At 69.1% G+C, this 57671-nt stretch carries 44 protein-coding genes (1 of these 44 running past the window's edge); 32 read left to right on the forward strand and 12 right to left on the reverse strand.

Annotated features, from left to right (window positions below):
* The 4 genes from thiE to RN743_RS11145 all read right to left on the reverse strand — a co-directional run.
* A partial coding sequence (gene thiE, locus RN743_RS11130; RefSeq protein ID WP_310779902.1) for a thiamine phosphate synthase occupies positions 1–559 on the reverse strand: 559 nt, incomplete at its 3' end.
* A gap of 13 nt (positions 560–572) precedes the next feature.
* Complete coding sequence (mltG, locus tag RN743_RS11135) at positions 573–1604, reverse strand: endolytic transglycosylase MltG (protein WP_310779904.1); 1032 nt, start codon at positions 1602–1604, stop codon at positions 573–575.
* Entirely contained in the window at positions 1601–2065 is a 465-nt protein-coding gene (ruvX, locus tag RN743_RS11140; protein WP_310779906.1) for a Holliday junction resolvase RuvX, read from the reverse strand. The genes mltG and ruvX overlap by 4 nt, the downstream gene beginning before the upstream one ends.
* Before the next feature lie 2 nt (positions 2066–2067).
* Positions 2068–2565, reverse strand: a complete 498-nt coding sequence (locus tag RN743_RS11145) for a hypothetical protein (RefSeq protein ID WP_310779908.1) — start codon at positions 2563–2565, stop codon at positions 2068–2070.
* A 49-nt stretch (positions 2566–2614) separates the two neighbouring features.
* On the opposite strand from RN743_RS11145, the gene RN743_RS11150 reads away from it, so the two are divergent.
* Positions 2615–3919 carry a thymidine phosphorylase gene (locus RN743_RS11150; RefSeq protein WP_310779911.1) on the forward strand — a complete coding sequence of 435 codons (1305 nt, stop codon included), beginning with the start codon at positions 2615–2617 and terminating at the stop codon, positions 3917–3919.
* A 27-nt stretch (positions 3920–3946) separates the two neighbouring features.
* On the opposite strand, the gene RN743_RS11155 is transcribed toward RN743_RS11150, so the two are convergent.
* Positions 3947–6115 (reverse strand): PBP1A family penicillin-binding protein, encoded by a 2169-nt coding sequence (locus RN743_RS11155; RefSeq protein ID WP_310779914.1) that lies wholly within the window; start codon positions 6113–6115, stop codon positions 3947–3949.
* 157 nt (positions 6116–6272) lie between these two features.
* Between RN743_RS11155 and tyrS the strand changes: the two genes are divergently transcribed.
* The 17 genes from tyrS to RN743_RS11240 all read left to right on the forward strand — a co-directional run bounded on the left by tyrS (position 6273) and on the right by RN743_RS11240 (position 37067).
* Positions 6273–7484, forward strand: a complete 1212-nt coding sequence (gene tyrS, locus RN743_RS11160; RefSeq protein ID WP_310779916.1) for a tyrosine--tRNA ligase — start codon at positions 6273–6275, stop codon at positions 7482–7484.
* Between the two features lie 411 nt (positions 7485–7895).
* Entirely contained in the window at positions 7896–11219 is a 3324-nt protein-coding gene (locus RN743_RS11165; RefSeq protein ID WP_310779918.1) for a SusC/RagA family TonB-linked outer membrane protein, read from the forward strand.
* A gap of 100 nt (positions 11220–11319) precedes the next feature.
* Complete coding sequence (locus tag RN743_RS11170; protein ID WP_310779920.1) at positions 11320–13044, forward strand: hypothetical protein; 1725 nt, start codon at positions 11320–11322, stop codon at positions 13042–13044.
* A gap of 275 nt (positions 13045–13319) precedes the next feature.
* Entirely contained in the window at positions 13320–16688 is a 3369-nt protein-coding gene (locus tag RN743_RS11175; RefSeq protein ID WP_310779922.1) for a SusC/RagA family TonB-linked outer membrane protein, read from the forward strand.
* A gap of 55 nt (positions 16689–16743) precedes the next feature.
* Positions 16744–18471: a hypothetical protein gene (locus tag RN743_RS11180; RefSeq protein WP_310779924.1), complete on the forward strand. Its 1728-nt coding sequence runs from the start codon at positions 16744–16746 to the stop codon at positions 18469–18471.
* 107 nt (positions 18472–18578) lie between these two features.
* The gene (locus tag RN743_RS11185) at positions 18579–21959 is read left to right on the forward strand and encodes a SusC/RagA family TonB-linked outer membrane protein (RefSeq protein WP_310779926.1); all 3381 of its coding nucleotides are present in this window, start codon (positions 18579–18581) and stop codon (positions 21957–21959) included.
* A gap of 54 nt (positions 21960–22013) precedes the next feature.
* On the forward strand, positions 22014–23747 hold the full coding sequence (locus tag RN743_RS11190) for a hypothetical protein (protein WP_310779928.1): 1734 nt from the start codon (positions 22014–22016) through the stop codon (positions 23745–23747).
* 213 nt (positions 23748–23960) lie between these two features.
* The gene (locus RN743_RS11195) at positions 23961–24161 is read left to right on the forward strand and encodes a hypothetical protein (RefSeq protein ID WP_310779930.1); all 201 of its coding nucleotides are present in this window, start codon (positions 23961–23963) and stop codon (positions 24159–24161) included.
* A gap of 22 nt (positions 24162–24183) precedes the next feature.
* Complete coding sequence (gene folK, locus RN743_RS11200) at positions 24184–24741, forward strand: 2-amino-4-hydroxy-6-hydroxymethyldihydropteridine diphosphokinase (protein WP_310779933.1); 558 nt, start codon at positions 24184–24186, stop codon at positions 24739–24741.
* Positions 24738–25865, forward strand: a complete 1128-nt coding sequence (gene aroB / locus RN743_RS11205; protein ID WP_310779935.1) for a 3-dehydroquinate synthase — start codon at positions 24738–24740, stop codon at positions 25863–25865. The genes folK and aroB overlap by 4 nt, the downstream gene beginning before the upstream one ends.
* Positions 25866–25879: 14 nt before the next feature.
* Positions 25880–27475, forward strand: a complete 1596-nt coding sequence (locus RN743_RS11210) for a class I adenylate-forming enzyme family protein (RefSeq protein WP_310779937.1) — start codon at positions 25880–25882, stop codon at positions 27473–27475.
* A 155-nt stretch (positions 27476–27630) separates the two neighbouring features.
* A complete protein-coding gene (locus RN743_RS11215) occupies positions 27631–30033 on the forward strand; it encodes an NYN domain-containing protein (RefSeq protein WP_310779939.1) in 2403 nt (800 codons plus the stop codon).
* Between the two features lie 35 nt (positions 30034–30068).
* A complete protein-coding gene (locus RN743_RS11220; RefSeq protein ID WP_310780002.1) occupies positions 30069–30635 on the forward strand; it encodes a DNA-3-methyladenine glycosylase in 567 nt (188 codons plus the stop codon).
* Positions 30636–30672: 37 nt separating this feature from the next.
* Positions 30673–32109: a Na+/H+ antiporter NhaC family protein gene (locus tag RN743_RS11225; protein WP_310779940.1), complete on the forward strand. Its 1437-nt coding sequence runs from the start codon at positions 30673–30675 to the stop codon at positions 32107–32109.
* Entirely contained in the window at positions 32106–33458 is a 1353-nt protein-coding gene (gene lysA, locus RN743_RS11230; protein ID WP_310779941.1) for a diaminopimelate decarboxylase, read from the forward strand. Before RN743_RS11225 ends, lysA begins: the two co-directional genes overlap by 4 nt.
* Before the next feature lie 385 nt (positions 33459–33843).
* Positions 33844–35064, forward strand: a complete 1221-nt coding sequence (locus RN743_RS11235) for a DEAD/DEAH box helicase (protein WP_310779942.1) — start codon at positions 33844–33846, stop codon at positions 35062–35064.
* Between the two features lie 95 nt (positions 35065–35159).
* Positions 35160–37067: a gamma-glutamyltransferase gene (locus RN743_RS11240; protein WP_310779943.1), complete on the forward strand. Its 1908-nt coding sequence runs from the start codon at positions 35160–35162 to the stop codon at positions 37065–37067.
* Positions 37068–37081: 14 nt separating this feature from the next.
* Here the strand turns inward: RN743_RS11240 and RN743_RS11245 are convergent, their stop codons facing one another.
* Both RN743_RS11245 and RN743_RS11250 read right to left on the reverse strand, forming a co-directional pair.
* A complete protein-coding gene (locus RN743_RS11245; protein ID WP_310779944.1) occupies positions 37082–38869 on the reverse strand; it encodes an amidase in 1788 nt (595 codons plus the stop codon).
* Positions 38862–39146, reverse strand: coding sequence for a hypothetical protein (locus RN743_RS11250; protein WP_310779945.1), 285 nt, complete (start codon positions 39144–39146; stop codon positions 38862–38864). The genes RN743_RS11245 and RN743_RS11250 overlap by 8 nt, the downstream gene beginning before the upstream one ends.
* Before the next feature lie 347 nt (positions 39147–39493).
* On the opposite strand from RN743_RS11250, the gene RN743_RS11255 reads away from it, so the two are divergent.
* The 4 genes from RN743_RS11255 (at position 39494) to cutA (ending at position 42961) form a co-directional block, all read left to right on the forward strand.
* The gene (locus RN743_RS11255) at positions 39494–40231 is read left to right on the forward strand and encodes a hypothetical protein (protein ID WP_310779946.1); all 738 of its coding nucleotides are present in this window, start codon (positions 39494–39496) and stop codon (positions 40229–40231) included.
* A gap of 87 nt (positions 40232–40318) precedes the next feature.
* The gene (locus RN743_RS11260; RefSeq protein WP_310779947.1) at positions 40319–40756 is read left to right on the forward strand and encodes a tetratricopeptide repeat protein; all 438 of its coding nucleotides are present in this window, start codon (positions 40319–40321) and stop codon (positions 40754–40756) included.
* 19 nt (positions 40757–40775) lie between these two features.
* Positions 40776–42647 (forward strand): long-chain fatty acid--CoA ligase, encoded by a 1872-nt coding sequence (locus tag RN743_RS11265; RefSeq protein ID WP_310779948.1) that lies wholly within the window; start codon positions 40776–40778, stop codon positions 42645–42647.
* Positions 42644–42961 (forward strand): divalent-cation tolerance protein CutA, encoded by a 318-nt coding sequence (gene cutA / locus RN743_RS11270; protein ID WP_310779949.1) that lies wholly within the window; start codon positions 42644–42646, stop codon positions 42959–42961. Before RN743_RS11265 ends, cutA begins: the two co-directional genes overlap by 4 nt.
* A 17-nt stretch (positions 42962–42978) precedes the next feature.
* Here cutA and RN743_RS11275 read toward each other — a convergent pair whose 3' ends face one another.
* Genes RN743_RS11275 through RN743_RS11295 form a run of 5 tightly spaced genes read right to left on the reverse strand, consistent with a single transcriptional unit; the run spans position 42979 to position 47406 of the window.
* Positions 42979–43764 (reverse strand): cytochrome c oxidase assembly protein, encoded by a 786-nt coding sequence (locus RN743_RS11275; RefSeq protein ID WP_310779950.1) that lies wholly within the window; start codon positions 43762–43764, stop codon positions 42979–42981.
* A gap of 9 nt (positions 43765–43773) precedes the next feature.
* Complete coding sequence (locus RN743_RS11280) at positions 43774–44466, reverse strand: SCO family protein (RefSeq protein ID WP_310779951.1); 693 nt, start codon at positions 44464–44466, stop codon at positions 43774–43776.
* A complete protein-coding gene (locus RN743_RS11285; protein WP_310779952.1) occupies positions 44463–46052 on the reverse strand; it encodes a DUF445 family protein in 1590 nt (529 codons plus the stop codon). The genes RN743_RS11280 and RN743_RS11285 overlap by 4 nt, the downstream gene beginning before the upstream one ends.
* Complete coding sequence (locus tag RN743_RS11290) at positions 46052–46957, reverse strand: hypothetical protein (protein ID WP_310779953.1); 906 nt, start codon at positions 46955–46957, stop codon at positions 46052–46054. Before RN743_RS11290 ends, RN743_RS11285 begins: the two co-directional genes overlap by 1 nt.
* Positions 46954–47406: a DUF1499 domain-containing protein gene (locus tag RN743_RS11295; RefSeq protein ID WP_310780003.1), complete on the reverse strand. Its 453-nt coding sequence runs from the start codon at positions 47404–47406 to the stop codon at positions 46954–46956. The genes RN743_RS11290 and RN743_RS11295 overlap by 4 nt, the downstream gene beginning before the upstream one ends.
* Before the next feature lie 138 nt (positions 47407–47544).
* Here RN743_RS11295 and RN743_RS11300 point away from each other — a divergent pair, with 138 nt between their 5' ends.
* From RN743_RS11300 to mmuM, 10 genes are all read left to right on the forward strand, one after another.
* Positions 47545–48537 carry a nucleotidyltransferase family protein gene (locus tag RN743_RS11300; RefSeq protein WP_310779954.1) on the forward strand — a complete coding sequence of 331 codons (993 nt, stop codon included), beginning with the start codon at positions 47545–47547 and terminating at the stop codon, positions 48535–48537.
* Positions 48534–49775, forward strand: a complete 1242-nt coding sequence (locus RN743_RS11305; RefSeq protein ID WP_310779955.1) for a LeuA family protein — start codon at positions 48534–48536, stop codon at positions 49773–49775. The genes RN743_RS11300 and RN743_RS11305 overlap by 4 nt, the downstream gene beginning before the upstream one ends.
* The gene (locus tag RN743_RS11310; RefSeq protein WP_310779956.1) at positions 49772–50383 is read left to right on the forward strand and encodes a hypothetical protein; all 612 of its coding nucleotides are present in this window, start codon (positions 49772–49774) and stop codon (positions 50381–50383) included. Before RN743_RS11305 ends, RN743_RS11310 begins: the two co-directional genes overlap by 4 nt.
* A 10-nt stretch (positions 50384–50393) precedes the next feature.
* Positions 50394–51434, forward strand: a complete 1041-nt coding sequence (locus RN743_RS11315) for an isocitrate/isopropylmalate family dehydrogenase (RefSeq protein WP_310779957.1) — start codon at positions 50394–50396, stop codon at positions 51432–51434.
* Positions 51427–51786 (forward strand): hypothetical protein, encoded by a 360-nt coding sequence (locus tag RN743_RS11320; RefSeq protein ID WP_310779958.1) that lies wholly within the window; start codon positions 51427–51429, stop codon positions 51784–51786. The genes RN743_RS11315 and RN743_RS11320 overlap by 8 nt, the downstream gene beginning before the upstream one ends.
* Positions 51771–52034, forward strand: coding sequence for a hypothetical protein (locus RN743_RS11325; RefSeq protein WP_310779959.1), 264 nt, complete (start codon positions 51771–51773; stop codon positions 52032–52034). The genes RN743_RS11320 and RN743_RS11325 overlap by 16 nt, the downstream gene beginning before the upstream one ends.
* The gene (locus tag RN743_RS11330; RefSeq protein WP_310779960.1) at positions 52031–53215 is read left to right on the forward strand and encodes an acyl-CoA dehydrogenase family protein; all 1185 of its coding nucleotides are present in this window, start codon (positions 52031–52033) and stop codon (positions 53213–53215) included. Before RN743_RS11325 ends, RN743_RS11330 begins: the two co-directional genes overlap by 4 nt.
* 96 nt (positions 53216–53311) lie before the next feature.
* On the forward strand, positions 53312–56563 hold the full coding sequence (locus RN743_RS11335) for a hypothetical protein (RefSeq protein WP_310779961.1): 3252 nt from the start codon (positions 53312–53314) through the stop codon (positions 56561–56563).
* 5 nt (positions 56564–56568) lie between these two features.
* Positions 56569–57534, forward strand: coding sequence for an MBL fold metallo-hydrolase (locus RN743_RS11340; protein ID WP_310779962.1), 966 nt, complete (start codon positions 56569–56571; stop codon positions 57532–57534).
* Positions 57531–57671: the 5' portion of a homocysteine S-methyltransferase gene (gene mmuM, locus RN743_RS11345; protein ID WP_310779963.1), read on the forward strand. Its footprint extends 855 nt past the window's final position; the window shows 141 of its 996 coding nt (coding positions 1–141); it begins with the start codon at positions 57531–57533; its stop codon lies beyond the right edge, outside the window. Before RN743_RS11340 ends, mmuM begins: the two co-directional genes overlap by 4 nt.

Genomic DNA, 57671 nt, shown 5'->3' on the forward strand with positions numbered 1-57671 from the left:
GGCCGGCGCCGGTCTCGAGGACCTCGGGGGCGTTTTGCAGGGTGATGCCGCCGATTCCGAGGCAGGGGAGGCGGCTGGCCTCCCGGACGAGCCGGACCCGGTCGGGGCCAATGGCTTCGTCGGCGAGGCCGGGCTTGGAGCGTGTGCCGAACACGGCGCCGACGCCCAGGTAGTCCGCCCCCGCGGCCGCGGCGCGGCGGGCCTCCTCGGGATCATCGGTCGAGTAGCCGATGATGAAATCCGACGGGACGATGCGGCGGGCGGCCGAGACCGTGAGATCGTCCGGGCCGAGGTGGACGCCGTCCGCGCCGGCGGCGAGGGCGACATCGAGACGATCGTTCACGATCAGGGTGGCGCCCGCGGACTTCGTGACCGCCCGGAGCCGCTCCGCGGTCGAGGTGAGTGCGCCGCCGTTCGCGGTCTTGTCCCGGAGCTGGATCGCGGGCGCCCCGGCGTCCACGCATTCCGCCACGACCTCCTCCAGCGGGCGCCCGCAGGCGGGCAGCGGGTGGGTGATCACCATGAGGGGCCAGCCATCCCACGCGGTCGAGCCGGGCACGGTCCCTTTCGTCCTAGCGTTCCGCCGACTCGCGGTCGAGGCGGATCCGGTTTATCGCGTTGTTGTGCTCGCGCAGGGTCCGGGTGAATTCGTGCGAGCCGTCGTTTCGCGCCACGAAGAAGATGTACTCGTGGTCGGCGGGCTGGAGGGCGGCCCGCAGCGATGCCGCTCCGGGAGAAGCGATGGGCCCGGGCGGCAGTCCCGGCTGCGTATAGGTGTTGTATGGGTGATCCGCGACGGAGTCGATGTCCCGATAGAGCAGGCGCGCCCGCGGCTCACCGAGGGCGTACTGTACTGTGGGATCCGCCTGCAGAAGCATGTCGCGCTGAAGGCGGTTCCAGTAGACCCCCGCGACCACCGGACGCTCCTCGTCCCACCGGACCTCTTTCTCGACGATGCTCGCGAGCGTCACGACCTCTCGCTCGTCGAGACCGAGCGCGGCGGCTTTAGCTCGCTCCTCGGCTCCCCAGAAATCGGAGTATCGTCCGACGATCGCCTGCACGATGACCGGGATTCCGACCCCGTCGGCGAATCGATACGTCTCCGGGAACAGGTATCCTTCGAGCGTGGGACCCGGCACGCCCAGCTCAGCCACCCGCTCCGGAGCTGCAAGGTAGGCAAGGACGGCGGCCGTCGAATCGCCGACGTAGGCGGCCAGGCGTTCCGCCACCTGCGGGAGCCGGAGACCCTCCGGGATCGTCAGCGGCGTCGTCACGACGGCCCCGGTTCGGAGCACCTCCAGCAGGTACGGGTACGGAGCGCCGCGCGGAATCTCGTACCGGCCGGCCTTCAGCTGCCGACCCTGACCCTTCAGGCGCACGTACGCGTCGAAGATCCGCGGATGGAAGATCAGTTCCTGCGCCCGGAGCACGTCCGCCACCTCGAGCGATGCGGCGCCATCCGGGATGAGGACCTCGACCACCGACCCATCGGGAGTGCCCCGGCCCCGGAACTCGGCGGAGAAGAACCCGTACGCCACGGGCGCCAGGGCGGCGAAAGCGGCGAGGAGCAGGCGAACGCCCGTTCCTTTCGACCGGCGTTTCATGGGCCCCGGGGGACGCCTGCACCGGCGGGGGTGCTGCGCAGATAGGCGGAGAGCATCAACGCCGCGGCCATTTCGTCCGTCCGGCCCTTCGGTCGCCGCCGGCCGCGAGGCGGATTCATGCTGAGGAGCTCTCGTTCCGCCCGCGCGGTCGACAGCCGCTCATCCCACTCGATGGTTCGCACTCCCGTCGCTTCCTCCAAAGCCCGGGCGAAGGCCCGCGCCTCTTCGGCCATCTCGCCCGCGGTCCCATCCATTGAGAAGGGGATACCCACGAGGATGGCGGCGGGCTCCAATTCCGCAACGAGTTCGGCCAGCGCGCCCGGGATCGCGGTCCCGGGAGCCCGTCTCTTCGCCCTCTCCACCACACCGTGGGGCGCCGCGATCGTCCGGGTCGGATCCGTGACGGCCACCCCGATGCGTCGTCGGCCGTAGTCGAGCGCCATCAAACGGCTGCGGGGCATGCTCAGCGCTCCCGGCCCCCGGCCCGCGATTGGCTATCGGCAAGCACCCGCTGGATCGTCTCCGCGGATCCGAACAGGAACCAGCGTGGCTCCGTCCCGCGGCCGCCCGGCACCTCGGCGACCTCGACCGCGCGGTCCGCCAGACGGCTCAGCACGCCCCGCAGAAACGCCGTCGCGAAGTGACAGCGAACGTTCCCGGCCGACGTGGCCTCCGGCGAGTCACGCCAGGCGATGGCGGCGAACGCGCCTCCCCCCGGCTTGAACGATATCGATCCGAGGCCCGCCTTCCGGAGGATCTCGTCGAGGAAAGCCCAGAACTCCGCTGCGGAAAGCAGGTCCGGAGAGTCGCCGAGCAGGGCGACCGCCTCCGCGCCGGTCCGGTCCCCCGCCTCCTTCAACGCCGCAACTCCGACTTCACCCAGGCTGGCGCAGCGGTGAAAGAGATCCGCAAGGACCGACCTCGGCAGGATCACGGCGGGGGCCTGCGTGGGGGAGTTCATCGCAAAAAAAGCTAGACAGGGGGCCAAGGCCGGACAAGGTTGGCACCTCATGCTCCCCACACGGATTATCGAGAAGAAACGCGACGGCGGGCGGCTCTCGTCCGACGAACTCGCGGCCTTCCTGCGCGCGTATCTCGAAGGGGACGTCACCGAGTATCAGATGTCCGCCTTCCTCATGGCCGTGTTCATTCGGGGGCTGGATCCCGCCGAACTCTCCGTGCTCCTGCGGGAGATCATCGACTCCGGGGCGCGACTGCGGTTCGCGGACGACGGCCCGCCGGCGGTCGACAAGCACTCCACCGGCGGCGTCGGGGACAAGGTCTCGCTCATCCTGGCGCCGCTCCTGGCCGAAGCCGGCCTTCGCGTGCCCATGATGTCGGGTCGCGGCCTCGGACATACCGGAGGGACGCTGGACAAGCTCGAGGCGATTCCCGGCTTCAACGTGTCTGTGGATCTGGCACGGTTCCAGGCCATTCTCGATGAGATCGGGTGCGCGATGATCGGCCAGACGAAGGAAATCGCGCCGCTCGACGGACGTCTCTACGCGCTCCGGGATGTGACGGGGACCGTACCCTCCCCAGCCCTGATCGCGGCCTCGATCGTTTCGAAGAAAGTGGCCGAGGGGATCGGGGCGCTCGTACTCGACGTGAAGTGTGGGCGTGGCGCCTTCATTACCGACCGTGACCAGGCACGTGGGTTGGCGCGCACCATGGTCGACCTCGCGACAGCCGAGGGGGTGCGGACGAGTGCACTCCTGACCGCGATGGATGCCCCGCTGGGCCGCACCGTCGGCAACGCGCTGGAAGTGCGCGAAGCGATCGAGACTTTGAGAGGCGGAGGACCCGCGGATCTGCGCGAAGTCACCCTGGCGCTGAGCGCCGAGTTGCTCGTCTCCGTCGGTCACGCTGCCGACGCTGAAGAGGCTGCGGCGGAACTCGGCGCGATTCTGGATGGCGGGGCCGCGCTCGAGCGCTTCGCGCGGCTCATCGAGGTCCAGGGAGGGGACCCGGGGGTGGCCGACGACCCCGGGCGCCTCCCCGCGGCCCCGATCCGCGAACCCTTCCTGTCCCCCGGCTCCGGTTGGCTCGATGTCGACGCTCGCACGGTGGGCGTCGCCTCGGTGGAACTTGGGGCCGGCCGCCGCCGCGTCGAGGACCCGGTCGATCCGAGGGTGGGGTTCGAGTTTCACCGCAGGGCGGGCGACAGAGTCTCTGAAGGCGAACCTCTGCTCACCGTGCACGCGGCGGACGCGGCCAGCGCCGCGACGGCCGCCCGCCGCCTCGCGGACGCGATTCGGCTCTCCTCCGAACCGCCGGCGTCGCAACCGCTGATCCTGGAGCGGATCGCCGGCTAGGAGGCTGCGGCAAAGCCCGAAAGCCTGCTAGTGTGGCGCGGACTTCCCGCGGACGGGGACCTGCGCGCTCCACGGACCATGCGCGTCGCACATCTCGGTCGGTTCCGTCCCCTCGAGGTAGATCTCGACGTAGCGGACGTCGAGCGGACACCAGCGCGTGGACAGCAGTCCCGTGGTCTCGCTCACGGTCCGCTCGATGAGGCCCGGCGGCCGCTCCCACGCGTCGGGGTGTTCGTGCGTCTCGTAGTAGCGCGCCAACACCGCGGCTCCGACCGGCGCCGCCGTGCCTCCGCCCGTGGCGCCCGCATAGATGCGCCGGGGCCGGTCGTGCCCGATCCACGTCGTCGTCACGAGGTCCGGCGTGAATCCGACGAACCAGGTGTTGGTCGCGTCGTTCGTCGTCCCCGTTTTTCCCGCCACCGGTACGGAGAAGGGAATCGCGTAGCGGGACCTCACCGCCAGCGTCCCCGTCCCCTGGTCCACCGCGTCCCGCAGCATGGACTGGGCGACCCAGGCGATGTCCCGCTCCAGCACCCGCTCACGCTGGACCCGGCTCTCCCAGAGCACGCGGCCGTCCCTGCTCTCCACGCGAAGGATCGACCGGGGCGAGACCCGCACGCCGAGGTTCGCGAAGGTGCTGTAGGCGGCGGCAATCTCGATCGGACGGACATCCATCGAGCCGATCGCGGCCGAGGGCACGCGCGGGACGCTCGATGCGACCCCCATGCGCTCGGCCATCTGCGCGAACGACTCCTCGCCGACGCGCTGGCCCAGCTTGACGGCCACGACGTTGATCGACCGGGCGAGCGCGCGCCGCAGCGTCATCGGGCCCTTGAAGTCGTTATCGAAGTTGCGCGGTGCGTAGGGATCGCCGCCGACGTTCTCGAGGTAGTACGGCTGGTCGTAAATGATCTCCGATGCGGGGATGCCGGCCGCGATCGCCGTCGCGTAGACGAACGGCTTGAACACGGAACCCGGCTGCCGGATGGCCTGGGTCGCGCGGTTGAACTCGGAGTCGCCGAAATCGCGCCCGCCCACCATCGCCCGCACGTCGCCGGTCGCCGCGTCCAGGGCGACGAACATCCCCTGCACATAGGGCATCTCGGCGCCCCCGCGGCTCACCTGGTACAGGCTGTCGGGCGGCCACGCCCGCACCTCCTCGAAGGTGACGCCGCGATAGGCCGGGTGGCGGTCCACCCACTCCAGCTGCGCGAGCAGCGCGGAATCCGCGACCGCCTGGAGCTCCGGGTCGAGCGTCGTGTAGACGCGGAACCCCTTCTCGTAGATGTCGGTGCCGTATCGGTCGTAGAGCCGCTGCCGCACCCACTCCACGAAGTAGGGCGCGTCCTGCTCGATGCGGGCTCCCCTCGCGAGTTCCAGCGGGTACGCCTTCGCCGCCTCGGCGTCCGCGATGCTCACGAGTCCCTGCACGGCCATCAGTTCAAGGACGAGATTGCGCCGTCCGATGGCCCGCTCCGGGCGGCGGATCGGGTTGTATCCCGCCGGATTCCGCGGGATGGCCGCGAGCAGCGCCGCCTCCGGCAGGTTGAGCTGCGCGGCCGTCTTCCCGAAGTAACGCTCCGCCGCGGCCTGGACTCCGAACACGCCGTCGAAGTTGATCTGGTTGAGGTAGGCTTCGATGATCTCCCACTTGCTGTACGCGCGCTCGAGGTCGATCGCGACCCGCATCTCGCGCAGCTTCCTGCGCACGCTGATGTCCCGCCGGTTCACGGAGCCCTCGAACATGTTGCCCGCGAGTTGCTGCGTGATCGAACTGCCGCCCGCGGCTCCGTACCCCCTCAGCAGGAAATCGAAGAAGGCCCGCGTCGTCCGCAGCAGATCCACTCCCGCGTGACCCCAGAAGCGCTTGTCCTCGACCGCGATGAAGGCGTTGTACACGTGACGCGGAAGCGCCTCCATCCGGATGGGCGTCCGCCGTTCGATGGCAAGTTCCGCGAGAAGGGATCCGTCCGCCGCGAAGAGTTTCGTCGCCTCCTTGGGTTCGAAGGCGTAGATCTGGGCGATGGAGGGACACTCGTCGCACAGGTGGGTCCATCCGCGCCACGCCACGCCTCCCCCGAGTCCGCCACCGATCAGAACGGCAAGCAGCAGGGCGCGGCGCACGTTTCTCCGCTGCCCGGCCGTCCCCTTCTTCGCGCCACGCGACCGGCGCGCGGTTCGTCGTCGACCGATCATCCCCGTTCCCCCCCTGCGATCTCCCGGCCGTTCACTCGTTCCTCCGGACCTCACCCCTCGCGTCGGACCGCCGACGGCCCGATTCTATCGTCAAGCCGCGCCCGGCGGGAGCGATCCCGCGACGGGACGATACAGAATATACCGACACCAGGCGCAGATGTTTCTCCCCGTAGACGAACAGATCCGCCGCATCCGCGCGGGAGCCGAGTCCATCGTCCCCGAGGACGAACTCGTGGCCAAGCTCGAGCGCTCGGCCCGGGAGGATCGGCCCCTCCTTATTAAACAGGGGTTCGACCCGACCCGGCCCGACCTCCACATCGGCCACGGCGTGTCGATCCACAAGCTGCGGACCTTCCAGGAACTCGGCCACCGCGTCGTGTTCGTGATGGGTGACTTCACGGCCCGCGTGGGCGACCCGAGCGGAAGGGACGAGACGCGGCCGATGCTGTCCGAGGAGGAGATCGAGTCGAACCTGGCCACCTACGAAGACCAGGTTTTCCGCATCCTCGATCCGGCGGCGACCGAGATCCGGAAGAACAGCGAATGGCTCGCCGGCCTCGCGCTGGCGGACATCCTGCGGCTCACCTCGCAGTACACCGTCGCCCGCATGCTCGAGCGCGACGACTTCGCCGCGCGCCACCGGGAGGGACGTCCCATCAGCCTCGTCGAATTCCTCTACCCGATGATGCAGGCGTACGATTCCGTCGCGTTGCGGGCCGATGTCGAACTCGGCGGCACCGATCAGCGGTTCAACCTGCTGCTGGGGAGAACGCTTCAGGAGCGTGCGGGCCAGGAGCCGCAGGTGTGCCTCATCATGCCGCTTCTGCGCGGGACCGACGGACACCGGAAGATGTCCAAGAGCTACGGCAACTACGTCGGGATCGCGATGGAGGCGGCGGAGACGTTCGGGCGCGTCATGTCGATCCCGGACACGCTGCTCGACGAGTGGCTCGTGCTCGTGTCGAGCGCCTCCGGCGAGGAACTCGCTTCCCGTTGCGCCCAGGCGGAGACCGATCCGCTCGCCGCCAAGCGGTGGCTGGCCGGAGACCTCGTGGCCCGCTACCACGGCGCCGCGGCCGCCGGCGAGGCGCGGGAGGCGTTCGACCGCCTGCACCGGCGCCGGGAGGTGCCCGAGGATGTCCCTGCCGTCTCGCTCTCTCTCGGAGGGGAGGAGACGCTCTGGATCGCGCACATCCTCCGCGATTCGGGGCTCGCGGCTTCCTCCTCGGAGGCGGGCCGACTCATCCGCCAGGGGGCGGTGCGCGTGGACGGGAGCGTGATCCGGGCGGGCGACCTCCGGCTGGGAGAAGGCGAGTATCTCGTGCAGCGAGGCAAGCGGGCATTCGCGCGGATCTCCCTCCGGTCCTGAGGTATCGAGTTTCGCGAGCCCGATTTGGCCGCGCGCGCGCCCGCGGGGCCGTCACCGCGAGGGTCTTGCACGGGCCGAAATCGGCGCTCATGTTGCCCGGTCCCCTTCTTTTGGGGGAGTTGCGCGTGTGCGCCGAGTGGCCGCACGCCGCGCACGGGAATCGTCGAGCTTCGGGACGTGGCCGTCGTCGTCGCAAAACGGTTCCGCCAAGCGTTGTAAAGGAGTAGCGGTACGACAGGACGTGTTTTGATCGGTCTCGACGCGGTGTTACTGACCCGGCCGCGTCGAGCGGGGGGCTCGCCCCTCGAACAGGTTCGGGTCGCAGAGGATCCCACTGCCACAGGAGGGCGATCCATGTTGTTTCACTTGTCAGGACGGCGGAGGCGCGCGAGTGCGCTAGCCGCTACAGCAGTGAGCGCCTGGCTCTTTATCGGCGCGGCCCCGCTGTTCGCTCAGGGAGCGGTTTCGGGGACGGTGACCGATGTGGAGTCGCTGGCCCCGGTGGCCGGCGCGCAGGTGTTCGTTGCGGGAACGGTGATCGGTACGCTGTCGGGTCCCGAGGGCACGTACCGGTTGGAAGGGGTGCCGGCGGGCGAGCAGACCGTAACGGTCCGCCTGATCGGCTACCACGAGCTTTCTCAGACGGTGACGGTGGCGTCGGGCCAGGTCGCGACGGCGGACTTCGCCGTGGAGCAGACGGCCCTTCGCCTCCAGGACATCGTCGTGACGGGGGTGGTGGGCGAGACGCCGCAGGTGAAGCTCCCGTTCACGGTGGAGCGGCTGTCGGCGCAGGACATTCCGGTCCCGGCGGCCGACGCCTCCTCGCTGCTGGCGGGTAAGGCGGCCGGCGTGTCGGTCATCTCCAACTCCGGCCAGCCCGGTCAGGAAGCGTCGATTACGCTGCGCGGCCCGACCTCGATCAACGCGTCCGGCCGGAGCCAGTCGCCGCTGATCGTGATCGACGGCGTGATCCAGGCCGATGGTGCGACGCTTTCGGACGTGGGGGCGCTCGACATCGACCACGTGGAGATCGTGAAGGGAGCGGCGGCGGCGTCGCTGTACGGTTCGCGGGCGCAGAACGGCGTGATCGAGATCACGACGAAGCGCGGCACGGGCCTGCAGACGAACACGCTGACGATCACCGGCCGCGGCGAGTACGGCTTCGGCCAGCTCGTCGGCGATGTCGGGCTCGTGCGTTCGCACCCCTACGAGATGAACGCATCGGGCACGAAGTTCATCGACAGCGAAGGCAACGAGGTCGACTTCGGCGACCTCAACCGCCCCGGCTTCGGTTCCGCCCGCCTGTACAACCAGATCGCCCCGGGCGAGGCGGCGACGCCGCAAACGGCGTTCGCGAACCAGGCGTTCCCGAATGAACTGTTCGACCACATGGACACGTTCTTCGATCCCGGCGAGACCGTCGACATCTACGGCGCGGTCACCGGCCGCTTCGGCGAGTCGAGCTTCCGCGTGAGCGTCAACCAGTTCCGCGAGGCCGGCGTCGTGAGTTGCTCCGCCTGCATCGACAACCTCGCCACGCTGAACGCGGACCGCGTCGCACAGGGGCTGACGGCCTTTGACGTCGGATTGCCGAACGATGAGGGATACGAGCGCCAGAACGTGCGCTTGAACGTCGACACGCGCTTCGGCGACCTGGACATCGCGGCGAGCGGCTTCTACTCGCGCTCCGACCAGGACGACAAGGCCGTTTCGACCGGCGCCTTCTCCCGGCTGACCTTCATGTCACCCGCGCTCGACATCTCGCAGGTCGATCCGATGGACGGGTATCCCGATATCAACGCGGATCCGCAGTCGATCGAACCCAATCCGCTCTACCTGCTGGCCGTCAATGACAGCCGCGACGAGCGGACGCGGACGATGGGGTCGGTGGACCTCAACTTCTCGCCCGCGGCCATCGACTGGCTCACGTTTGAGGCGAACGCATCGTTCGACCGCACGGACTTCAGCGACTACGAGATCCGGCCCAAGAACGAGCGCGAGGCGGGTGGCGGCGGCGTCGGCGAGTTCACCGGCGGCAGCCTCCGCGAGTTCAACTCCACCAACGAGGCGATCAACGCCTCCGTGACGCTCGGCGCGAGCCAGGTGTTCATGGACGGAGACCTGACCGTGCGCGGGAAGGCCCGCTATCTCATCGAAGACCAGAGCTACCAGTCGAACGGCGTGTTCGGCAGCCGCTTCTCGGTGCAGGACGTGCCGAACTTCGGCGCCATCATCGGCGAGACCTCCGGGAACAACTTCCAGAGCGCGGTTAAGGCGGAAGGGCTGTTCGGGATCGCGAGCCTCGACTACCGAGGCCGCTACATCCTCGATGGCCTCGTTCGTCGCGACGGCTCCTCGCTGTTCGGGCCCGATGAGCGGTGGCAGACGTACTTCCGCGGCTCGGTCGCGTGGCGCGTGGCGCAGGAAGACTTCTGGAACATCGACGCGATCGACGAACTGAAGCTGCGCTTCTCGCTCGGCACGGCCGGCGGTCGTCCGAACTTCGCCGCCCAGTACGAGACGTTCGGCGTCTCGGCGGGCGCGATCTTCCCGATCAACCTCGGGAACCGCGCCCTCAAGCCGGAGTTCACGACCGAGAAGGAAGCGGGATTGAACTTCGTGTTCTTCGAGAACCTGGGTCTCGACCTGACGTACGCCTGGAACACGACGGACGACCAGCTCCTGCAGGTTCCGCAGCCGGCCTTCGTCGGCTTCTCGAGCCAGTGGCAGAACGCGGGCGCGATCGCGGCCGAGACGTACGAGGTCTCGATGCGCTACGCGGTAATCGACACGCAGGACATGGGCCTCCAGTTCCGGCTGAACTGGGACAAGACGCGGCAGGAGATCACGCGCCTCGACGTTCCGGACTACTCGTTCGGCAACTTCTACGTCTCCGAGGGTCGTCCGCTGGGCGAGCTGTGGGGCGAGCGGTGGGCCAGGAGCTGCGCGGACCTGGCGCCGATCGGCGTGTCGGCTTCCGACTGCAACGCCAACTTCCAGGTGAACGACGACGGTCTGCTCGTCCCGACGGGCGGCTCCGCCTTCACCGAAGGCTTCAGCAAGAAGCTGTGGGGAACCCAGGTCGAGGTCGCCACGGAGGACGGCAGCAACTCGTACCACTGGGGCCTGCCGGTCAAGGTTTCGGACTATTCGCCGGCTTGCGTCTCGAAGAATCCTGGCGACTACACCGAGAAGTGCGTACTCACTGAGTTCCTGCCGTTCGGAAACACGACGCCCGACTTCAACGCCTCGCTGGCGACGAACTTCCGCTATCAAGGCCTCAGCGTGAACGCGCTGCTGGAGACCTCTCAGGGCCAGTCGATCTACAACGGCACGGCGCAGTGGTCGCTTCGCGAGCTGCGCGGCGAGGACACGGACCAGACGGGCAAGTCGCTCGAGCACAACAAGCCCGTCGGCTATGCGTCCGCGGTCTACTCGGTCAACGCCGACAACGACTGGTTCCGCGAGGACGGCAGCTGGATCAAGCTGCGCGAGCTTTCGTTCGGCTACACGCTGCCTGACAACATGGTCGAGAGTCTGTTCAGCGGCGTCTTCGACAGGGTGACGCTGAACGTGATCGGTCGGAATCTGATCACGATCACGGATTACCGCGGCTACGACCCCGAGGTCGGTGGGAGCGGAGGTCAGCTTGGTAGTGCGGCGCTCAACCGGGTGGACAGCTTCGGTTATCCGAACTTCCGCACGTTCACCTTCGCAGCCGAACTGGTATTCTGATTCCCTGTCCGTGGCAGTGGCGGGTCGCCCTCTCCGGAGGGCGGCCCCGCCTCGTTACGACGGGGGGATCGCGAGATACCGCTTGAACAACGGAGAGATCATGAAAAGGAAGCTGACGCTACCGGCCTTTGCGCTGGCGCTGACGGTCGGCTTTTCGGGCTGCGACCTGCAGGTCGACAATCCGAACCAGCCGGACCGCGCTCGCGCGCTCGCCGGCCCGGACGATGTGGAGACGCTCATCGCGAGCTCCTTCCTCAAGGTCTGGGAAATTGGACACTACTGGACCAACGCGAACTTCGCGTTCGGCCACATGGCCAGCCGCCACACGGCGACCTGGGGCAACATGGGGATGAACGACCTCGGCCGTGAGCCCCGCGAGTCCCTCCCGAACTCGCCTTCGTACCGATGGGCCTACGTCTTCGAGGGCAACTGGTCTGACGCCTACGGAGGCATTTCGGCGGCCTCGGATGGGATCCGGGCCATCGAAGCGGGCCTCGAGATCGGTCCGGGCGGCGAGCGGAACGCGCGCGCCCTCGCCTTCGCGGCGGGCAGCCAGGCGATCCTTTCCTGCCTGCTTGGGCTCTGGTACGACCAGGCCTTCATCGTCGACGAGACGACGGATCTCGGCGGCGAACTCGAGACCGTCGACTACAACAGCATGTTCAGCTACGCCATGGGCAAGCTGGACGCGGCGGAGTCGCAGGCCCGGGGGTCCTCGTTCACGCTCGAAGAAACGTGGGTCAACGGGAACGCCTGGGACAACAACCAGTGGGCGGACTACCTCGTGAGCTGGAAGGCGCGCTGCGCGGCGAACCTGCCGCGAACGGACGCCGAAGCCGCGGGCGCCAACTGGGGCCAGATCATCTCCAACGCGCAGAACGGCATTGGCGATGTCGTCGTCGTGGGTGAGGACTCTTCGTCCGACAGCCCGTGGTTCGACGGCCTCAAGAGCCTCATGCAGCAGAACGGAACCTGGCACCGGATGCACATGGACTGGGTGGGCATGGCCGACCAGTCCGGGGAGTACCAGGACTGGCTGTCGATCCCGACCGCGCAGCGCACCGCGCGCAGGATGACCTTCGGCGACGACATGCGCTTCCCGCCGAGCAACGAGGACGGCGTGACGTCAGAGGTCGTCAGCCCGTCGGTCGCCTCCGACGGTCCGCGGTCGCGCTACAACTCGACGATCATCTTCCGACCGGAGCGTGGGACGTACCGGCAGTCGCACTACGGCGACATGCGGTACGACGCCTACACGCTCAGCTGCAGCTTCTGCTTCTTCGGCGACATGGAGCACATGACGACGCAGGAGATGGAGGGCTATATCGCCGAGGCGCACTACCGCATGGGCAACTTCGCGGGCGCCGCGGAGATCGTGAACAAGACGCGCATGGAGGCGGGTCTGCCGGCCGCCCCCGCCAACCCGACGGATGCGGTACCGGCCAACGGCGCGGGCGAGTGCACGCCGCGGAAGCGGTACGACACGCAGGGGCGTTGCGGCAACCTGCGCGACGCGATGTGGTTCGAGCACTTCGAGAACGTGTTCAACGTGTTCGGCGGGCTCGAGTACTGGCATGGGCGCCGTAACGACATCTTGCCGGCGGGTACGGCGCTTCAGTTGCCGATCCCGGCTTCGGACCTCGAGGTCCTGCAGCGCGATGTCTACACGTTCGGTGGTGGCGGTGCGAGTTCGGCGGGCGATCCGACCCCGTCAATCGTGCCGGGCAGCCTGGACGCGGCGCTGGAGCGGGCCGCCTATACGCTGGAGCGGTTCAGGGCCAGCCAGGCGGCGGACCGCAAGGCGCGGGACCTGGTCGTCAGGTAGGAAGCAGCAGCCCGGCAGGGACCGGGCGGGGGGTGGTTCTCCCCCCAAGGTTTGAACCAGGAAGGCGGTTCGTTGGACAGACAGCCCTTCCAGGGAGCGTGGACGCCTCCCGGCGCCGTCAGTGACGGCTCCGGGAGGCGTGCGCTTAACAACGAGACGAACGTCGGAGAACAACGACCGGGGGTCCGCGGTGTTACGGCTCCCGGTCGTTTCTGTCTTGGGGCGAGGGGAGGGGTCGGGTCGCTTAGGGTCCCACGCTAGAGGAAGGGTGATCCATGTTTCATGAGTCGTCAGGACGGCGGAAGCGCGCGAGCGCGCTGGCCGCCACGGCAGTGAGCGTCTGGCTCTTTATCGGCGCGGCCCCGCTGCTCGCTCAGGGAGCGGTCTCGGGGACGGTGACCGATGCGGAGTCGCTGGCCCCGGTGGCCGGCGCGCAGGTGTTCGTTGCGGGAACGGTGATCGGTACGCTGTCGGGTCCGGAGGGCACGTACCGGTTGGAAGGGGTGCCGGCGGGCGAGCAGACCGTGACGGTGCGCCTGATCGGCTATCACGAGCTGTCGCAGACGGTGACGGTGGCGTCGGGCCAGGTGGCGTCGGCGGACTTCTCCGTGGAGCAGACGGCCCTTCGACTCCAGGACATCGTCGTGACGGGGGTCGTGGGCGAGACACCGCAGGTGAAGCTCCCGTTCACGGTGGAGCGGCTGTCGGCGCAGAACTTCCCCGTGCCGGCGGCCGACGTCTCGTCGCTCCTGACGGCGAAAGCGGCCGGCGTGTCGGTCGTTTCCGGATCCGGCCAGCCGGGCGCCGAGGCGTCCATCATGCTGCGGGGTCCAACCTCCATCAATTCATCGGGCCGCTCGTTGTCGCCGCTGATCGTGATCGACGGAGTGATCCAGTCGGAGTCGGCTTCGCTCTCCGACATCGGATCGCTGGACATCGACCATGTGGAGATCGTGAAGGGAGCGGCGGCGGCGTCGCTGTACGGTTCGCGGGCGCAGAACGGCGTGATCGAGATTACGACGAAGCGCGGCACGAGCCTGCAGGCGAACACGCTGAACATCCTCGCCCGCGGCGAGTACGGCATCAGCCAGCTCGTCGGCGACGTGGGGCTGACGCGTTCCCACCCGTACCAGATGAACGCGGCGGGAACGCTGTTCATCGACTCCGATGGCAACGAAGTCGCCTTTACCGACCTCAGCCGTCCCGGTTTCGGCGCCCCGGTGCTGGCGAACCAGATCAACCCGGACGAACCCGGCGACTCCTTCACCGCCTTCGCGAATCAGGCGTTCCCGCATGAACTGTTCGACCACATGGACACGTTCTTCGATCCCGGCGAGACGACCGATGTCTACGGCGCCGTGACGGGCCGGTTCGGGGAGTCGAGCTTCCGCGTGAGCGTGGACCAGTTCAGAGAGGGCGGTGTCGTGCGCTGCACGGTCTGCATCGAAAACCTCGGCGCGCTGAACGCAGACCGGGTCGCGCAGGGGCTGACGGCCTTCGACGTGGGACTGCCGGACGATGAGGGATACGAGCGGCAGAACGTGCGGTTGAACGTCGACACGCGCTTCGGCGACCTGGACATCGCGGCGAGCGGCTTCTATTCCCGCGCCACGCAGGACGACAAGGCGCTCGAGAACGGGGCGTTCAGCCAGCTGACCTTCGCCTCGCCGGCCGTCGACCTGGCGCAGATCGATCCGGTGGACGGATACCCGAGAATCGACGCGGACACGCAGTCGATCTCGAGTAACCCGCTCTACCTGCTCGCGATCGTCGACAGTCAGGACAAGCGAACGCGGACGATGGGGTCGGTCGACCTCAACTACTCGCCCTCGGGCCTCGACTGGCTGACCCTCGAGGCGAACGCGTCGTTCGACCGGACGGACTTCTACGACTACGAACTCTATCCGAAGAACGAGAAGACCCGGGAGGGGCCGACCGGCGGCAGCCTGCGCGAGGGCAACTTCGAGGACGAGGCGATCAACGCATCGGTGACGCTTGGCGCGAGCGAGACCTTCATGGACGGCGACCTCACCGTGCGCGGGAAGGCTCGCTACCTGATCGAAGATCAGAGCTTCGCTTCGAACGGCGTATTCGGAAGCCAGTTCTCCGTGCAGGACGTGCCGAATTTCGGCGCGATCGTCGGCTCCACGACCGGCAGCAACTCCGTCCGCAGCATCAAGGCGGAAGGGCTGTTCGGGATCGCAAGCGTGGACTACCGGGGCCGCTACATCCTCGACGGCCTGATCCGGCGCGACGGCTCCTCGCTGTTCGGGCCGGACGAGCGGTGGCAGACGTACTACCGTGGCTCGTTCGCCTGGCGCATCACGCAGGAGGATTTCTGGAGCATCGATGCGATCGATGAACTGAAGCTGCGCTTCTCGCTCGGGACGGCGGGGGGCCGGCCGAACTTCCAGGCGCAGTACGAGACGTTCGGCATCTCCGGCGGCGCGATTTTCCCCGTCAACCTCGGGAACACGGCGCTCAAGCCGGAGTTCACGACGGAGCGCGAGGCGGGCATTAACTTCGTCTTCTTCGAGAACCTGGGCCTCGATCTGACCTATGCGTGGCAGACGACGGATGACCAGTTGCTGCGGGTACCGCAGCCGGCGTTCGTGGGTTTCTCGAGCCAGTGGCAGAACGCGGGCGAGATATCGGCGCAGACGTATGAGATCTCCATGCGCTACGCTCCGATCGACACCCAGGACATGGGTCTGCAGTTCCGGCTGAACTGGGACCGGACGCGTCAGGAGATTACGCGCCTGGACGTTCCCGCCTACCGTCAGGGGACCTTCTTCGTGTCCGAAGGCCGTCCGCTGGGCGAAATGTGGGGTCACGTGCTGGCGACCACCTGCGCGGACCTCGAACCGGTCGGCATCGCGGCGTCCGACTGCAACGCCGACTTCCAGGTGAACGATGATGGTCTCCTCGTGTGGACGGGCGGAGCCGACTACACGGCGGGGTTCAGCCAGAGGCTCTGGGGCACCGATGGGACGGTCGCCACGGTCGACGGCGGCGAGAACACGTATCTCTGGGGCATTCCGATCAAGGTCCTGGATTACTCGCCGGCCTGCGTGGCGAAGAACCCGGGCAACTACATGGAGAAGTGCCAGCTCACCGACGTGCTCCCGTTCGGGAACACGACGCCGGACTTCAACGTCTCGCTCGGGTCGAACTTCCGCTACAGGAACCTGAGCGTGAATGCCCTCGTCGAGTCGTCGATGGGTCACTCCATCTACAACAACACGGCGCAGTGGGCGCTCCGGGATGACCGCGGCGAAGACGTGGATCAGACGGGCAAGCCGCTGGAGTTCAACAAGTCCATCGGCTACGTGGCGGGGGTCTATCTCTCGAACAACGACAACGCCTGGTTCCGCGAGGACGGCGACTGGATCAAGATTCGCGAGTTGTCGCTCGGCTACACGCTGCCCGAGAGCGCGGTCAACGCCTTGTTCGGCAACATGTTCGAGCGCGTCACCCTTAACGCCATCGGCAGGAATCTGCTGACGATCACGGACTACCGGGGATACGACCCGGAGGTCGGCCGCACCGGCGGCGAACTCTCCAGTTCCACGCTGCAGCGGTACGACAACTTCGGCTATCCGAACTTCCGCTCGTTCACCTTCTCGGCGGAACTGGTGTTCTGATGCCCCTCCGGGAAACGGAGGCCGTACGGACATGGACTGAGTTTATGGAGGGGTCATGAACAGGAAGTTGACACTGCCGGCGGTCACGCTGGCCCTCGGAGTCGGTCTTTCGGGCTGCGACCTTCAGGTCAACAACCCGAACGAGCCGGACCGGGCGCGCGCGCTGGCGAGTCCGGATGACGTCGAGTCGCTCATCGCCAGTTCCTATCAGCAGGTCTGGGCGATGGGTCACTACTGGAACAACGCGAACTTCGCCTTCAACCACATGTCGAGCCGGCACACGGCGACGTGGGGCAACAACGGCCAGAACGACCTCGGCCGGGAACCCCGCGAACCGATGCCGAACTCGACCTCCTATCGCTGGTCGTACGTGTTCTCCGAGCACTGGAACGACGCCTATGGAGGGATCGCGGCGGCATCGGACGGGATCCGCGCGATCGACGAAGGTCTGGAGATCGGGCCCGGCGGCGAGCGCAACGCCCGGGCGCGCGCCTTCGCGCTCTCCAGCCAGGCGCTGCTGAGTTGCCTGCTCTCCCTGTGGTACGACCAGGCCTTCATCGTCGACGAGACGACCGATCTCACGGGCGAACTCGAGACGGTCGACTACAACAGCATGTTCAGCTACGCGATGGGCAAGCTGAACGAAGCGGAGTCCGCCGTGCGGGCGACCTCGTTCTCGCTCCCGGACACCTGGATCAACGGGAATCCCTGGGACAACAACCAGTTCGCCGATTATCTCGTCGGCTGGAAGGCGCGCTGCGCGGCGAACCTGCCGCGGACGGATGCGGAGGCGGCGGGCGCGAACTGGAGCCAGATCATCTCCGACGCGCGGGCCGGCATCCAGGATGTCGTCGTCGTCGGCGAAGACCGTTCGTCCGACACGGCCTGGTTCGACGACCTGAAGGCCAAGGCTCAGCAGAACGGAACCTGGCATCGGATGCACATGGACTGGGCCGGCATGGCGGACCAGAGCGGGCAGTACCAGGACTGGCTCACCTTCGAGACCTCGAAGCGGACGGCGCGCAAGATGGCCTTCGGGGATGACCGGCGTTACCCCGCCGTGAACGAGGATGGGACGCTGGGCGAGAGCGTGAGCCCGACGGCCGCCTCAATGGGTCCGATCCACCGCTACAATGCGAACATCATCTTCATCGCGTCGCGCGGGACGTACCGGCAGTCGCATTACGGAGACGCGCGGTACGACGCCTACACCCTGAGCTGCAACTTCTGCGAGTCCGGGGACATGGAGGAGATGACGACCCAGGAGATGGACCACTACGTCGCGGAAGGCCTGTACCGGATGGGCGACTTCGCGGGGGCCGCGGACATCATCAATGTGACGCGGATGCAGGCCGGGCTGCCTCCCGCGCCGTCGAACCCGACGGATGCGGTGCCATCGAACGCGGACGGCGAATGCACGCCGCGCAAGCGGTACGACGTGCAGGGGCGTTGCGGCAACCTGCGGGACGCGATGTGGTTCGAGCACTTCGAGAACGTGTTCAACGTGTTCGGCGGGCTCGAACACTGGCACGGGCGACGCAACGACATCCTGCCGGCGGGCACGGCGCTGCACCTGCCGATGCCGGCCGCGGACCTGGAGGTCCTGCAGCGGGACATCTACACCTTCGGCGGGAGCGCGGGCGGTGCGGCCGGCAATCCGACGCCCCCCTCGATCGTTCCCGGCAGCCTCGACTCGGCGCTGGAGAGGGCGGCCTTCACGCTGCATCGCCTCCAGCGGCAGCAGAAAGCCGCACGCGCCAGCGAGGACATGGTCGTGCGCTGAGATGAAACGACCGGGGGGCGTCAGCGGGCGCCTCCCGGCCTGACTTCAGATAAAGGACGGTCGTAGACGAAGCACAAACGGATCTCACCGCCACAGGAGAGTGATCCATGTTGTTCAGGTTGTCAGGACGGCGGAGGCGCGCGAGCGCGCTGGCCGCCACGGCAGTGAGCGCCTGGCTCTTTATCGGCGCGGCCCCGCTGCTCGCTCAGGGAGCGGTCTCGGGGACGGTGACCGATGCGGAGTCGCTGGCCCCGGTGGCCGGCGCGCAGGTGTTCGTTGCGGGAACGGTGATCGGTACGCTGTCGGGTCCGGAGGGCACGTACCGGTTGGAAGGGGTGCCGGCGGGCGAGCAGACCGTGACGGTCCGCCTGATCGGCTACCGGGAGCTGTCGCAGACGGTGACGGTGGCGTCGGGCCAGGTGGCCTCAGCGGACTTCGCCGTTGAGCAGACGGCCCTTCGTCTCCAGGATCTCGTCGTGACGGGGGTGGTGGGCGAGACGCCGGCGGTGAAGCTCCCGTTCACGGTGGAGCGGCTGTCGGCGCAGGACCTGCCGGTCCCGGCGGCCGACGCCTCCTCGCTGCTGGCGGGCAAGGCGGCGGGCATGTCGGTCGTCTCCGGTTCCGGCCAGCCCGGCCAGCCGGCCTCGATCATGCTGCGCGGTCCGACGTCGATCAACTCCAGCGGCCGGAGCACGTCGCCGCTGATCGTAATCGACGGCGTGATCCAGTCCGAGGGCGCATCGCTTTCGGACGTGGGCGCGCTGGACATCGACCACGTGGAGATCGTGAAGGGAGCGGCGGCGGCGTCGCTGTACGGTTCGCGGGCGCAGAACGGCGTGATCGAGATCACGACGAAGCGCGGCACGGGTCTGCAGACGAACTCGCTGAGCATCCTCGCGCGCGGCGAGTACGGTCTCGGCCAACTCGTCGGTGACATCGGCCTCGTGCGTTCGCATCCGTATACGATGAACGCGTCCGGGACGAAGTTCATCGACTCGCAGGGCAGCGAGGTCGACTTCCGGGACCTCAACCGCGCCGGCTTCGGCTCGGCCCTGCTCTACAACCAGATCAACGTCGGCGAGCCGGGAACGACATCCACCGCGTTCGCGAACCAGGCGTTTCCGGGCGAACTGTTCGACCACATGGACACGTTCTTCGATCCCGGCGAGACGATGGACATCTACGGCGCGGTGACGGGCCGGTTCGGCGAGTCGAGCTTCCGCGTGAGCGTGGACCAGTTCCGCGAAGCCGGCGTCGTGAGTTGCTCGCAGTGCATCGACAACCTCGCCACGCTGAACGCGGACCGCGTCGCGCAGGGCCTGTCGGCCTTCGACGTCGGCGTTCCCGACGACGAGGGCTTCGAGCGGCAGAACGTGCGCCTGAACGTCGACACGCGCTTCGGCGACCTGGACATCGCGGCAAGCGGCTTCTACTCGCGCTCCGACCAGGATGACAAGGCCGTCTCAACGGGGGCCTTCTCCCGACTCACCTTCATGTCGCCCGCGATCGAACTCACGGAGGTCTCGTCGTTCGACGGGTACCCCGACATCAACGCGGATCCGCAGTCGATCGAGGCCAACCCGCTCTACCTGCTCGCGGTCAATACCAGCCGGGACAAGCGGACGCGGTCCATGGGATCCGTGGACCTCAACTTCTCGCCGGCAGCCTTCGACTGGCTGACGCTCGAGGCGAACGCCTCGTTCGACCGGACGGACTTCCGGGACTACACGATCCGGCCCAAGAACGAGCGCACGTCCAGCGCCAGCGGCACCGGCGAACTCACGGGCGGCAGCCTGCGCGAATTCAACTTCACCGATGAGGCGATCAACGCCTCCGTGACGCTCGGCGCGAGCCAGACGTTCATGGACGGCGACGTGACCGTGCGCGGGAAGGCCCGCTACCTGATCGAAGACCAGAGCTTCAAGTCGAACGGCGTGTTCGGCAGCCGGTTCTCGGTGCAGGACGTGCCGAACTTCGGCGCCATCATCGGCGAGACCAGCGGAAACAACCAGGTCCGGTCGATCAAGGCCGAGGGACTGTTCGGGATCGCGAGCGTCGACTACCAGGGCAAGTACATCCTGGACGGCCTGATCCGTCGCGACGGCTCGTCGCTGTTCGGGCCGGACGAGCGCTGGCAGACGTACTACCGCGGCTCGGTCGCGTGGCGCGTGGCGCAGGAAGACTTCTGGAACATCGACGCGATCGACGAACTGAAGCTGCGCTTCTCGCTCGGCACGGCCGGCGGTCGCCCGAACTTCTACGCCCAGTACGAAACGTTCGGCGTCGCGCAGGGCGCGATCTTCCCGATCAACCTCGGGAACCGCGCGCTGAAGCCGGAGTTCACGACAGAGCGCGAGGCGGGGATCAACTTCGTGTTCTTCGAGAACCTGGGTCTCGACCTGACGTACGCCTGGCAGACGACGGACGACCAGCTGCTGCAGGTTCCGCAGGCGGCGTTCGTCGGCTTCTCGAACCAGTGGCAGAACGCGGGCGAGATCGCGGCGCAGACGTACGAGGTGTCGCTGCGCTACGCCGCGATCGACACGCAGGACATGGGCCTCCAGTTCCGGCTGAACTGGGACAAGACGAAGCAGGAGATCACGCGTCTGGACGTCCCCGACTACACGGTAGGGACCTTCTTCGTCTCCGAGGGTCGTCCGCTGGGCGAGCTGTGGGGCGAAGTGCTGGCCACGAGTTGCGCGGATCTGTCGCCGGTCGGCGTGTCGGCTTCCGACTGCAACGCCAACTTCCAGATCAACGACGACGGCCTCCTCGTTTACACCGGAGCGGACGACTACACCGAGGGCTTCAGCAAGAAGCTGTGGGGCACTCAGGGGACCGTGTCCACGCCGGACGGCGACCGCACGTACCGTTGGGGGCATCCGTTCTTCGTCGAAGACTACTCGCCGGCCTGCATCGCCAAGAACCCCGGCGACTACGAGGAGAAGTGCCGGCTGACCGACTTCCTGCCGTACGGGAACACGACGCCGGACTTCAGCGCGTCGTTCGCGACGAACTTCCGGTTCAGGAACCTCAGTCTGAACGCGCTCCTCGAGTCGTCCGTAGGTCACTCGATCTACAACAACACGGCGCAGTGGGCGCTTCGCGAACTGCGCGGCGAGGATGTGGACCAGACGGGCAAGCCGCTCGAGTTGAACAAGCCGACGGGCTACGCCTCGGTCATCTACAACGTCGGGTCGGACAACTCCTGGTTCCGCGAGGACGGCGACTGGCTCAAGGTCCGCGAGCTGTCGCTCGGCTACACGCTGCCGGAGTCGGTCACCTCGTCCGTGTTCGGGGATGTGTTCGATCGGGTTACGCTGAGCGCCATCGGGCGCAACCTGTTCACCTTCACGGCCTACCGCGGATACGATCCCGAAGTCGGCCGGGACGGCGGGGAGGTCGGGAGCGCGACCCTGAACCGCGTCGACAGCTTCGGTTATCCGAACTTCCGGACGTTCACCTTCTCGGCGGAGCTGGTCTTCTGACACCCTTCCGCCGAAGGGGGTCGGACGGACACGGCATTGAGTAATGGAGGGATCATGAAAAGGAAGCTGACGCTGCCCGCCGTCGCGCTGGCGCTGACGGTCGGCTTTACGGGTTGCGACCTGCAGGTCGACAACCTCAACGAGCCGGACCGGACGCGAGCCCTGGCGGGCCCGGACGACGTGGAGACGCTCATCGCGAGCTCCTATCTCAAGGTCTGGGAAATCGGGCACTACTGGAACAACGCGAACTTCGCCTTCAACCACATGTCGAGCCGCCACACGGCGACGTGGGGCAACATGGGGATGAACGACCTCGGTCGTGAGCCCCGGGAGCCGCTGCCGAACTCGGCTTCGTACAGCCCGTCGTACGTCTTCGAGGCGAACTGGGGCGACGCCTACGGCGGCATCTCCGCCGCGTCGGACGGGATCCGGGCCCTCGATGAGGGCCTCGAGATCGGCCCCGGCGGCGAGCGGAACGTCCGTGCCCGCACGTTCGCGGTCGCGAGTCAGGCGATACTGAACTGCCTGCTCGCGCTGTGGTACGATCAGGCCTTCATCGTCGATGAGACGGTGGATCTCGGGGGCGAGCTGGATACCGTCGACTACAACGCGGTGTATCAGTACGCCATGAACAAGCTGAATGAGGCGGAGGCGGCCGCCCGGTCGTCTTCGTTCACGCTCCCGGATACCTGGATCAACGGGAACCCGTGGGACAACAACCAGTTCGCGGATTACCTCGTGAGCTGGAAGGCGCGCTGCGCCGCGAACCTGCCACGAACCGACGCCGAGGCCGCAGGGGTAAACTGGGGCCAGGTCATCTCGGATGCCGAGAACGGCATTCGCGAACTCGTCGTCATGGGCCAGGACCGTTCGTCCGGGACCCCGTGGTGGAGCGGCATCAAGATCTTCATGCAGGAGAACAACACCTGGCACCGCATGCACATGGACTGGGTCGGCATGGCGGACCAGAGTGGCCAGTACCAGGACTGGCTGACGTTCCCGACGGAACAGCGGACGGCGCGGGAGATGGCGTTCGGCGACGACAAGCGGTTCCCGGCGGTGAACGAGACCGGCACGCTCGGCGAGCCCGTGAGTCCCTCGGCCGCCTCGTACGGTCCGCGCCACCGGTACAACGCCACGATCATCTTCCGGCCCGAGCGTGGGACGTACCGGCAGTCTCACTACGGCGACTCGCGGTACGATGACTACACGCTGAGCTGCAGCCGCTGCGAGTTTGGCGAGATGGAGTCCATGACGCACCAGGAGATGGACACGTACGTCGCGGAAGCCCACTACCGCATGGGCAACTTCGGGGCCGCCGCGGACATCGTGAACAAGACGCGCATGGAGGCGGGCCTGCCGCCCGCGCCGTCGAACCCGACGGATGCGGTGCCATCGAACGCGGACGGCGAGTGCACGCCGCGCAAGCGGTACGACGTGCAGGGACGCTGCGGGAACCTGCGCGACGCGATGTGGTTCGAGCACTTCGAGAACGTGTTCAACGTGTTCGGAGGGCTCGAGTTCTGGCACGGCCGGCGTAACGACATCATGCCGGCGGGGAGTGCGCTGCAACTGCCGATCCCGGCCGCGGATCTCGAGGTCCTGCAGCGGGACATCTACACGTTCGGCGGAGGAGAGCCGAGTTCGGCCGGGAATCCGATTCCACCGTCGATCGTGCCGGGCAGTCTGAACGCTGCCCTGGAGCGTGCCGCGTACTCGCTCGAACGTCTCCAGAGGAGTCTCGCGAGGGAGACGCGAGCGGCAAACGCCGACCTCGTGGTGCGATAGCGTTTTCGGCGGAGTGTTCCGTCCCGGGGGGCCTGCGGGCGACCCCGGGCGGGTGAAAGAGGCCACCGGGTCCGTCCCGGTGGCCTCTTTGCGTCCGGGATCGGGAGTTGTCAGAAATCGCGGACTTCGGACGTTTCCTCGTTGTGCGGCGGTTGTCCGCCGCGCTAGCTTTCGGCGACGGAAGACGGACTTGAGCAAGCACCAGAGGCATACATGAGACTGAGAGCCACGCACTTCCTGGCGACATGCGCGGTCCTGATCGGTTTGGCGGGCGCGTCCGCGACCGGGTGTGTGGACCTCAACGTCGGGCCCACAGTTCCCAACGTCGATTCGATGGAAGACACCGCGCTCGACGAGCCGGGCAACACGAATCCGGGCAACAACATCGTCCCGGCCCTCCCGGAGAGTCGCTAGCAATTCGGGTGCCCGGCGCGCCTTGACGAGGCCCGGCCGACCCTCCTCCGGCATCGACGCTTCGCTGCGGGAGGTGGCCATCGGGATGGGGTCGAATCTGGGTTCCCGCATCGACCATCTGCGCGTCGCCGCGCGGCGTCTGGCGAGGATGGTGCTGATCGAGCCCCGCTTCTCCAGGGTCTACGAGACCGCGCCCGCCTACGGGCTCGACCAGCCTGCGTACCTGAACGCCTGCTGCGTCGGCTGGACCCGTCTCGAGCCCGGCGCGCTGCTCGCTTCGCTCAAGGACCTCGAGGCGCGGGCGGGCCGCGACCCGGACGCGCCGAGATACTCCTCCCGCCCGCTCGATCTCGATATCCTTCTCTACGCGAACGAAGTCGTCGAGACGCCGCGCCTCGCGATTCCTCACGCCGCGCTCGCGGAACGGGCCTTCGTTCTCCTGCCGCTGGCGGAGGTCGCCGGCGCCTGGCGACATCCGTTGCTCGGGCGCTCGGTCGCCGAATTGGCGGCCGCCGCGGACCCGGAGGGCGTCACGGTCACGGAGCTGCGTCTGACGGAGGCTGCCGATGGAGGCTCATGAGCCGTAGGACTCTGGAGGTCGGGGCCGCCGGAGGCGGGAGCTACCCGATTCACATCGAACCGGGCCTGCTCGGTGACGCGGCGTCGGTCTGCCGGGAGTACGCGCCGGCGCACCGATACGCCGTGATCGCGGATTCGCAGGTCGCGCGGCTCTATGGTGCCGGGGTCGTCTCCGGCCTGGAGGATGCCGGCCTCGCCGCCGACCTGTTCCCGTTTCCGGCGGGCGAGTGGAACAAGAGCCGGGAGCAGTGGGCCGCGCTGAGCGATCGCATGCTTCACGCGCGGTTCGGCCGCGACTCCGCCGTCGTCGCGCTCGGAGGCGGCGTCGCGGGCGATCTGGCCGGTTTCGTCGCGGCCACGTACATGCGCGGCGTTCCCGTCATTCAGATTCCCACGACGCTCCTGGCCATGCTGGACAGTTCCGTCGGGGGAAAGACGGGGGTCGATACCGAGGCGGGCAAGAACCTCATCGGGGCCTTTCATCACCCGTCGGCCGTGCTCATCGACCCCGCCGTACTGGAGACGCTGCCGCGGCACCAGCGCTGCGCCGGGCTGGCGGAGGCCGTGAAGACGGCGGCGATTCTCGATGTGGAGCTCTGGGACTGGATGGTGCGCGGGTCTTCGGCGCTGTCGAACGGCGACCCGGACGCGTCCGCCGAACTCATCGAGCGCGTCGTGCGGCACAAGGCGGCGGTGGTCGGCGATGACCCGCTGGAGCGCGGCCGCCGCGAGATCCTGAATTTCGGACACACCGTGGGCCACGCGCTGGAGGCGCTCGAGGGCTACAAGCTCCTCCACGGCGAGGCCGTCGCCGCGGGCATGCGCGTCGAGTCGCGTCTGGGAGAACTGCTCGGGGTCACCGAGCGCGGAACCTCCGAACAGCTTGCCGTGCTGCTGGAAGCGTGCGGGCTCGACGGCGACTGGGAGACCGACCGCGAGCCAACCGAGATTCGGGGCGCGATGTCGAAGGACAAGAAGGCGCGTCGGGACCGGGTCCGGTGCGTATTCCTGGCGCGGCTCGGCGAAGTGGCCACCGACGCGGATGGACGGCACAGCTTCGCTCTCGGCGAGGAAGATCTCGGGCAAGCGCTCGCGACGGCTTTACGGCCGGCCCCGGGCGTTTGAAATTGTCGGAAGTGATGCCAGCCGAACCGTCCCCGACCTCCACGCTCAGCGTCGCCGGTCTCTTCGCCCGACACGCGGAGTTGAGCCCGCACGCGCCCTGCATACGGGCGGGGGGCGAGTCGTGGAGCTATTCCCGCATTGCCGCGCAGGCGCGCGCCCTCGCCGTGGGGCTCCACAACCTGGGGGTCGAGCCGGGGGACCGCGTCGCGGTCCAGTTGCCCAACTGGCCCGAATTCGTGATCTCCACCCTCGCGGTCGCGGAAGCGGGCGCCGTCCTCGTGCCCATCGGTCCGAACTGTTCGGCGCGCGAACTGCGCTTCACGCTGCGGAACTCCGAGGCGGCCGTCGCGATCACGGCGGAGACCTGGAACGGTGTGGACTATCTCCAGCGTTTCGAGAACCTCCTCACCCGGCTGCCGGATCTTCAGTACGTGGTGACGGTCGGAGAGGAGGACCTCTGGTACGACGACCGGATCTTCCAGTTCGAGGACCTCGTCGCGAGCGGCCGCGGTCGGGAGGTCCCCCCGGTGGAGGTGGACCCGCGCCGCGACCCCTGCGCGATCCTGTACACGCCCGGGACGACCGGAGCCCCGAAAGGGGTCGTCCTCACGCACGACAACCTGGTGCGGACCGCTCTCGCGACCGCCGCGCGGCTGGAGTTGGACGCCGACGATCGAACGCTCTGTGTCGTCCCGCTGCCGAACATCTTCGGGCTCACCGCGCTGCTCACGACGCTCGGCACGGGAGGGACGCTCGTGCTGCAGGAGACCTTCGACGCGACGGGCGCGCTGGCGCTCGCGCGGGAGCACGAAGCGACCGTCGTTCACGGCGTCCCGACCATGTTCGTGATGATGCTGCGGGCGCTGGAACGGGGCCGGGCCCGGCCCGACTCGCTGCGCACCGGGGTCATCGCCGGCGCACCGGTCGGCGACGACCTCGTGCGCGACGCGCGCCGTCGCCTGATCCCCGATCTGGAGAGTGCCTACGGCCTCACGGAAACCTCCCCCACGGTGTCGATCACGACCCGGTCGGATCCCGAGTCGAAGCGGGCCCACACGGTGGGCCGGCCGCTCGAGGGGGTCGAGGTCAGGGTGCTTGACGAGGCCGGCGGGGAACTCCCCAATGAGTCCGTGGGCGAACTCGCCGTGCGCGGTTTCAACGTGATGCACGGGTACTTCCGCCAGCCCGGCCAGACCCGGAAGACCATGACCGAAGACGGCTTCCTGAAGACCGGCGACCTTGCGATGGTGGACCCCGAGGGTTACCTGCATATCGTCGGCCGCCTGAGCGACGTGATTCTTCGCGGGGGTAACAGCGTTCACCCCGCCGAAATCGAAGCGCAGCTCCGGTCCCACCCCGCGGTGGAAGAAGCGGTGGTTCTCGGGATCCCCAACGACGTGCTGGGCGAACTCATCTGCGCCTGCGTGATCACCGCCGAAGGGGCCCTGATCACGGCCGACGAAATCCGCGACTTCTGCCACGAATCTCTGGCAGAGCACAGAGTGCCGGATCTCATTCACTTTCTGGATGAGCTTCCGGAGGCCTCCAGCGCACAAGCGCGCCGCGTGAGTCTGGCCCGCATCGTGCGCGCCGAGGCCGAACAGAACTGATCGCCGCGGCGGTCGCCGGGCAAAGAGGCCCGCGGCCGGATCGGCGAGAACGCGAACGGCGGTTCGTAGACCCCTCTCACCATCCCCCCCGCCACCGGGGGCGAGGCAGAGGGGCCTCACCGGGCCGTTCGCGGCAACGAACGGAACAAGAGGACATGAACGACATGTACACGCGGGCGCCTCACCGGCGCCCCCCCGCCGATATGGCAGGCGCCGCGGCGCTTCTCATCGACTTCGACAACGTGACCATGGGGATCCGGTCCAACCTGGGACAGGAACTCCAAAACCTCCTCGATTCGGACATCATCCACGGCAAGGTGGCCGTCCAGCGAGCGTACGCGGACTGGCGACGCTATCCCCAGTACATCGTGCCGCTCTCCGAGTCCTCCGTCGATCTCATCTTCGCGCCCGCCTACGGGTCGTCGAAGAAGAACGCCACCGATATCCGGCTCGCGATCGACGCGCTCGAACTGGTGTTCACGCGCCCGGAGATCGGAACCTTCATCCTCCTGTCGGGGGACTCCGACTTTTCCAGCCTCGTGCTGAAGCTGAAGGAGTACGGGAAGTACGTGATCGGCGTGGGGCTCCAGGAATCCACTTCGGACATCCTCGTCCAGAACTGCGACGAGTACTACAGCTACAACCGGCTGTCCGGGCTCACGTCGGCCGACGACATCCAGACCGTGAAGCACGACCCGTGGGAGCTGACGAGCAGGGCCGTCGCGCGCATGGCCGAGCGCGGCGACGTCATGCGGTCGGATCGCCTGAAGCAGGTGATGCTGGAGATGGACCCGGGCTTCGATGAGAAGACGGCCGGTTTTTCCCGCTTCAACCGGTTTCTGAGCGAAGCCGCCAAGCGCGATCGCATCGTGCTGCAGAAGCGGGAGAACGGCCAGTACGACATCGGCCTGCCGTCCGGCGCGCCATCGGGATCGTCGTCGGGATCGTCGTCGGGATCGTCGTCGGGATCGTCGGCGGCCGCCGACGCGGCATTCTCCGGGAGGGAGACCTCGACGGCCCGGAGCCGCAGCCGGCGCGGCCGCCGCGGAGGTTCCGGCCGCGGCCGCGCCTCCGCCCCGAAGACCTCGGAAGGGCGCGCACCCGCGAAGACCGAAAAACCACCGGCGAAGACGGCAGCGAAGACGACAGCCAAGACGACGGGCGCCTCGGCCGTCGGCCTCGAAGGTGCCTACGAAGCGCTGAGGCGCGCGGTGGCCGAACTCTCGCGGGACGGCGCCCCGGTCCGCGATTCCATGGCCAAGCGCAAGCTGCTGCAGCACGACGCGGCCTTCGATGAGGGCAGTTTCGGCTTCAGCAAGTTCAGCCTGTTCCTGCGGGCGGCGCACGACGCCGGCGTCGTCCGGATGTCGCGGCATGACGACGGCAATCACTATCTGACGGTCGTGGCCGCGCCGGCCGCGCCCGCGCGCCAGGCGGCGGAGGCGGCGTCGGAGCCGGCCGCAACCCCGGACGAGGCGGGTGGACGGTCGCCCCTGTCCGCTGCGGCCCGGGCCGCGCGCAAGACGCTCGGCCGCTTCCGGCGAGGGCCGGCGGCCCGCAGCGAGGCGGCGCCTTCAAGCAAGCCGGACGCCCGGAGCAAGCCGGCAGCCCCGAGCAGGTCGGCAGCTCGGAGCAAGCCGGCGGGCCCGAGCAAGCCGGACGCCCGCAAGGAGGCGGAGCGGCCGAGCACACCGGCGTCCCGGAGCAAGCCGACCCCCCACGGCAAGCCCGAGCCCCGGCGCGCGCCGTCGTCTCCGGCGGCCAGTGCGGACACGCAACGTCAATCCAGGAAGCCGGCTCAGCAGCGCAAGGCGGAGCCGCCTCGGTCCGAACGCGGCGGCAAGGACCCGTCCGGCGCGCGGGAGGCAGAGGCCACGGCAAAAGGCCGGTCGGATCGGAGCCAGGCGGATCGGAGCCGGCCCGCTGAGCCACGTGACCGGGCGGCCGAGCGCCGCGACCGGCCGAAGGCGCGGGAACAGCAAGCCTCGCCGAGTCGCGAGAAGGAGACACCGAAGCGAGAGCCCGCGGCGTCGGCGCCGAAGCAGGATCCGGAGGTCCGGGACAGCCGGCCGGCCGCCCAGGAGAAGCCGCCCGCCCGGGATACGGCGCCTGCCCGGCGAACGCTGGGGCGCTATCGGTCGGGGTCCCGCGGACGGACGGCCGCGGCGGGGGCGGCGAAGAAGGCGGATGCGCCTCGTATCGGCCCGGTGGCCGCTGAGGAGCCGGCCACGGAGGAGAGGAAGCCGGACGCGAAGCGCGCGGACGTCCCGGCTCGCGACAAGCCGGCGGCCCGCAAGGCCGGAGGGGCGGGCAGGTCGGCCCGCGGAACCGCGAGGTCGGCCTCGAAGCCGGCCTCGAAGCCGGCCGGAGGGCCCATCGGACACATGGTCCGCAACTACGCGGGCGTCGGGAAGCGGACGGCGGAGGTGCTGTTCGACCATTTCGGCGACCGCGTGTTCGAGGTCATCGACTCGGAGCCGGCGCGACTGACCGAAGTGCTCTCGGAAGGTCGGGCGAAGGCGGTTCGCGAGGCCCGGCGCGCAGAGCTCGAAAGCTGAACGACCCGGCCGGCCCGGATCCCGGATCCGGGCCGATCGGCGCCGACTTTCTCTCCCGCCCCGCCGCCGAGGTGGCCCGGGCGCTGCTTGGCTGCACGGTGCGTTCCGACTGTGCGGGCGAGCGGACGGCCGGCCGCATCGTCGAGACGGAAGCCTACACCGGGCCCGAGGACGACGCCTGCCACGCGGCGGAGCGGATCGGCCGCACCGCGCGGAACGCGCCGCTGTTCGGGCCTCCGGGCACCGCGTACATCCACCGCAACTACGGCATCCACTGGCTTCTGAACGTGGTCACGGGACCGGAGGGCTTCCCGGCCGGCGTTCTCCTGCGAGCGGTCGAGCCCACCGAGGGTCTCGACGTCATGCGCCGCCGCCGCGGCCGCGCCGAACTCACCAACGGTCCGGCCCGGCTCGCGCAGGCGCTCGGGGTGGGTCCCGAAATGCAGGGGCACCGGCTCGATCATCCCCCGCTCTCCCTGCATTGGGGGGAGCCCGTCCCGGAGGCGGCCGTGCACGTGACGACGCGGATCGGGATCTCGCGCGCGGCGGATCGACCCCTCAGGTTCTACGATCGACGGAGCCGCTGGGTCTCGAAGCGCTGAGTCGCCGCCGCGGCCGCTACACCCCGGGAGGACGTGAATGGCCGAAATCGCTCTGCAGGAAGTCGGTACGTACGGCTTCGCCTCGCTTCTTCCCCCCCTGCTGGCCATTGGGCTCGCGATCTACACCCGCCAGGTCTTCCTCTCCCTGGCGGCCGGCATCTGGCTCGGACACACGATTCTCTCGGGCTGGAACCCGGCCGCGGGCGCCGCGGGGGCGATAGATGGCGCGATCGGCGTGCTCGGCGATGCGGGCAACGCGCGGGTCATCGTCTTCACCTTCCTCATCGGCGCCCTCATCGCCACGGTGGAGGCGAATGGCGGCATGCGGGGCTTCGTGCGCTGGGTCGAGGAGGCCCGGTGGGTGACGAACGCCCGGCGCGCCCAGATCATGGCCTGGCTGATCGGGATCGTCGTCTTCATCGAATCGAATCTCACGATCCTCGTCGCGGGCTCCGTGTCGCGGCCCCTCTTCGACCGCTTCCGCATCTCTCGGGAGAAGCTGGCCTACATCGTCGACTCGACCTCGGCGCCCGTCTGCATCCTGATTCCGTTCAACGCGTGGGGCGCGCTGGTTCTGGGGATCCTGACCGAGCAGGGCGTGGGCAACCCGCTCGGCGTCTTTCTCGTGGCGATTCCGCTCAACCTCTACGCCGTCGCGGCCCTGATCCTCGCGGGCCTGACCGCCTTCCGGGGCTGGAACTTGGGCCCGATGAAGAAGGCTGAGGCGCGCACGCGGGACGGGCGTCTCCACTGGGACCACGCGGTGGCGCTCGCGGACCCGGACGAGATCGCGCCGCCGCCGGCCGAGGGCGTTGCGCTCAAGCCTCGCAACATGCTGATTCCGATCGCGGCCATGGTCGTCTCCATGCCCGTCTTCATGTGGGTCACGGGCGGCGGGACCATCGCGGAGGGTTCCGGCACGACGAGCGTGCTGTGGGCGGTGCTGGTGGGGCTGGCGCTTGCCTGGCTCCTCGCCCTGGGCCAGCGCTCCCTCAATCTGGAGAGCTTGAGCCGCGTCGGTCTCAAGGGGGCGGGGGCGCTCACCGGGATGGCGGTCGTGCTCTGGCTCGCACTGTCGCTGGGCGATGTGACGAGGTCGCTGGGGACGGGTCTCTACGCGGCGGGCATCGTCGGCGACACCTTCCCGCTGATGGCACTGCTGCCGCTGGTGTTCGTCGTCACGGGTGGGATCGCCTTCGCCACCGGGAGCAGTTGGGGGACGTTCGCGATCATGCTCGCGGTGGCCGTGCCGCTCGCGAACGCCCTCGGCCTGCCGCCCGCCCCCTTCGTGGCGGCGGTGCTTTCGGGCGGCATCTTCGGCGACCACTGCAGCCCGATCAGCGATACGACGATCATCGCCTCGCTCGCGTCGGCCACCGATCACATCGAGCACGTCCGCACGCAGATTCCGTATGCGCTCGTCGCGGGAGGGATCGCGACCGCGGGCTTCGCCGTCGTCGGCGCGCTGATGTGAAGCACGTCCTGCCCGTCTCATGGACGGAGGCCGGCGGGGGCGGACGCGTCGGCGGGGTCGCCGTGACGGAACTCGCCGCCCGCTTCGGGACGCCGCTCGTCGTCGTCGACGAAAGCCACCTCCAGGACCGCCTCGCCCGCTTTCGCGCCGCCTTCGGCACGGACGCCGGACTCACGTACGCCGGCAAGGCCTTCCTGTGCGGGGCCCTCGTGCGGCTCCTGGCCCGGGAGGGTTGGCTCGTGGATGTCGTCTCGGGCGGGGAACTCGAACTCGTGCGGCGGGCCGGATTCCCGATGCGCGACGTCATCCTCCACGGGAACGCAAAGTCGGCCGCCGAGTTGGAACGGGCCATCGAATACGGGGTGGGGCGGATCGTCGTCGACCATCCGGACGAGGTCGACGACCTGCGCAGAGCCGCGGCCGCGGTCGGATCCCACGATCATCCCGACCTGCTCCTGCGGCTGAACGTGGACCTGACGCCGGAGACGCACGAGAAGGTTCGGACCGTGGGGCCGGGCACGCATTTCGGGATGGCGCCGCCCGTCGCGGCGTCCGTCGCGCGCCGGATCGCGGGCGCGGGAGAGTGGCGTCTGGCCGGCGTCCACATCCACGCGGGCAGCCAGATTCGGGATCCCGCGCTCTTCGCCCGGGTCGCGGAGGCGGCCGTGGGTTTCGTCGCGCCGTTGCGACGCTGCTTTCCCGAGACGGTCGAGCTGGACCTCGGGGGAGGGCTCGCGGCGCCCTACCGCGCGGGGGAAGAGGTTCCCTCACCGCAGGAGTACGCCGAGGCGCTGGAGGCGGGCCTGCGCCGGTCCGACGCGGAGGCGCGGCTGGGCGCGTACCGGCTCATCGTCGAACCGGGCCGGTCCGTGATCGCGAACGCGGGCCTCACGCTGTACACGATTCACGCGCGCAAGCGCCTTGATGGGGCCGGGGAGGCGCTGGCCGTGGACGGCGGGCTCTCGGACAACCCGCGCCCGTCGCTGTACGGGGCGAGCTACGAGGTGCTCAACGCGTCGCGCCCGCGCGGCGAGGCCGAGCGGACGTTTCGCGTCGTGGGGCGGCACTGCGAGTCGGGCGACGTGGTCGCGCCGGCGGCGACGCTGCCCGGCGACACGGCCGTGGGCGACGTCCTCGCCATCCCGGGCACGGGCGCCTACGTGTTCGCGATGTCGAGCCGCTACAACGGGGTCGGACGCCCCGCCGTCGTGTTCGTGCGGGGCGGCGCGGCGCGGGAGGTGGTTCGCCGCGAAACGGACGACGATCTTCTGGCGTGCGACCTCACGCTCGGCAGCCCGGAGCCGGCCCGGGTCAGCGCCGCCGCAATACGGCCGTCGCGAGCACGCTGACGTCGGGGTCGAAGCGCACGTCTTCGGCCCCCGCGGCGCCCGGAATGCGCAGCGTCGCCTCCCGCGCATCGACGCGCACGCTCGCCCGGCGGCCATCGGCCCCGCCGCGGTCCTTCCGGGGCCGGCCGGCAGCCGGCCGACAGACCCGGCAGGAGGCACGCCAGGAGCGCGACGCGGAGAAACGTCGGCCCCGCGGCCCCTCCTCCGTCTTGCGAAGCGACTTCCCGCGCCCCACCGTGGCGGCGCACGCTCCGCCGGGCGAGGACCCGGCGTCCGTCCGATTCCATGGCGAAACGAAGTCCGGTCATCATACCCCTTTCGAAGAAACGCCCGCCGTTCCGGCGATCCACTCGTTGCGCCCGGCGCCTCATGAGACGGTACGCCGGTGAGTGACGAGGGGCACCCCTTCGCCCAACTCGGCCTCGCTTCCGACCTCGTCGAGGCCGTGGCGAGGGCGGGCTACGCCGAGCCCACCGAGATTCAACGCCAGGCGATCCCCGCCGTTCTTGCCGGCCGCGACGTTCTCGGCACCGCCCACACGGGCACCGGCAAGACGGCGGCCTTCACCCTCCCCGCCGTGCAACGGCTTGCGGCCACGGAGCCGTCCGCCGCCCCGCGGGGCCTCGTCATCACGCCGACGCGCGAACTCGCCCAGCAGGTCGGAGCGGCGATCATGACCTACGGGGCGTCATCTTCCATCGAGTCCGTCGTCGTCCACGGCGGCACCCCGCTGGGGCCCGAGAAGGCCGAACTCTCGTTCGGGTGCGACGTGCTCGTCGCCACCCCGGGCCGCCTGCTCGACCACATCAAGCGCGGGAACGCGGACCTGTCCCGCGTCGAGGTGCTCGTGCTCGACGAAGCCGACCGCATGCTCGACATGGGGTTCATAGACGATGTGAAGGAGATCGTTCGCCACACGCCCGACGACCGGCAGACGCTCCTCTTCTCGGCGACGATGCCCGATGGCGTCCGGTGGCTCGCCCATCAGCTGATGACCGATCCCGAAGAGGTGCAGGTGGGTCGGGAGACCGCGGCGGAGGGCATCCGCCAGGTCCTACATCCGGTGGACTGGTCGCAGAAGCACGCACTCCTTCACCACCTGCTCGGCGAGTGGCCGGAGGGACAGGTGCTCGTCTTCACCCGCACGCGGGTGACGGCGACCTACCTTGCCGACTACCTGCGCTCGCACGAGGTCGCGGTGGCGGGGCTGCACGGCGGCAAGCACCAGGACCAGCGCGACAAGGCGCTGCGGCGCTTCCGCGAGGGCTCGATCCGCGTCCTCGTCGCCACGAACGTGGCCGCGAGAGGCCTGGACATCCGCGGCATCCGCCACGTCGTGAACTTCGACGTGCCGGAAGATCCGCGAGACTACGTGCACCGCGTGGGCCGCACCGCCCGCGGCGACGACACCGGCGACGCGGTCACGCTCATGGCCGCGAGCGACTGGGTCGAGATCCGAGCCATCGAGCGTCTGCTGGGCGAGACGATCGAGCGCCGTGTCGTCCCCGGCTTCGAGCCCGAGGTGGAGCCGCCGCCCCCGGAGGAGCCGGAGGTCGAGCGCCCCGAGCCCACCGCCCTCAGGCGAGGGATCCGCCGCCGGCGCTAGCAGCCGACTCGTCGGCTTCGGCCCGGCTTTCGCCACGCGCATGGCGGGGTCCATATTCGGCTGTCGGCTCGCTCGGTCCCTACCCGGAGGATTCCATGATGTCTGTCGCTCTCGGCTCCCGCTCGCCCCGCCAGGTGCGGACGCCCCGCGTCGCGCTCGCGGCCCTGCTTTTTCTGGCTCTGCCCCTCGTCGTCGAAGCCCAGCGCACGGCCAAGCCGGTCCTGCACGGACGGCACTGGATGGCGATCACCGGCAAGCCGCTCGGCGCCACCGCCGGGGCGCGCATGTTCCACCAGGGCGGCAACGCGGTCGACGCGGCCGCCGCCATGCTCGCCGCGACCTCCACCATGTGGGACGTGCTCTCGTGGGGAGGGGAGACGCAGGCGCTCGTCTATCACCCCGGCGAACAGCGCGTGATCGGCGTCAACGCGCTCGGGGTGGCTCCCACCGGCGCGACCCCCGAGCACTACCGTGCGGAGGGCCACGACAACTTCCCGCCCGAGTTCGGTCCGCTGTCGGCCGTGACCCCCGGCACGCCCGGCGGGCTCATGACGATGCTCGCCGAATGGGGCCGCCTGAGCCTCGCCGACGTGCTTCAGCCCTCGATCGAGATGGCGGACGGATACCCGATCGAAGCGGACGCGGCGCGCCGCATCCGGAATACGGTGGACGAGATTCGGCAGTGGCCGTCGTCCGTGGATGTGTACTTCACGCACCCGGACGACGCGGAGAACCCGGGTCCGCGGGAGGGTGAGATCTTCCGGCAGCCCGGCCTCAAGCGGACGCTCGAACGGCTCGTGGAAGCCGAAGCTGCGGCGCTGGCGGGAGGCGCAAGCCGCAAGGAGGCGATCTACGCGGCCTACGACGCCTTCTACCGGGGCGACATCGCGGCGGACTTCGTTGCGGGCGCGCAGGCGGCCGGCGCGCTCATCACGATGGAGGACATGGCGAACTGGCAGGTTTACCTGGAGGAACCCGTCACCGCCAACTACAAGGGGATCGACGTCTACAAGCTCACGACCTGGGTCCAGGGCCCCGTCATGCTGCAGGCGCTCAACATGGCCGAGCAACTCGACCTCCGGGCCATGGGATACAACAGCGCGAACTACCTCCACGCCCTCTACCAGGTGATGAACCTCTCCTTCGCCGACCGCGACTTCTATTACGGCGACCCCTACTTCCCCCCCGCGGAACCGATCGAGGGACTTCTCTCGAAGGACTACGCGAGGGCCCGGCTCGAGACCATCGACTGGGACCGGAACGATCCGAACGCGGGGCCCGGCGATCCCTATCCCTTCCAGGGGGAGGAGAACCCCTTCGCCGATCTGCTCGAGCGCTGGGGAACGCGGGCCGAGGTCACGACGGAACAGGGCGTCGAACTGTCGCGGGGCGATCACGCCGAACTCGACGATGACTTCTATCTCGGCACGACCTCCGTACAGGCGGCGGACGCCGAGGGCTGGGTGGTCTCCATCACGCCCTCCGGCGGCTGGATCCCCGCCGTCGTCGCCGGTGAGACCGGGATCGGGCTATCGCAGCGGGCCCAGAGCTTCGTGCTCGACGAGGCGGACAACCCGTACAACGTGATCGAGCCCGGAAAGCGCCCGCGCGCCACGCTCACGCCGGGTATGGCGTTGAAGGACGGCCGTCCCTTCCTCTCCTTCGCGGTCCAGGGCGGCGACGGACAGGACCAGAATCTGCTTCAGTTCTTCCTCAACGTCGTCGAGTGGGACATGAACGTGCAGCAGGCGGTCGAAGCGCCGAACATGAACAGCTTCCAGATGCGCGGCTCGTTCGGCCAGCACGAGACGCGCCCGGGACGGATGCTCCTGCAGGACGCGACCCCGCCCTGGATCCGCTCCGCCCTCGAGTCGATGGGGTACGACCTGACCTTCTCGGAGCGCACGTCCGGGCCGATCAACGCGATCTTCTTCGACTGGGAGAACGACGCCTTCTGGGGCGGCTCGAGCCACCACGGCGACGACTACGGCATCGCGTGGTGACTGCTGGCGTGGCCCTACTCGCCTCGCTCCATGACGTCGAACAGATCGTAGCGCCCCGGTGAACGGGTCCGGCCGCCCCGGCGGCCGGATCCGCCGCGCGGGCCGTCCCCGTCGCCTTCGGCGGGCCGCAGGTCTCCGGGGTCCGCCGGACGCCGCAGGTGCCAGTCCGTCGTGCGCTGGTACGCCGCGATGACGGCGAGCAGGTGGTGCTCCGCGTAGGGCTCCGCGCCGAACATGCCCCCGATGGGTCTCGGGTATCCCGTCGATTCGGTCTCGAACCCGATCGGGAAGCCGATGAGCGGCAGCCCCACCATGTCGAACGGGAAGGGCGCCGTCTGCGTCACGAGGTCGCAGCGGCCGAACACCTCGTCGAGGATCTCCTCCAGGAGGACGAGCCGGGCCCGCGAGCCCCGCACGTACTCCGCCGCCGGCAGGAGGAGTCCGTTGATCCACGGCGCGAGCGAGACGCCGAACTTCCTCACGTCATCCCGCAGGTGTTCGAGGAAGATCTCGGAGCGCTCCGGCAGCCGCACGTTGTTGAAGTTGAAGCTCGTCAGCGTCTCCCAGTGGGTGGAGAAGTCGAGTTCGACGATCTCCGCCCCCACTTCCTCGAGGGTCGCGAGCATGCGCCGCCGCGCCTCCACCGTCGCCACCTCGCGGCGGTATGCCGCCTGCGTGCGTTCGCGCCGCGGGAACGAACTCCCGATGCGGTCGATGTCCGGGTCCGGGTCGGGCGCGGGATCCTCCGGCGGTTCGGGCTCGTCCAGGAAGCCCGGCAGGACGCCGATCCGCACCGCCCCCCCGCGTTCCGGATGCGTGAGCGCGCCGGCGTTCTCGCGTACCGTTCCCAGGTAGTCCGGAACCGGCGGGAGGCCGAGCGACCGGGGATCCGCGGGGTCCGGTCCCGCCATGATCTGCAGCATCAGCGCGGCGTCGACCGCGTCCCGGGCCAGCGGGCCCGGGTGGTCTCGCGTATAGGTGAGAGGCAGGATCCCGTGCAGCGAGACCCGGCCCATCGTCGGCTTGATGCCCGTCAGGGCCTGCGCGTTCGAAGGGTTCGTGATCGAGCCGCCGGTTTGCGTCCCCGTACTCGAGGCCGCCATGCGCGCCGCGACCGCCGTCGCCGATCCGCTCGAGGACCCGCCCGGGCTCACATCGTCCTGGTGCGGAGCCCAGGCGTTCACCGTTGTGCGCTCCCCCGTGGGCGTCGATGCGGCCGTCGTCGCGAGCGGGCCCATCTGGGTCTTGCCGAGCAGGATCGCGCCCGCGTCCCGAAGCCGGGCCCACGAGGTCGCGTCGAAGTCCGGCACGAAGTCCTCGAAGATGAACGAGTTGGCCGTCGTGCGGACTCCGGCCGTGAAGTAGTTGTCCTTGATCGCGAGCGGCACGCCCGTCAGCGGCCCCCGCCCGCGCGTCCGGTCGGCGGCACGGGCCGCCTCGAGCGCGGTCCGGGAAACCACCGTGTTGAACGCCTGGTAGCGGGGCTCCCACCGGCCGATCCGCGCGAGATACGCCTCGACGAGTTCGACCGCGCCCACGTCGCCGTCGCGCAGGAGCCGCGCCGCCTCCGCGAGCGTGAGTTCGGTCGGGTCCGCGGGTTGCGGACGGCCCGCCGGCGGAAGGTCCGGTTCGCCGAGGCGTCCGGCCACGGCCCGGCGACGCGCTCCGTCTGCCCCCGGGGAGCGCGTTCCACTCCCGGATCCCCGGCTGGAGACCGCGCCCAGGGTCGAGGGGGCCGCCAGGGCCGTCGCGGTCAGCGCCGTCATCCGCTCGAGGAAACGGCGCCGGTTCAGCTCACCCACGGTTCCGGGCACTCACTTCGGCGGGGTAGATGGCCGGCGCCGGCCCCATGGGGTCGAACTCGAAGTCCGCGATCGCCCCGGGCGTCGACCTCAGGAAGCGCCGCGCGGACGCCATGATGCGGCGTTGGTCCGCCGGCGTATCCTCATCGTCCTCGGGGAGCACGGAGAGATCGATGCCCGCGAGCGCGAGGCGCGTGCGGATGTACGCGTCGAGTTGCTCGTCCGTCACCTCCTGTGGCGACGCGACGGAACGTGGCGGAGAGGGTCGGCGGGCCATGGCGCCTCCGTTGGGGAGAGGTTCGGAAGCATCATGGTGTCGCCGACCGCCGCGCGCCACCGGGGTCTTCGGTTCTGTGTGCGCCACCGGGGTTTGCCGCGAACCCGAAGCCGCACTAACGTTCACGGAGACGGATGCAAGGCCATATTTCTTGAGCCAACAATTGCCCATAGAGGCTCCGATCCGAAGGCGGACGTCATGCCCCGCGGGGACGGCGAAAACCGATGGGAGGAGCCGAACCGTGTTGCGGAGGGCTTCAAGAAATCCCCTTGCATCTGATTCTACAGAGGGGGTGACCCACGGGTCGCCCCTTTTGCATCCGGCGGGGGACGGCATGGGGTGGCGGCGTGTTTCTCGAACTGGCTGAAGTCCTGGACTGTCCCGACTGCGGGGCGTCGGCCGGGCTCGTCGCCTTTGTCGACCGGGCCGCGTCGCGTCGCGTGGTCGAGGGACGCCTGGGCTGCCCCCTGTGCGAGATCGAGGTGCCCATCCGCCGGGGGACGATGCGCTTCGATCTTTCCGATGCCGAGCGACGCGCCGCTCCGGCGCTCAAGGCGCCGGCGGCTCCGGCCTGGCCCGCCGGGGAAGCCGCTCCCGATGCGGCCCTTCGCCTTGCCGCGCTGCTGGGCGCGAGCGACCGGGCCGGCATGGTGGTGCTCCTGGGCCCGCGGCTCGCCGCGCACGCCCCCGCCATCGCCCGCCTCGGAGACCGTCTCGAGGTGCTCGTCTGGCTGCCGGACGCCGGCGGCCGTTCGCCCCCCCCCGCCGTGGCCGTCGAGGATCTCGCTGCCGGCGTCGATCCCCTCATGGGCGCCGCGCCGGACCGCTGGCCGATCCGCTCCGGCGCACTGCACGGCATCGCGCTCGCCGCCCCCATGGCGCTCCCACTGTCCGAGATCTCGCGCTGCGCGCGGCCCGGAGCGCGCCTCGTAGTGGAGACTCCGACCCCCCCGGACCTCGACTCGCTCGCCGCGTCGGAGTTCGCGGAAGTCGCCTCCGACCGCACCGTCTGGGTCGGTGAACGTCGCCAGGTCTGGCCGGAAACGCAGCCGAAAGATTTGCCACAGCCTGAGAAGACGCTATAATTCCCCGTTGTCGCCAGATGTGTGGGGCTGTGTGGAAAGTGGTGGTTGAGTGAGACGTACGGTTCAGCTCGCTCGGGGGGAGGTGGCATGGTGTGGTGGAAGATCTGGGACAGTGACGGAAGGCGCCGACGGAGGCAGCCGGACTTCTACGAGGAAGGTGTGGAACTCGTTCGGCAGGAACTCTACCATGAGGCGCTCATCTCGTTTCGGCTCTCCTTGAAGTACGACCCGCGGCATCCGGCCACGCTGGAGCAGATGGCCGTGGTGTATACGCACATCGGACTGACCGATGACGCGGTGCGCGCCTACGGGGCCGCCCTCGAGGAGCGCCCGCGCAGCACGGCGGCGCACTACGGCCTGGCCTTCCTCCTGCTGAAGAAGGGCGCGGAGCGCGACGCCTCGCGGCACCTTCAGGAGTTCCTCGCCTACGCGCGGGGAGACCGGGAGGAGCCGAGGCATCTCGAGCATGCCCGGCGCACCCTCCAGCGGCTCGGCGTGCCGGCCGCGGAATCCGTCGCGCACTAGCGGCCCGCGTACGAGCAGCGTGCACGTATCGAGCCCGCTCCCGGACGACTATCGGCCCGGCACATTACCGGAACTCTTCCTCGACGGGCTCTCGCGGCCCCGGAATGACGCGGCGCGCACGCGGGGGGCGGACGGCGCCTGGGTTTCGACCTCCACGGACGACATCGGGCGCCGCGCCCGCGCCATTGCGCTCGGGCTCCGCACGCGGGGGTTCGTGGCGGGTGACCGCATCGCGATCCTCTCGCAGACCCGCCTCGAGTGGGCCCTGGCCGACTGGGGGATCGTCATGGCGGGACTCACCTCCGTCCCCGTCTACCCCGTGCTGCCCGCCGACCAGGTTCGCTACATCCTCGCGGACTCCGGCGCGCGAGCCGTGTTCGTGGAAGACCAGGAGCAGCTGGACAAGGTCGCGGAGGTAAAGGACGACCTCCCGGCCCTGGAGCTGGCGATCGCCTTCGGGGCCGTCACGGCGCCCGAGGGTTCCTCGCTCGCGACGCTGCAGCTGGACGCCCTCTCCGATCTCGGCGAATCCGCGCCCGAAGCGCTCGCGGAGACGTACGAGACGCACGCCCGCAAGACGCGCCCGGAAGACCTGGCGACGCTCATCTACACCTCAGGCACGACGGGCGACCCGAAGGGCGTGATGCTCACGCACGGCAACTTCCATTCGAACGCGGACATGGCGCTGCGGGTTTTCCCGATGGACTCCACTCACGTGGCCCTCGCGCTCCTGCCCCTCGCACACGTGTTCGAGCGCACCGTCGGCCACTACATCATGTGGCGCGCGGGCGTGACCGTCGCGTACGCGGAGTCCCCCAACACGGTGGCCCGCGATCTCGGCGAAGTCTCACCCACCTTCATGGCCGCCGTCCCGCGCGTGTTCGAGAAGGTGCTCGAGCGGGCCGAGGCGAGCGCCCGCGAGGCGGGCGGGGCGAAGCAGAAGATCTTCGACTGGGCGCGCCGCGTCGGGGAAGCGCGCGCGACGGCCGAGCTCGATGGACGTCCGGTCGGTCCGGCTCTCCGTCTCCAGGCCGGCCTCGCCGACCGCCTCGTGTTCTCGAAGCTGCGCGCCCGAACGGGGGGACAGGTGCGCTACTTCGTGAGCGGCGGAGCGCCGCTCGCGCCCGCCATCGCCCGCTTCTTCTTCGCCGCGCGCCTGCCCATCGTCGAAGGGTACGGGCTCACGGAGACCTCGCCCGCCGTCAGCTTCAATCCGATCGACGCCATCCGCCTCGGCACCGTCGGGAAGCCGATCCCCGGCACCGAGATCCGGATCGCCGAGGACGGCGAGATCCTCATCCGGGGGCCGCAGATCATGGCGGGCTATTACAACAAGCCCGAGGCGACGGCCGAAGCCATCGACGCCGACGGCTGGTTCCACACCGGCGATGTGGGCGAGGTCGACGAGGACGGGTATCTCCGGATCACGGACCGCAAGAAGGATCTCATCATCACCGCCTACGGAAAGAACATCGCCCCGCAGCCCGTCGAGGCGGAGATCAAGCGGCACCCGATGGTGGCGGAAGCCGTGATGGTGGGCGACGGGAGGAAGTTCCCGATTGTCATCGTCGTGCCCGAATTCGAGGCCCTTCGTCCGGAGCTGCACGGGGTCGAGGAGGCGGCGGACGCCGACCTCGTCTCGGACGCCCGGACGCGGGACCTGCTCGAACGGGCCGTGCGGGAAAGCTGCCGGGACTGCGCGCACTACGAGCGGCCGCGCGACGTGCTCCTCGTCCCCGGGCCGTTCACCGTCGAAGGCGGGGAGCTGACGCCGACGCTCAAGGTCAAGCGCCGCGTGATCGAGACCCGTTTCGCCGACGCGATCGAAGCGCTCTACGAGCGGGCCGAGGACGCCACGAGCGGGCGGGAACGAGAGCGGGACCGCCCGTGAGCGACGTCGTGGCCGGGCTCGTCACCGGGCCCGACCGCGAGCAACTCGTGCGGCTGGGACGGACCCTCGTCGAGGAACGGCTCATCGCCTGCCTGAACGTCGTGGACCGCGTGACCTCCGTCTATCGCTGGGAGGGCAAGGTGTGCGAGGACGCGGAAGCCCTCGGCATCCTCAAGACGACGGTCGCCCGCAGCGATGCCGTGGAGCGGCGCATCCGCGAACTCCACCCCTACGATGTGCCGGAGGTCCTCTTCATCCCCGTGGCCGCCGGCTCCGAGCCCTACCTGGCCTGGGTCTCCGAACAGGTCGGATAGTACCCGGCCGCCGCGCCTCAGCGGACGGCGTCGTTCTCCGAGCGGTACCAGAACCAGAAGATGATGCCCGCCGCCGTCCACAGGATCGTGCCTCCTCCGATCCGCATGATCAGCCCCGCGAGCCGCTGGTCTTCCCCCGCGGAGAGGGTGCCCACCGGCGGCGCGAGTTCGTACGTGGCGTAGAAGGGGAGTTCCGCGAACGTCAGGAAGACGTACGGCAGCGTCATCAACACGGTGCTCGCGATCAGGTAGCCGATCCGCACGCCGAGCGGAAAACGCGGCCGGTGCGGCACCGGGCTCACGACGGGCCACCAGAACACGAGTCCGCCGCCCAGCCAGGCCATGTCGATGGCGAGCGAGCCTGCCTGCGTGGCCATGAGGCCGTCCACAACCTCCGGCCAGTGCGTCGCGATGACGATCGCGTTGAAGAAGAGCAGCGCGATGAGCGGCCGCGCGAGGAATCCGAGGAGGGAGATGACCGCGCCCCCGCGCACCCGTTCCAGCGCCGCGCGCGGTAGGCCCGCGATGAGGAGCGGCGGGGCGAGCAGCGCGATGAGGAGGAACTGCACCATGTGCACCGACGCCAGGTATCCCGAACCCAGCGCACCGACCGGCCAGTCCAGCGCGACCCAGAGCATGAGCGCGCCGCCGGCGAAGCGGACGACCTCGAGTCGCGAAGGCGCGGCGCCCCGCGTGAAGGCGCGATAGGCGAGGCACAGGAGCGCGATGAAGAGCCAGACGCCCGGGTAGGGGCGCCACGACCAGTCCCACGGGATACCCTGGGCCGCACACCACCATTGCATCGCCTGGCCTCAGCCGCCGCTCGGACCCGCTTCGCCCCCCGCCTTCGAAACGGACCGGTTGAGTCGCAGGAGCAGCGGAAGGTCGTGCCGCCAGTCGGTCTGGCGCACGCCGCTCGGGTACAGCGCCCGCGCCACGCCATCGCCCGTGACGGCGACCACCGGCGTCGCATGCCCCACGAGATACGGCTCTCCCGCGCCCGGTGGGGGCGAGGTCTCTTCGATCCGCGCGGGCGGAAGGCGGAACCCCGCCTGGATCTCGTTCACCGTCTCCATCTCTCCGTACAGGCCGACGAAGGAGTCGTCGAAGAGGTCCAGCCAGCTCCGCAGCCGGTCCGGCGTGTCGCGCGCCGGATCCGTCGTCACGAAGACGACTTCGATCTCGCGGCGATCCGCGTAGGAAAGATCGTCGAGCGCGGCCCCGAGCACCGCCATCTGCACGGGACAGATGTCGGGGCAGTTCGTATACCCGAAGAAGAGCAGCGTGAGCGCCCCCGCGGTCTCCCGCCGGAAGTCGAACCGGCGCCCCCGCGAATCCGTCAGCGCGAACTCCGGCGCCTCGAACGGCTGTTCGACCGCCAGCCCGCGCAGCTCCCCCGTGCCCTCCGTGCGGTCGAATGCCGTGTCGGGGGAGGCGCAGGCGAGCCCGGCGAGACTGGTCCCGCATGCGACCGCGGCGGCGGCAACGACGCGCGCCGGCCTCATCCGAACAGTCCCCGGATGAACTCGAGTACCGGGAGGGAGTCGAGGATCACGAGTCCGGTGCCGATGCCGGCGCCGAGCAGGTATCCGAGCCGCACGATGAGGTCGAATTCGCGCTGGCTGATGTCGCGAACAAGGTGTTCGATCCGCTCGATGGAGAAGTTCTCGATCTTCGTCGAGATACGTTCGGCGATCCGGATTCGTTCCGCCACCTCCGGCACCCGGCGGACGATCCAGTCCCACGCCGGCGCGGCGAGCGTATCCGCGAGCCGTCCCGCGGCATCCTCGCGCAGGAAGCGGCCGAGCCGCCCGATCGGCGTGTGCAGGAGCCGGTCCGCCATCGGCTCGGCGATCGAATCGAACAGGACGCGTCCCGCGTCGGACCGGAAGCCGGCGGCAAGCGAGGCCGCCACGCGGTCGGCCGGGACGGCGCCGAGCAGGTCCGCCCAGCTCCTCTCTCCGAAGCGCTCGAGCAGTCCCTCCAGCCGGTCGAGCATGAAGGCGCGCGAGCCCGGATCCCGCGCCGCCTTCACGAGCCACTCCGCCGACGCGTCGAGCGCGCTCTCGACCTGAGGATCGCCCGCGCCGCCGATGACCTCCGAGGGAGGGTGCCGGAGGAACTCGACGACGCCGTCGTTGACGTGCCGCGCGATCGCCGTCTGGACCTCCGGCTCGCGCAGGACGCCGCCAAGGCGATCGGCGCCCTCCTCGCGCAGGGCGTCGAGCGCGTGCGTCACCGTTTCCTCCGTGACGATGAGGCGGGCCACGACGCGCTGGTGGAAGCGGAGATCCTGCATGAAGCGGTCGAACAGCTCCCCCAGCACATGCTCGATCCGTCTTCGCGCGTCCGGGTCATCGAGCAGCCGGCCCAGGCGCTCGATGGCGACCGGCAGGTAGTCCTTGATCGCGTGCTCCAGCGCGGCCACGAGCCCCGCGGGAATCAGCTGCTCGAACGTCCGGTGCGGCTGGAGCAGCTGCCGCGCGGCCTCGTCCAGGTGGCGACGCACCGTCGCCTCGAAGGCCGACGAATCGACGAGCCGCGCGAGCCAGCCGTCCATCGTCTCGCGGATGGCCGCGATCCGTTCCGGTTCCAGTGTCCGGGAGAGGGACTCGTCGCTCAGCGACTCACGGATCGACTCGAGGAGGCGCCCGGACTCATCCCCGAAGTCCGGGGAGTCCAGCGTCCCGGCCAGGAACTCGCGGCCCTGTCCGAGGATCCGCGCGAGGAGTTCCCGGACCTCGACGAGCGCGTCCTCCGGAAGGAGATCGGCCAGCGCGGGTTGCTCTCCTTCACTGAGTTCGACCGCGAGTTCCCGCAGTCGCTCCCGGAACGCGGACTCGAGTTGCCGCAGTTCGGAGGTGATGTCTTCCGGCGTGAGGAGCGCTCCCCCCACGACGCCGCCGACCGAATCCGCCAGCCGCTTCTGGTTCTTCGGCACCGCTCCCTGCAACCACCGCACGGGCCGGCCCAGAATCTTCGGCGGACGGTAGGGATGGAAGATCATCCAGACGGCGATCCGGTTCGTGATTCCGCCCGCCAGGGCGCCGAAGGCCACCGTGACGAGGGCGCGCAGCCAGTCGAACTCCATCAGGGCGATGGCAGCGTGGCGGCAAACCCGTTGAAGTCGAGTACCTCCGTTCCGACGTTAACGATGGCCTCCATGCGCATAAGCGTCCCGTCGCCGGAATCCTCGCTCGCCAGCGGCCGAAAACTCCCGCGGACCGTCGTACCGGGGATCGCGAACTCCCAGGTTGCGGCCGAGGCGCCGGCCGCACCCGGAGCGGACGGCTCCAGCGTCACGTCGCCCCAGGCCACCTCGACACCGTGCAGCCAGGTGTGGGCCACGGCCGGCTGGCCGATGGTGCCCGCGTGGACGAGGAGGCCGTTCCCGAGCGAGTCGGCGAACACAAACGTCTGGCCATCCGTCGTCGCTACGGGGATGCTCAGCGCGCGCGCAGCACGACGGAAAAAAAGGATGCCGGGCACGGCCCCGTCGCTCGTCTGCAGCACCGCGATCCCCAGCGACTCCCGCTGCCCCGTCGGCCCCGTCCAGACCGACACTTCCTCGCCCGCCACCAGCCGCACGGAATCCGCGTCCTCGCTCCCGCCGAACCGGAGGCTCACGATCTGGCCGGCGTCGCCCACGCGCACCGCCATCGCCGGCGTGGGCAGCAGGCGCCACGCCGCGCGGGCCACGGGCACCGTGTCCTGCGTCAGGACGAGCGACCGCCAGGCATCCCCGTCCGCGAGGCGCACGTCGTAGTCGCGGCGCAGGTCCTCGCCCTCGGCCGTCTGGTCGAACGCGCCGATGAATGCGGTCCCGTCGTCGGCGGCGAAGAGCAGGTGCGTCAGATAGCGCGCGTCGACCGCCGGCGTGAGCGGCCCGCCCACGATGATGCCTCGATCCTCCGCCGTTCCGTCGGGGGGAGGTCCCGCGCAGGCCAGGAAGACCAGGACGGCGCCCGGGGCGCCGCGAGGGCAGCGCCCGATCACGTCTCCCCCGGCGTATCCCGCGCGTCCCCGCCGCGAGCGGATTCGGGCAGCCTCGCTCGCGGTCCCAGCGCCCGGTCGAGGGACTTCAGCATGCGCCGGATCCGTCGCCGGTTCATGCCGAGATCGAAATCCCGCCGTCGCGCACGGGAAAACGCCTCCACCCGCGTGAGCCCGTTCGAATCCAGGGCGACCCAGATCGTCAGGTCATCCGCCCAGCGCAGTAGCGGGAAGACACACCTCACGGAGATGAGTCCGAGGTCTTCGTCGCGGTGGGCGAGCGTCCACCACCAACGCCGCCCCGCGTACGTCAGCAGTTGGTCCCAGACCCGGGAGAAGGCGACCTCGTAGACGCGCGGCTCGGGGCCGCCCGGCGCACGGGTGTCCGCCGAATTCTCGCGAAACCAGCGGGAACGCCCGCGGGTCTGCCCGCCCTCGGGAGATGCCTCCATCACTCCGGAAGTCCTCTTTTCCAGGTTGCCCGCGTCCGCCGCGGACGGATAGCTTGGCGATCCGCGGGGCCCGGTCGGCCCGGGCTCCCGGCCCCCGCAGACGGCAGGACCACTCTCCCGAAACTCTGACGGCTCAACATGCAGGCCATAATACCGTTGGCGGGAATGGGTACAAGGGTCCGTCCCCACACCCACACCCGTCCCAAACCCTTACTCCGCGTGGCCAATCGGCCCGTGCTTTCCTACGTCGTCGAGCAGCTCCGAGCCGAGGGCGTCGACGATCTCATCTGCATTACCGGGCACCTCGCCGGCCAGATCCGGGCCTTCATGGCGGAGGAGTTCCCCGGCCTCCCCGTCACCTACGTGGAACAGGCCGCTCAGCGGGGCACGGCGGACGCGATCGCGCTGGCGGAGCCCCATGTGACCGGGCCGGTCCTCATCGTGTTCGTGGACACGCTCTTCGATGCCGACTTCAGCGTCCTGCACCGCCACGCGTCGGCGTCCGGCATCATCTGGGCCAAGGAGGTGGAGGACTACCAGCGGTTCGGCGTCATCCTCACCGACGAAGCGGGGTACATGAAGCGGATCGTCGAGAAGCCGTCGGAACCGGTATCGAAGCTCGCGAACATCGGCGTCTACTACGTGAAGGATCACGAACTGATGTTCGAAGGGATTCGGCATGTGATGGATCGGGATCCTCAGCTCGGGGAGTATTTCCTCACGGACGCGTTCCAGTACATGATCGACCGTGGCGCACGTCTCCATACGGCGGAAGTCGGCGGCTGGTTTGACTGCGGGAAGCCGGAAACGCTGCTCGAGACGAATCGGGTGATGCTCGAGCGCGGACACGGAGGGGATCCCGACCTGCCGGATTCCGTCACCGTGGACGGAGCCATCGCGATCGCGGCCGATGCCATCGTCGAGACCTCCGCGGTCGGCCCCAACGTGAGCGTCGCATCCGGAAGCCGGGTCCGGGGCTCCCGCCTCCGCGACACGATCGTCGGCGCGGACAGCGTCATCGAGGACTGCGATCTGATAGATTCCCTCGTCGGGGACCGCGTGACGCTTCGAGGCGTGCGCGGCAGAGTGAGCGTGGGAGACGACGGAGTCGTCGAAGGCGAGCGGACTTGAGGCAGGACGAACTGATATACGACTGGAACGCGCTTCCGGGCAGCCACGACTACGTGGGGACCCGCGTCGAACTGGACGACGAGACGCTGCGCGACGGCCTGCAGAATCCGTCCGTCAAGGACCCGCCCATCGAGAAGAAGATCGAACTCCTCCACCTGATGGTGGATCTCGGCATTCACGCCGTCGACATCGGTCTTCCCGGGGCCGGACCCCGCGCCCACGAAGCGTGCCTCGCGCTGGCTCGCGAGATCGTCGATGGCCGGCTCCCGATCGAGGCCAACGCGGCCGCCCGCACGGTCCGGGCCGACATAGAACCCGTGGCGCGCGTCCAGCAGGCGACCGGCCTCAACATCGAGGTCGCCACCTTCATCGGAAGCTCGCCCATCCGCCAGTACGCCGAGAACTGGGATGTGGACCAGATCCTCGCTTCGTCGCGCGACGCCATCGAGTTCGCCATCGGCGAGGGACTCGACGTGATGTACGTGACGGAAGACACGACGCGGTCGCGGCCCAGGACGCTCGCCCGGCTCTTCTCGGCCGCGGTCGAGGCGGGGGCCCGCCGGATCTGTCTCGCGGACACCGTCGGCCACTCGACGCCCCACGGGGTGCGGCGACTCGTGCGGTTCGCGAAGGACATCGTGGCCGGCACGGGTGAATCCGTGAAGATCGACTGGCACGGTCACCGCGACCGCGGCTTCGGGCTCGCGAACGCGCTGGCGGCGATCGAGGAGGGGGTCGACCGCGTGCATGCCACCGCGCTGGGGATCGGCGAGCGGATCGGCAACGTCGAGATGGACCTGCTGCTCGTGAACCTCCACCTGCTCGGGACGCACGACCACCCGATCGACCGGCTGTCGGACTACTGCCGCCTCACGGCGGAGATGTGCGGGGTCGACGTGCCCCACAACTACCCCGTGATCGGGGACGACGCCTTCCGGACGGGGACGGGCGTGCACGCGGCCGCGATCATCAAGGCCATGCAGAAGGGGGACGGCTGGCTGGAGGACCGCGTCTACAGCGGCGTGCCGGCTTCGATCGTGGGACGGAAACAGACCATCGAGATTTCTCCGGTGTCCGGTCTCAGCAACGTCCGCTTCTGGCTGAGCCAGCACGGATACGACGCCGGGGACGAAACCCTGTGCGAGGCGGTGTTCCGGCTCGCCAAGAAGTGCGATCACACGCTCTCGCGGGACGAAATCGAAGCCGAGATCGCGGGCGTCGAGGCGGCGCGGACATGAGATGCCGCACAGCGCCGTCCTGTGCGCTCGCCCTCCTCTCCGCCGGGGCCCTCGCGGCGCAGCAGCCTCCGGCGGGCGGCCCGCCGACCGTGCCCGCGGGCGTGCCCGTCGTCGTCCTCCCCGTGCAGTCGGCCGTCCCGGACGCCGACGGGGCGTGGGTCGGGGGGACGGGGAGCGCGCAGCGCACGATCGACCTCCTCAACGCCGAGATCGAGTTCGCGTTCGGGGAGGAGGAAGGAGCCGCGCATTGGGACCTCGCTCCCGCCGTGGAGGCGCGCCTGGCCCGCAACCCGACGATCGGTGTCGATCCGGGGCGACTCGCCTACCGGGGCCTGCTCGCCGCGCCGGATTCCCGGGCGCAGCTCTATGAACCGCTCCACACGCAGCTCCGCCAGGTGGCGGCCCTCTTCGGCGCCCGTCTCGTCGTCCTGCCGCTCGCGGTGTCGTATCGGGAGCGTCGGGCCGTCCTGCAGCTCGCCGTGATCGACGTGAGGCGCAGCGCCGTCCTCTGGCACGGCGCCGTCGCGGGGGCGGCCGCGGAGGCCGCGTCGCCGTTCGCCCTCACCACGCTCGCGTTGCGCGTGGCCGCCGGACTCGCACCGTCATGACGACGAAACCATGACGACGAAACCTCTGCACGACGTCGTGTTGATCCCGGGCGACGGCATTGGCCCGGAGATCGCCGAGGCCACGGTCGCGATCCTGGAGGCCGCCGGCGCGCCCATCCGCTGGCGCGAATGCCTCGGGGGCGTCACCGCCATGGAGACCGTCGGCGAGCCGCTTCCGCAGGCGACCCTCGAAGCGATCGAGGCGACCGGCGTCGCGCTCAAAGGGCCGCTCACGACCCCCATCGGCTCCGGCTTCCGGTCCGTGAACGTGGCGCTGCGCAAGCACTTCGACCTCTACGCGAACGTGCGTCCGGCGGTCACCATCCTCCCGGCCGCCCGCTATCAGGACGTGGACCTCGTCATCGTGCGCGAGAACACCGAGGGCCTCTACGCCGGGATCGAGCACTTCATCGGGATGGAGAACGACCCCCGCGCCGTCGCCGAATCCGTCATGCTCATTACGCGTTACGGGTCGCGCCGCATCGTCCGCTTCGCGTTCGAGTACGCCCTCGCCCACGACCGGCGGCTCGTGACCCTCGTCCACAAGGCGAATATCCTCAAGTACACGCAGGGTCTCTTCCTCGAGGTCGGACGCAACGTCGCGGCCGAGTACGAGGGACGGGTGGAATTCGACGAGAAGATCGTGGACGCCACGGCGATGCAGTTGGCACTGGATCCGTACCGCTTCGACGTGATCGTGACCGAGAACATGTTCGGCGACATCCTCTCCGATCAGGTCGCCGGACTCATCGGCGGACTCGGCTTCGCGCCGGGCGCGAACCTCGGCGAGCGGGCGGCGATCTTCGAGGCGGTGCATGGATCGGCCCCGGACATCGCGGGGCAGGGGATCGCGAACCCCACCTCCCTCCTGCTCGCGGGATGCCTGCTGCTCGACCACCTCGAAGAAGGCGAAGTGGCCGCGCGCATCCGCGCCGCCCTGCACCGGACCCTGCAGGAGGGTGCCGCGTATACTCCGGACCTCGGTGGGTCCGCGCGCACGGCCGAGTTCGCCGGCGCGGTGATCGAACGACTGGAAGACACGGGTGCATGATCGGCGCGGGACGACCGGCACGGAGCGCGAGCCGATGGAAGAGCTTCATTTCAAGGGCGTGATGTGCGGCGCCTGCGGCCAGATGTTCCCCAAGGGGCAGTTGGACGGCGACGACTGGTGCGAGCCCTGCGGGCCGCGCATGCAGCGGAGGATGCGGGTTTGGCGCCATGTGGTCGCCGCGGGCATCACGCTGCCCTTCGCCGTCTGGACCGTGATCTGGCTCCGCGCCTCCCCCGAACTCGGGTTCCTGCCCGCGTACGCGTGGGGGCTGCCGCTCGTGGCCGCGTACTATCTCGGTTTCCGCATCGGCCGCGAGGTCGTGAAGGGCTACACGCGGTGGCGGCTCGGCTAGGCGACCGGCCCGGCAAGGGCGCCGGCGTCCGGACCGTGCTGGGGCTTCCGGCCGCGGCGCTCGCCACCATGGTCGGGGTCGTCCTCGTCATCAACGCGCACGTGTACGGCTGGCCGGGCGTGGTCGGGGGCCTCCTCCTCGCCGCCGCCGCCGTCGCGTTCGGCGTCCATTGTTTCCGCGCGGATTCGTCCGCCGTCCCTCATACCGCAGCCACCGGCTGCCCGGAATCCGGAGAGATTCGCGAATGACCTTCGAAGGTGTCGACTACTTCAATCTCGATGCGCTCCTTCATGAAGAGGAGATCGCCATTCGGGATCTGGTGCGCGAGTGGGTGGACCAGGAGGTCCTGCCCATCATCGGCCACCACTACATCGAACGCACGTTCCCGCGGGAACTCATCCCCCAGATGGGAGAACTCGGCTTCTTCGGGGCGAACCTCCCCGAGGAGTACGGCTGCGCGGGCCTCAACAACGTCGCCTACGGCCTCATCATGCAGGAACTCGAGCGGGCGGACTCGGGCATCCGCTCCTTCGTCTCGGTCCAGGGCGCCCTCGTCATGTACCCGATCTTCGCCTTCGGGTCGGAGGAACAGAAGCGCGAGTGGCTGCCGCGGCTGGCGAGCGGCGAGTCCATCGGCTGCTTCGGCCTCACCGAGCCCGACTTCGGCTCCAACCCCGGCGGCATGATCACGAGGGCCGTCGAAGACGGCGACGAGTGGGTCCTCAACGGCGCCAAGATGTGGATCACGAACGGCTCGATGTCCGATGTGGCGGTGATCTGGGCCAAGACCGGAGACCTGGACGACGTCGGCTCGATCCGCGGCTTCATCGTCGAGACCGCGCGCGACGGCTTCTCCGCCAGCGACCAGAAGGGGAAACTCTCCCTCCTGGCCTCCGACACGTCCGAACTCGTCCTGCAGGACGTGCGGGTGCCGCGCACGAACCTCCTCCCGGGCAGCGGGGGGCTCAAGAGCCCGCTGAAGTGCCTCACGCAGGCGCGCTACGGGATCTCGTGGGGGGCGGTCGGCGCCGCCATGGCCTGCTATCGCGAATCGGTCGACTACGCGAAGAACCGCGTGCAGTTCGACGGGACGCCGATCGCGCAGACCCAGATACAGCAGGTCCGGATCGCGGACATGCTGACCGAGATCACGAAGGCGCAGCTTCTTTGCCTCCGGCTCGGCCGGATGAAGGACGAAGGCACGATGCGGCCGCAGCACGTCTCCCTCGCGAAGCGGAACAACGTGAACATGGCGTGCGAGTGCGCGCGCGAGTCGCGGCGCCTGCTCGGAGCGAACGGGATCCTCGCCGAGTACGCCTCGATGCGCCACATGGCGAACCTCGAGTCGGTCTACACGTACGAGGGCACCCACGACATCCATTCCCTGATCCTCGGACACGACGCGACCGGACTGCCCGCCTACAACTGACCGGCGGGACGGGCGGGGCCGCGGGGCTCTGGCCCGCATCCGTCCGGGACCGCACGTTTCCTCGCTCAAACGACCCGTTTCACGAGGCAGAGAGCCATGTCCAACGTTCGCCGCTTCTCCATCAGTCTCGCCTTCGCCCTCGCGGCCGCCGCGCCGCTGGCGGCCCAGCAACTCACGCCCGAGCAGTACGAGGGGCTGCGGGCGCGCCACATCGGACCCGTCGGCAACCGCGTCTCCTCGGTCGCCGGCGTCCCAGGGGACCGCAACACGTACTTCGCCGGCGCCGCGACCGGCGGCATCTGGAAGACGGACGACGCCGGCCTGCACTGGCGCCCCGTGTTCGACGACCAGCCCGTGCACTCCATCGGCGCCCTCGCCGTCGCCCCGAGCGACCACGCGGTCGTGTGGGCGGGCACCGGCGAGACCTCGATCCGCTCGAACGTCTCGATCGGGAATGGCGCCTGGAAGTCGACGGACGGCGGCGAGACCTGGACCCACATGGGGCTGGAGGGGACCGGCCGCATCGGCCGCATCCTGATCCATCCGCACGACGCGGACATCGTCTACGTGGCGGCGCTCGGCCACGCCTACGCGGAATCCGACGAGCGCGGCGTGTACCGGACCTTCGACGGCGGCGCCTCGTGGGAGAAGATCCTCTTCGTGGACCGCGGGACGGGCGCCTACGACATGGTCATGGATCCGGCGAACCCGCGGAAGATCTTCGCGACGATGTGGGACATCGATCTCAAGACGTGGAAGCGCGACAGCGGCGGGCCGGGGAGCGGGCTCCACCTCACGATGGACGGCGGCGACACGTGGACCGAACTCGCGGGGAACGGGCTTCCGACGGGCACGCTCGGCAAGATCGCCGTCTGCATGTCCCACTCGGACTCGGATCGGGTGTACGCCCTCATCGAGACGAGCGACGGCGTGCCGATGGAGGGGTACGAGGCCGACACGGGAGAGCTGTGGAGCAGCGATGACGGCGGCCGCGCGTGGCGGCTCGTGAACTACAGCCACGACCTCGCGACCCGGCAGGCCTACTACACCCGCTGCGGCGTCGCCTCCGACGACCGCGACGAACTCTACTTCCTCTCGTCCAGCTTCAGCGTGAGCCGCGACGGGGGCGCGACGTACGAGATGTTCAACTTCCTCGGCGGCGGGCCGCTGGGCGGAGACCCGCAGGCCCCGGGGTGGGACCTGCACGACATCTGGGTCGATCCGGAGAACTCGGACCGCGTCTTCATCGGCGGCGACAGCGGCGTCGCGATCACGGAGAACCGGATGAAGTCGTGGTCCCGCATGCAGCTGCCGATCGCGCAGATGTACCACGTCACGGTCGACAACGAGATCCCCTACAACGTGATGGGGAACCGCCAGGACGGACCCTCCTACCACGGGCCGTCGAACACGCGCTACATGGGCTTCTGGGCGCGCGGACTCATCCCGCGCGGCGACTGGACGACCGTGGGCGGCGGCGAGAGCGGCTTCGCGACGCCCGATCCCACCGACCCGAACATCGTGTGGTCGAGCGCGTCCGGCGCCGGTGCGGTCGGCGGCATCGTCGTGCGGCACGACCGGGAACGCGGCCAGTTCCGCGACGTCGAAGTGTGGCCCGAGTCCACGATGGGATATCCGGCGGAGGAGATCCGCTACCGCTTCCAGTGGACCTTCCCCCTCCTCATCTCCCCGCACGACAACGAGACGATCTACGTCACGAGCCAGCACGTGCACCGCACGCGCAACCGGGGCCAGAGCTGGGAGGTCATCAGTCCGGACCTCTCCACGCACAACCGGGAGCGGATGACGATCTCCGGCGGGCTCACGCCCGACAACATCGGGGTGGAGTTCTGCTGCGTGATCTACGCCTTCGACGAGTCGCCCATCGAGCAGGGCGTGTTCTGGGCCGGCACGAACGACGGCCTCGTGCAGGTGAGCCGCGACGACGGCGCGACGTGGACGAACGTCACGGAGAACATCCCGAACCTGCCTCCCGACGGCATCGTGCGGAGCATCGACGCCTCCCGCTTCGACGTCGCGAAGGCCTACATCACGATCGAGCACCACCAGGTGGGCGACTTCGACGCGCGCGCCTACAAGACCGATGATTTCGGGGAGACGTGGACGCAGATCACGAACGGGGTCGACAACTACCCCGTCGACTACACGCGCTATCTGCTCGAGGACCCGGTGCGGCCGGGCCTCCTCTACCTCGGCACCGAGACGAACGTCTACATCAGCTACGATGACGGGGAGAGCTGGCAGCTCTTCATGCCGAACCTTCCCCCATCGCCGTACTACGGGCTCATCATCCAGGAGCACTTCAACGACTTCGTGGCCGGGACGTACGGCCGCGGCTACTGGATTCTGGACGACCTGAGCGGGGTGCAGCAGCTCACGCCCGAGATCGCGGCCTCCGACGCCCACCTGTTCGCGCCGCGCGCCGCGTACCGCTTCAACGACATCTCCGAGCCCCAGATCATGTACGAGGACTGGTCCGTGGGCGAGAACCCGCCCAACGGGGCGTCGATCAACTACTGGCTCGGCGACGGGGAGGGACGCGAAGTCCAGGTGCGGGTCGAGAACTCGGACGGCGAGACGCTGGCAACGCTCGACGGCTCCAGCCACGACGGCTTCAACCGCGTGTGGTGGAACTTCCGCGGGCCCGACGCGAACCCGATCCACTACCGCACGAAGCCGCAGTTCGCGGACTGGATGCCGATGCCCGAGGTCTCCCGGCAGGTCGGGGGCGGCTTCTTCGGCTTCGGCGGCGGGCCCCGGCAGCCCCCGGGCACCTACACCGTCACGCTGGTGGTGGACGGTGAGGATGTAGGGTCCGAGGAGCTGACGGTCCTTCGGGATCCGAGCTCCGAGGGGTCGATGGCGGACATCCTCGCGCAAAAGGCGCTGCTCGACGACATCGTGGAGGATCGGAACCGGCTCGCCGATGCCGTCAACCAGATCGAACTCCTGCGGCGGCAGATCTACGACCTGCGCCCCGTGCTCGAAGAGGCGGGGGACGCGGAGGACGTGCTCGAGGCGGGAGAGGCGCTCGACGAGTCGCTCATCGAGGTGGAGGGCGAACTCGTGCAGCTCAAGAACACGGGGCCGGACGGAGTGCGCTGGCCCTCGATGATTGCCGGCCGCCTGCAGTACCTGCAGGGGACGGTCGGCACGGCCGACTTCCCGCCCACCGATCAGCACGCCGAGGTGGCGCAGCTCCTGAGCGACCAGATCGATGAAGTGGTCGTGCGGCTGGAGGCGGTGCTGGCCGACGAACTCGCGGAGTTCAACCGGATGCTCCAGGCCAGGGTGGGCCGCGTCATCACCACCGACGACGACGGATAGCGGACGTGCGCGGGGCGATCCTCCGGCTGGCGGGCGCGGGCGCGCTGGCCGGGGGGGCGCTCGCCTGCGCACCGGGCCCGGACATCGCCCCCGAATCCAAGGCCGCGACGGCGGGGTTCTGCTCGAACGTGCCCCGTTCGCAGTACGCCGATCTGGAGCGCGTCGAAGTCGCGGATGACTGGTTCGAGGCGTATCGCGTCGCCCCGCGCGTGTACGCGATCTACGAGCCGTTCCAGTTCCAGGAGGTCATCTCCTACCTGATCCTGGGTGAGGAGGGCGCCCTCCTCTTCGACACGGGGATGGGGATCGGCCGCATCCGCGCCGTCGTGGACGAACTCACGGCGCTGCCCGTGACCGTCCTCAACTCGCACACGCACATGGACCACGTCGGGGGCAACGCCGAGTTCGAGCGCGTGCTTGCCCTGGACACGGAGTTCACTCGCGCGCACGCCCGGGGCCGCACGAACGTCGAGGTGCGCGGAGAAGTGGCCGGAAACGCGCTCTGTCGGCCCCTGCCCGCGGGAATCACGGAGGACAACTACCATACGCCCGCCTTCGAGGTCTCCGCCTTCATCGACGACGGACACCGCATCGACTTGGGGGGGCGCACGCTCGAAGTCATCGCCGTCCCCGGCCACACGCCCGACGCGATCGCCCTCGTCGACCGCGAAGCCGGGTTCCTCTGGACGGGCGATTCCTTCTACGAGGGCCCGATCTGGCTCTTCGCCCCCGAGACGGACCTGCAGGCGTACCGGGCCTCGGTGGCCCGACTCGCCGAGCTCGCGCCCGAGTTGACGATGCTGTTCACGGGCCATAACACGCCGGTCGCGCAGCCCTCGCGGCTGCTCGAACTGCACGACGCCGTGGAAGCCATGTTCGACGGCATCGCCGTCGGCAACCGACTGCGGGACGGCGGGGTCGAGTTCGTGTTCGAAGGGTTCTCGATCATGGTCGGCCCGGACCCGCGTTGACCGACCCGATCCGCGACTTCATCGAGCGGGAGGGCTTCCTGGTCCTCGACGGCGGCCTTGCGACGGAACTCGAGGCGCTGGGCTGCGATCTCAACGATCCCCTGTGGTCCGCCCGCGCGCTCATCGACGATCCCGAG

Source organism: Candidatus Palauibacter scopulicola, from assembly GCF_947581915.1.
Taxonomy (GTDB): domain Bacteria; phylum Gemmatimonadota; class Gemmatimonadetes; order Palauibacterales; family Palauibacteraceae; genus Palauibacter; species Palauibacter scopulicola.

Bases quoted from the DNA above. Each gene is read 5' to 3' on its own strand.
- mltG (WP_310779904.1), bottom strand. From the start codon at position 1,604: ATGAAACGCCGGTCGAAAGGAACGGGCGTTCGCCTGCTCCTCGCCGCT.
- ruvX (WP_310779906.1), bottom strand. From the start codon at position 2,065: ATGCCCCGCAGCCGTTTGATGGCGCTCGACTACGGCCGACGACGCATC.
- RN743_RS11145 (WP_310779908.1), bottom strand. From the start codon at position 2,565: ATGAACTCCCCCACGCAGGCCCCCGCCGTGATCCTGCCGAGGTCGGTC.
- RN743_RS11150 (WP_310779911.1), top strand. From the start codon at position 2,615: ATGCTCCCCACACGGATTATCGAGAAGAAACGCGACGGCGGGCGGCTC.
- RN743_RS11155 (WP_310779914.1), bottom strand. From the start codon at position 6,115: ATGATCGGTCGACGACGAACCGCGCGCCGGTCGCGTGGCGCGAAGAAG.
- tyrS (WP_310779916.1), top strand. From the start codon at position 6,273: ATGTTTCTCCCCGTAGACGAACAGATCCGCCGCATCCGCGCGGGAGCC.
- RN743_RS11170 (WP_310779920.1), top strand. From the start codon at position 11,320: ATGAAAAGGAAGCTGACGCTACCGGCCTTTGCGCTGGCGCTGACGGTC.
- RN743_RS11175 (WP_310779922.1), top strand. From the start codon at position 13,320: ATGTTTCATGAGTCGTCAGGACGGCGGAAGCGCGCGAGCGCGCTGGCC.
- RN743_RS11180 (WP_310779924.1), top strand. From the start codon at position 16,744: ATGAACAGGAAGTTGACACTGCCGGCGGTCACGCTGGCCCTCGGAGTC.
- RN743_RS11185 (WP_310779926.1), top strand. From the start codon at position 18,579: ATGTTGTTCAGGTTGTCAGGACGGCGGAGGCGCGCGAGCGCGCTGGCC.
- RN743_RS11190 (WP_310779928.1), top strand. From the start codon at position 22,014: ATGAAAAGGAAGCTGACGCTGCCCGCCGTCGCGCTGGCGCTGACGGTC.
- RN743_RS11195 (WP_310779930.1), top strand. From the start codon at position 23,961: ATGAGACTGAGAGCCACGCACTTCCTGGCGACATGCGCGGTCCTGATC.
- aroB (WP_310779935.1), top strand. From the start codon at position 24,738: ATGAGCCGTAGGACTCTGGAGGTCGGGGCCGCCGGAGGCGGGAGCTAC.
- RN743_RS11210 (WP_310779937.1), top strand. From the start codon at position 25,880: ATGCCAGCCGAACCGTCCCCGACCTCCACGCTCAGCGTCGCCGGTCTC.
- RN743_RS11215 (WP_310779939.1), top strand. From the start codon at position 27,631: ATGAACGACATGTACACGCGGGCGCCTCACCGGCGCCCCCCCGCCGAT.
- RN743_RS11225 (WP_310779940.1), top strand. From the start codon at position 30,673: ATGGCCGAAATCGCTCTGCAGGAAGTCGGTACGTACGGCTTCGCCTCG.
- RN743_RS11240 (WP_310779943.1), top strand. From the start codon at position 35,160: ATGATGTCTGTCGCTCTCGGCTCCCGCTCGCCCCGCCAGGTGCGGACG.
- RN743_RS11250 (WP_310779945.1), bottom strand. From the start codon at position 39,146: ATGGCCCGCCGACCCTCTCCGCCACGTTCCGTCGCGTCGCCACAGGAG.
- RN743_RS11260 (WP_310779947.1), top strand. From the start codon at position 40,319: ATGGTGTGGTGGAAGATCTGGGACAGTGACGGAAGGCGCCGACGGAGG.
- RN743_RS11275 (WP_310779950.1), bottom strand. From the start codon at position 43,764: ATGCAATGGTGGTGTGCGGCCCAGGGTATCCCGTGGGACTGGTCGTGG.
- RN743_RS11280 (WP_310779951.1), bottom strand. From the start codon at position 44,466: ATGAGGCCGGCGCGCGTCGTTGCCGCCGCCGCGGTCGCATGCGGGACC.
- RN743_RS11285 (WP_310779952.1), bottom strand. From the start codon at position 46,052: ATGGAGTTCGACTGGCTGCGCGCCCTCGTCACGGTGGCCTTCGGCGCC.
- RN743_RS11295 (WP_310780003.1), bottom strand. From the start codon at position 47,406: ATGGAGGCATCTCCCGAGGGCGGGCAGACCCGCGGGCGTTCCCGCTGG.
- RN743_RS11300 (WP_310779954.1), top strand. From the start codon at position 47,545: ATGCAGGCCATAATACCGTTGGCGGGAATGGGTACAAGGGTCCGTCCC.
- RN743_RS11310 (WP_310779956.1), top strand. From the start codon at position 49,772: ATGAGATGCCGCACAGCGCCGTCCTGTGCGCTCGCCCTCCTCTCCGCC.
- RN743_RS11315 (WP_310779957.1), top strand. From the start codon at position 50,394: ATGACGACGAAACCTCTGCACGACGTCGTGTTGATCCCGGGCGACGGC.
- RN743_RS11330 (WP_310779960.1), top strand. From the start codon at position 52,031: ATGACCTTCGAAGGTGTCGACTACTTCAATCTCGATGCGCTCCTTCAT.
- RN743_RS11335 (WP_310779961.1), top strand. From the start codon at position 53,312: ATGTCCAACGTTCGCCGCTTCTCCATCAGTCTCGCCTTCGCCCTCGCG.